The sequence below is a fragment of the Terrabacter sp. AAH1 genome (assembly GCF_054456855.1).
Map to the genome: position 1 here is coordinate 334827 of NZ_JBTJJV010000003.1, position 56159 is coordinate 390985.

51 protein-coding genes and 1 tRNA gene (2 of these 52 cut by a window edge) are annotated in these 56159 nt (G+C 72.2%); 29 read left to right on the forward strand and 23 right to left on the reverse strand.

The genetic code is table 11. The annotated features are described in order from the left end of the window. Nucleotides 1-462, forward strand: the 3' portion of a protein-coding gene (locus ACXR8F_RS07645) for an MFS transporter (RefSeq protein ID WP_458799442.1). Its footprint begins 777 nt before the window's first position; only the last 462 of its 1239 coding nucleotides appear in the window; its start codon lies off the left edge, out of view; the stop codon is at nt 460-462. Between the two features lie 203 nt (nt 463-665). Here ACXR8F_RS07645 and ACXR8F_RS07650 read toward each other — a convergent pair whose 3' ends face one another. The 6 genes from ACXR8F_RS07650 to egtB all read right to left on the reverse strand — a co-directional run bounded on the left by ACXR8F_RS07650 (nt 666) and on the right by egtB (nt 6866). Continuing rightward, a complete protein-coding gene (locus ACXR8F_RS07650; RefSeq protein WP_458799444.1) occupies nt 666-1859 on the reverse strand; it encodes a GNAT family N-acetyltransferase in 1194 nt (397 codons plus the stop codon). A gap of 48 nt (nt 1860-1907) precedes the next feature. Beyond that, entirely contained in the window at nt 1908-3308 is a 1401-nt protein-coding gene (locus tag ACXR8F_RS07655; RefSeq protein WP_458799446.1) for a hypothetical protein, read from the reverse strand. Beyond that, complete coding sequence (locus ACXR8F_RS07660; RefSeq protein ID WP_045190729.1) at nt 3308-3964, reverse strand: ABC transporter ATP-binding protein; 657 nt, start codon at nt 3962-3964, stop codon at nt 3308-3310. The genes ACXR8F_RS07655 and ACXR8F_RS07660 overlap by 1 nt, the downstream gene beginning before the upstream one ends. 76 nt (nt 3965-4040) lie before the next feature. Next, on the reverse strand, nt 4041-4502 hold the full coding sequence (locus ACXR8F_RS07665; protein WP_458799448.1) for a DUF3817 domain-containing protein: 462 nt from the start codon (nt 4500-4502) through the stop codon (nt 4041-4043). A 76-nt stretch (nt 4503-4578) separates the two neighbouring features. Further along, entirely contained in the window at nt 4579-5559 is a 981-nt protein-coding gene (gene egtD, locus ACXR8F_RS07670; protein ID WP_458799450.1) for an L-histidine N(alpha)-methyltransferase, read from the reverse strand. Further along, nucleotides 5556-6866, reverse strand: coding sequence for an ergothioneine biosynthesis protein EgtB (gene egtB, locus ACXR8F_RS07675; protein WP_458799452.1), 1311 nt, complete (start codon nt 6864-6866; stop codon nt 5556-5558). The genes egtD and egtB overlap by 4 nt, the downstream gene beginning before the upstream one ends. Before the next feature lie 184 nt (nt 6867-7050). Here egtB and ACXR8F_RS07680 point away from each other — a divergent pair, with 184 nt between their 5' ends. The 4 genes from ACXR8F_RS07680 to nicT all read left to right on the forward strand — a co-directional run bounded on the left by ACXR8F_RS07680 (nt 7051) and on the right by nicT (nt 12633). After that, nucleotides 7051-9798, forward strand: a complete 2748-nt coding sequence (locus ACXR8F_RS07680) for a DNA polymerase III subunit gamma and tau (protein WP_458799454.1) — start codon at nt 7051-7053, stop codon at nt 9796-9798. A gap of 158 nt (nt 9799-9956) precedes the next feature. After that, nucleotides 9957-10715 carry a class I SAM-dependent methyltransferase gene (locus ACXR8F_RS07685; protein WP_458799456.1) on the forward strand — a complete coding sequence of 253 codons (759 nt, stop codon included), beginning with the start codon at nt 9957-9959 and terminating at the stop codon, nt 10713-10715. 59 nt (nt 10716-10774) lie between these two features. Continuing rightward, complete coding sequence (locus ACXR8F_RS07690; protein ID WP_045190801.1) at nt 10775-11449, forward strand: lysophospholipid acyltransferase family protein; 675 nt, start codon at nt 10775-10777, stop codon at nt 11447-11449. Nucleotides 11450-11508: 59 nt separating this feature from the next. Beyond that, nucleotides 11509-12633 carry a Nickel transporter NicT gene (gene nicT / locus ACXR8F_RS07695; protein ID WP_458799458.1) on the forward strand — a complete coding sequence of 375 codons (1125 nt, stop codon included), beginning with the start codon at nt 11509-11511 and terminating at the stop codon, nt 12631-12633. 27 nt (nt 12634-12660) lie between these two features. Here nicT and ACXR8F_RS07700 read toward each other — a convergent pair whose 3' ends face one another. Next, on the reverse strand, nt 12661-13914 hold the full coding sequence (locus ACXR8F_RS07700; RefSeq protein WP_458799460.1) for an aminotransferase class I/II-fold pyridoxal phosphate-dependent enzyme: 1254 nt from the start codon (nt 13912-13914) through the stop codon (nt 12661-12663). Between the two features lie 74 nt (nt 13915-13988). Between ACXR8F_RS07700 and recR the strand changes: the two genes are divergently transcribed. The 4 genes from recR (at nt 13989) to ACXR8F_RS07720 (ending at nt 17922) form a co-directional block, all read left to right on the forward strand. Next, nucleotides 13989-14588: a recombination mediator RecR gene (gene recR / locus ACXR8F_RS07705; RefSeq protein WP_458799462.1), complete on the forward strand. Its 600-nt coding sequence runs from the start codon at nt 13989-13991 to the stop codon at nt 14586-14588. Nucleotides 14589-14704: 116 nt separating this feature from the next. Beyond that, complete coding sequence (locus ACXR8F_RS07710; RefSeq protein WP_045190798.1) at nt 14705-15313, forward strand: DUF5063 domain-containing protein; 609 nt, start codon at nt 14705-14707, stop codon at nt 15311-15313. Between the two features lie 157 nt (nt 15314-15470). Continuing rightward, nucleotides 15471-16742: an aspartate kinase gene (locus tag ACXR8F_RS07715; RefSeq protein ID WP_045190723.1), complete on the forward strand. Its 1272-nt coding sequence runs from the start codon at nt 15471-15473 to the stop codon at nt 16740-16742. A 67-nt stretch (nt 16743-16809) separates the two neighbouring features. Further along, entirely contained in the window at nt 16810-17922 is a 1113-nt protein-coding gene (locus tag ACXR8F_RS07720) for a WD40/YVTN/BNR-like repeat-containing protein (RefSeq protein ID WP_458799465.1), read from the forward strand. A gap of 49 nt (nt 17923-17971) precedes the next feature. Here ACXR8F_RS07720 and ACXR8F_RS07725 read toward each other — a convergent pair whose 3' ends face one another. Then, nucleotides 17972-18268, reverse strand: a complete 297-nt coding sequence (locus ACXR8F_RS07725) for a hypothetical protein (RefSeq protein ID WP_458799467.1) — start codon at nt 18266-18268, stop codon at nt 17972-17974. Between the two features lie 161 nt (nt 18269-18429). Here ACXR8F_RS07725 and ACXR8F_RS07730 point away from each other — a divergent pair, with 161 nt between their 5' ends. Together ACXR8F_RS07730 and ACXR8F_RS07735 are read left to right on the forward strand one after the other, a co-directional pair. Then, the gene (locus ACXR8F_RS07730; RefSeq protein WP_045190721.1) at nt 18430-18633 is read left to right on the forward strand and encodes a hypothetical protein; all 204 of its coding nucleotides are present in this window, start codon (nt 18430-18432) and stop codon (nt 18631-18633) included. Nucleotides 18634-18682: 49 nt separating this feature from the next. Further along, nucleotides 18683-19717: a DNA topoisomerase IB gene (locus tag ACXR8F_RS07735; RefSeq protein WP_458799469.1), complete on the forward strand. Its 1035-nt coding sequence runs from the start codon at nt 18683-18685 to the stop codon at nt 19715-19717. 113 nt (nt 19718-19830) lie between these two features. Here the strand turns inward: ACXR8F_RS07735 and ACXR8F_RS07740 are convergent, their stop codons facing one another. Beyond that, entirely contained in the window at nt 19831-21288 is a 1458-nt protein-coding gene (locus ACXR8F_RS07740; protein WP_458799471.1) for an MDR family MFS transporter, read from the reverse strand. Between the two features lie 144 nt (nt 21289-21432). On the opposite strand from ACXR8F_RS07740, the gene ACXR8F_RS07745 reads away from it, so the two are divergent. From ACXR8F_RS07745 to ACXR8F_RS07765, 5 genes are all read left to right on the forward strand, one after another. Further along, nucleotides 21433-22578 carry a carboxylate-amine ligase gene (locus ACXR8F_RS07745; protein WP_458799473.1) on the forward strand — a complete coding sequence of 382 codons (1146 nt, stop codon included), beginning with the start codon at nt 21433-21435 and terminating at the stop codon, nt 22576-22578. 131 nt (nt 22579-22709) lie between these two features. Then, nucleotides 22710-24515 carry a copper resistance CopC/CopD family protein gene (locus tag ACXR8F_RS07750; RefSeq protein WP_458799475.1) on the forward strand — a complete coding sequence of 602 codons (1806 nt, stop codon included), beginning with the start codon at nt 22710-22712 and terminating at the stop codon, nt 24513-24515. A gap of 192 nt (nt 24516-24707) precedes the next feature. Further along, complete coding sequence (locus tag ACXR8F_RS07755) at nt 24708-25196, forward strand: hypothetical protein (RefSeq protein WP_458799477.1); 489 nt, start codon at nt 24708-24710, stop codon at nt 25194-25196. Continuing rightward, nucleotides 25193-29986 (forward strand): hypothetical protein, encoded by a 4794-nt coding sequence (locus tag ACXR8F_RS07760; protein ID WP_458799479.1) that lies wholly within the window; start codon nt 25193-25195, stop codon nt 29984-29986. The genes ACXR8F_RS07755 and ACXR8F_RS07760 overlap by 4 nt, the downstream gene beginning before the upstream one ends. Nucleotides 29987-30016: 30 nt before the next feature. After that, nucleotides 30017-32164, forward strand: a complete 2148-nt coding sequence (locus ACXR8F_RS07765; protein WP_458799481.1) for a PKD domain-containing protein — start codon at nt 30017-30019, stop codon at nt 32162-32164. A 33-nt stretch (nt 32165-32197) separates the two neighbouring features. Here ACXR8F_RS07765 and ACXR8F_RS07770 read toward each other — a convergent pair whose 3' ends face one another. The 3 genes from ACXR8F_RS07770 to ACXR8F_RS07780 form a co-directional block, all read right to left on the reverse strand. Beyond that, nucleotides 32198-32881, reverse strand: a complete 684-nt coding sequence (locus ACXR8F_RS07770) for a hypothetical protein (RefSeq protein ID WP_458799483.1) — start codon at nt 32879-32881, stop codon at nt 32198-32200. Nucleotides 32882-33021: 140 nt separating this feature from the next. Next, nucleotides 33022-33098 (reverse strand) — tRNA-Pro (locus tag ACXR8F_RS07775). A gap of 126 nt (nt 33099-33224) precedes the next feature. Further along, nucleotides 33225-34163: a metallophosphoesterase gene (locus ACXR8F_RS07780; protein WP_458799485.1), complete on the reverse strand. Its 939-nt coding sequence runs from the start codon at nt 34161-34163 to the stop codon at nt 33225-33227. Between the two features lie 80 nt (nt 34164-34243). Here ACXR8F_RS07780 and ACXR8F_RS07785 point away from each other — a divergent pair, with 80 nt between their 5' ends. Then, on the forward strand, nt 34244-34699 hold the full coding sequence (locus tag ACXR8F_RS07785) for a GatB/YqeY domain-containing protein (protein WP_458799487.1): 456 nt from the start codon (nt 34244-34246) through the stop codon (nt 34697-34699). A gap of 117 nt (nt 34700-34816) precedes the next feature. Here the strand turns inward: ACXR8F_RS07785 and ACXR8F_RS07790 are convergent, their stop codons facing one another. Then, a complete protein-coding gene (locus ACXR8F_RS07790) occupies nt 34817-37246 on the reverse strand; it encodes a transglycosylase domain-containing protein (RefSeq protein ID WP_458799489.1) in 2430 nt (809 codons plus the stop codon). Nucleotides 37247-37529: 283 nt separating this feature from the next. Here ACXR8F_RS07790 and ACXR8F_RS07795 point away from each other — a divergent pair, with 283 nt between their 5' ends. Then, nucleotides 37530-37835 carry a WhiB family transcriptional regulator gene (locus ACXR8F_RS07795; RefSeq protein ID WP_045190706.1) on the forward strand — a complete coding sequence of 102 codons (306 nt, stop codon included), beginning with the start codon at nt 37530-37532 and terminating at the stop codon, nt 37833-37835. An 86-nt stretch (nt 37836-37921) separates the two neighbouring features. Here the strand turns inward: ACXR8F_RS07795 and ACXR8F_RS07800 are convergent, their stop codons facing one another. The 3 genes from ACXR8F_RS07800 to ACXR8F_RS07810 all read right to left on the reverse strand — a co-directional run bounded on the left by ACXR8F_RS07800 (nt 37922) and on the right by ACXR8F_RS07810 (nt 41212). Beyond that, on the reverse strand, nt 37922-39097 hold the full coding sequence (locus tag ACXR8F_RS07800) for an ArsA family ATPase (protein ID WP_458799491.1): 1176 nt from the start codon (nt 39095-39097) through the stop codon (nt 37922-37924). Continuing rightward, entirely contained in the window at nt 39094-40140 is a 1047-nt protein-coding gene (locus ACXR8F_RS07805; RefSeq protein WP_458799493.1) for an ArsA-related P-loop ATPase, read from the reverse strand. The genes ACXR8F_RS07800 and ACXR8F_RS07805 overlap by 4 nt, the downstream gene beginning before the upstream one ends. Before the next feature lie 190 nt (nt 40141-40330). Beyond that, nucleotides 40331-41212, reverse strand: coding sequence for an alpha/beta hydrolase (locus ACXR8F_RS07810; protein ID WP_458799494.1), 882 nt, complete (start codon nt 41210-41212; stop codon nt 40331-40333). Here ACXR8F_RS07810 and ACXR8F_RS07815 point away from each other — a divergent pair. The 5 genes from ACXR8F_RS07815 to ACXR8F_RS07835 are packed head-to-tail and all read left to right on the forward strand — an operon-like array spanning nt 41211 to nt 44182. Beyond that, a complete protein-coding gene (locus ACXR8F_RS07815) occupies nt 41211-41366 on the forward strand; it encodes a DUF4177 domain-containing protein (RefSeq protein WP_142179199.1) in 156 nt (51 codons plus the stop codon). The two genes, ACXR8F_RS07810 and ACXR8F_RS07815, sit on opposite strands and share 2 nt — an antisense overlap. Before the next feature lie 12 nt (nt 41367-41378). Beyond that, nucleotides 41379-41843 (forward strand): RidA family protein, encoded by a 465-nt coding sequence (locus tag ACXR8F_RS07820; protein ID WP_458799495.1) that lies wholly within the window; start codon nt 41379-41381, stop codon nt 41841-41843. A 14-nt stretch (nt 41844-41857) separates the two neighbouring features. Further along, a complete protein-coding gene (locus ACXR8F_RS07825; RefSeq protein WP_045190796.1) occupies nt 41858-42694 on the forward strand; it encodes an NUDIX hydrolase in 837 nt (278 codons plus the stop codon). Nucleotides 42695-42734: 40 nt separating this feature from the next. Further along, on the forward strand, nt 42735-43532 hold the full coding sequence (locus ACXR8F_RS07830; RefSeq protein WP_458799497.1) for an MBL fold metallo-hydrolase: 798 nt from the start codon (nt 42735-42737) through the stop codon (nt 43530-43532). Next, a complete protein-coding gene (locus ACXR8F_RS07835; RefSeq protein ID WP_458799499.1) occupies nt 43529-44182 on the forward strand; it encodes a nucleoside/nucleotide kinase family protein in 654 nt (217 codons plus the stop codon). Before ACXR8F_RS07830 ends, ACXR8F_RS07835 begins: the two co-directional genes overlap by 4 nt. A 51-nt stretch (nt 44183-44233) precedes the next feature. On the opposite strand, the gene ACXR8F_RS07840 is transcribed toward ACXR8F_RS07835, so the two are convergent. The 3 genes from ACXR8F_RS07840 to gntA form a co-directional block, all read right to left on the reverse strand. Further along, nucleotides 44234-44911, reverse strand: a complete 678-nt coding sequence (locus tag ACXR8F_RS07840; RefSeq protein ID WP_045190795.1) for a Crp/Fnr family transcriptional regulator — start codon at nt 44909-44911, stop codon at nt 44234-44236. A 78-nt stretch (nt 44912-44989) separates the two neighbouring features. Further along, nucleotides 44990-45718 carry a DUF1989 domain-containing protein gene (locus ACXR8F_RS07845; RefSeq protein WP_458799501.1) on the reverse strand — a complete coding sequence of 243 codons (729 nt, stop codon included), beginning with the start codon at nt 45716-45718 and terminating at the stop codon, nt 44990-44992. Then, nucleotides 45715-46548 (reverse strand): guanitoxin biosynthesis heme-dependent pre-guanitoxin N-hydroxylase GntA, encoded by an 834-nt coding sequence (gene gntA / locus ACXR8F_RS07850; RefSeq protein ID WP_458799503.1) that lies wholly within the window; start codon nt 46546-46548, stop codon nt 45715-45717. The genes ACXR8F_RS07845 and gntA overlap by 4 nt, the downstream gene beginning before the upstream one ends. 246 nt (nt 46549-46794) lie before the next feature. On the opposite strand from gntA, the gene nth reads away from it, so the two are divergent. The 5 genes from nth to ACXR8F_RS07875 all read left to right on the forward strand — a co-directional run bounded on the left by nth (nt 46795) and on the right by ACXR8F_RS07875 (nt 51247). Beyond that, complete coding sequence (gene nth / locus ACXR8F_RS07855; RefSeq protein WP_458799572.1) at nt 46795-47454, forward strand: endonuclease III; 660 nt, start codon at nt 46795-46797, stop codon at nt 47452-47454. Beyond that, entirely contained in the window at nt 47451-48191 is a 741-nt protein-coding gene (locus ACXR8F_RS07860; RefSeq protein ID WP_458799505.1) for an NUDIX hydrolase, read from the forward strand. Before nth ends, ACXR8F_RS07860 begins: the two co-directional genes overlap by 4 nt. Next, nucleotides 48191-49393: a MarP family serine protease gene (locus ACXR8F_RS07865; RefSeq protein ID WP_458799507.1), complete on the forward strand. Its 1203-nt coding sequence runs from the start codon at nt 48191-48193 to the stop codon at nt 49391-49393. Before ACXR8F_RS07860 ends, ACXR8F_RS07865 begins: the two co-directional genes overlap by 1 nt. 70 nt (nt 49394-49463) lie before the next feature. Further along, the gene (locus tag ACXR8F_RS07870; protein ID WP_458799509.1) at nt 49464-50447 is read left to right on the forward strand and encodes a magnesium transporter CorA family protein; all 984 of its coding nucleotides are present in this window, start codon (nt 49464-49466) and stop codon (nt 50445-50447) included. 20 nt (nt 50448-50467) lie between these two features. Beyond that, nucleotides 50468-51247 carry a GNAT family N-acetyltransferase gene (locus ACXR8F_RS07875; RefSeq protein WP_458799511.1) on the forward strand — a complete coding sequence of 260 codons (780 nt, stop codon included), beginning with the start codon at nt 50468-50470 and terminating at the stop codon, nt 51245-51247. Between the two features lie 75 nt (nt 51248-51322). Here the strand turns inward: ACXR8F_RS07875 and ACXR8F_RS07880 are convergent, their stop codons facing one another. From ACXR8F_RS07880 to ACXR8F_RS07895, 4 genes are read right to left on the reverse strand one after another with little or no spacing between them, the layout of a single operon-like run. Continuing rightward, the gene (locus tag ACXR8F_RS07880) at nt 51323-51715 is read right to left on the reverse strand and encodes a universal stress protein (protein ID WP_458799513.1); all 393 of its coding nucleotides are present in this window, start codon (nt 51713-51715) and stop codon (nt 51323-51325) included. Beyond that, nucleotides 51712-53265, reverse strand: coding sequence for a tripartite tricarboxylate transporter permease (locus tag ACXR8F_RS07885; RefSeq protein WP_458799515.1), 1554 nt, complete (start codon nt 53263-53265; stop codon nt 51712-51714). The genes ACXR8F_RS07880 and ACXR8F_RS07885 overlap by 4 nt, the downstream gene beginning before the upstream one ends. Further along, nucleotides 53265-53810: a tripartite tricarboxylate transporter TctB family protein gene (locus ACXR8F_RS07890; protein ID WP_082080882.1), complete on the reverse strand. Its 546-nt coding sequence runs from the start codon at nt 53808-53810 to the stop codon at nt 53265-53267. The genes ACXR8F_RS07885 and ACXR8F_RS07890 overlap by 1 nt, the downstream gene beginning before the upstream one ends. A 1-nt stretch (nt 53811) precedes the next feature. Then, on the reverse strand, nt 53812-54855 hold the full coding sequence (locus ACXR8F_RS07895; protein WP_045190790.1) for a Bug family tripartite tricarboxylate transporter substrate binding protein: 1044 nt from the start codon (nt 54853-54855) through the stop codon (nt 53812-53814). A 101-nt stretch (nt 54856-54956) separates the two neighbouring features. On the opposite strand from ACXR8F_RS07895, the gene ACXR8F_RS07900 reads away from it, so the two are divergent. Next, nucleotides 54957-56159, forward strand: partial view of a sensor histidine kinase gene (locus ACXR8F_RS07900; protein ID WP_458799518.1) — the 5' portion only. The gene runs 504 nt beyond the window's last position; the window shows 1203 of its 1707 coding nt (coding positions 1-1203); its start codon is at nt 54957-54959; its stop codon lies beyond the right edge, outside the window.

Genomic DNA, 56159 nt, shown 5'->3' on the forward strand with positions numbered 1-56159 from the left:
CTCGGCGTCGTCGGCTTCGCGGTGTTCCTCACCGCCATGACCGCCGGTCGCCTGCTCGGCACCCGGCTGCTCGACCAACGCGGCCGCATCCCCGTGCTGCGGGTCCTCTTCGTCTCGGCCGTCGTCGGCTGCGTGCTCGTCGTCTTCGGCGGCCCGGTGCTGGCCTTCGTCGGTGCGGCCGTCTGGGGCGTCGGCGCGAGCCTCGGCTTCCCGGTCGGCATGAGCGCGGCCGCGGACGACCCGGCACGCGCCGCCGCTCGCATGAGCGTCGTCTCGACGATCGGCTACACCGCGTTCCTCGCCGGACCACCCCTGCTCGGCTTCCTCGGCGACCACGTCGGGGTGCTGCGCTCGCTGCTCGTCGTGGGGGCGATGGCCGTCATCGCCCTGCTGGCCCTGCCGGCCGTCCGCGAGCCCGAGCCGGCCGCGGCCTCGCCCGAGAAGACGACCCGCCCCGCCTGACCCGCCCACCCAGCCCGATCGAGAGAACGCTCCGTCACTGCTGCACGCGGTGACGGGGCGTTCTCTCGATCGGGCTGGGGGCTGCGTGTGAGCGCCGGCAGGCGTACGGAGCGTTCTCTCGATCGGGAGGGTGTGCGTGCGTCTTCGATCCAGAGAACGCCTCGTCACCGAGGCCCTGATCGCTTTCTCGATGGTGGGTGGGTTCAGAAGTACTCGGTGATGTAGGGCGTCGAGGCGAAGACGGCGTCGAGGGCGGCGTCACCGTCCGGGGAGCCGCCCGAGGCGAGGCCGGCCTGGCGCAGGCGCGACACCGACCACCCGCACCACAGTGCCGAGAGTCCCCGGGCGCCGACCCGCAGCGCGGAGGCATCGGCCGCCTCGTCGCACGTGGCCGTGCCGCGCCCGGCAGCCACCGACAGCGTCCACGCGCCGGAGTTGACCGGAGCCTCGGTGTCGTCGACGACGAGCGCGGCCTCGACCGCGGCGTGGGCCGCGAAGCCCCGGGCCCCGAACGCTGCGGTCAGGTCGACGACCCGGCCCATCCACGGCGTCTGGCGCACCTCGCTCGCCGCCATCCCGCCGACGGCGAGCGTCACCGGGTCACGCGGGTCGAGGTAGGTGTGCACCGTCGGGGCCGCGGACGACCCCGATCCCACGATGCCCCAGAGCGCCGCTGCGGACTCGACCGAGCCGGCCACGAGGTGCTCGACGGTGACGGCGCCGTCGGACAGCTCGTAGACGACGAAGCCGTCGTCGGCGACATAGCTGATGAGCTCGTCGCGCTCGAGCATGCCGCGGAACGTCTCCGCGGACGGGACCATCGGGCCGCTGGCGCCGTGCCGCACCTGGGCCTCGCGCGTGAGGCCCTCCATCAGCTCGGCATCGTCGGGCGTCGCCGGGCGCACCGCGGATGCGCCTGTGCCGGTGGACCGCCCGGCAGCTGCCGAGCCGACGTCGCGGAGGAGGTGGCCGGCATACGTGGTCCTCGTCTGGGTGCCGCCGATCTCGTAGCCCGAGCGGCGGTAGAGCGTCGCGGTCGTCGGGAAGAGGCACGACACCACGTCGCCGAGCTCGCCCATGCGCGTGACCAGGGCCCGGGTGAGGGTGGTCGCCACGCCGGCGCCGCGGGCGCTCGGCTCGACGTAGACCCCGGCGACGCCGCCCATGCGCAGGTGGCGGCCGCCCCAGGCCTGCTCGAAGGGCCGGATGCGACCGGCGCCGAGCACCCGGTCGGACTCGTCGACCACCGCGAGCATGCGGCCGCCCAGCGTCTCGGCCGAGACGCGCCGCCACCAGTCCTCGCCGCCGATGCCGAGCGGACCGAACGACCGGTTGCGGATCGAGAGGATGGCAGGCAGGTCCGCCTCGACGACGTCACGGGTGCGCAGCTGGCTCATGGGCCCGAACCCAACCACACACGAGGGGCGGCCGCGAGCCGTTGCCGCTCAGGCCCGGTGCAGGTAGGTGAGGCGCCGCACCCTGGAGAACGCCCACGCCAGCAGCCCGTAGGCGACCCAGCTGATGACGGCCAGCCAGGAGTAGCGGCCGGCCTTGGTGAGCACCGCCACGAGCGAGCCCATGACGACCACGACGAGGGCCGGCATGGCGTACCAGGCGACGACCATCTGCGGCTGCAGGGAGAACGTCGGCGACCCTCGGAACGCGGCCATGACGTTGCCGGCCACGACCAGCACGAGGACGAGCAGCAGGGAGAGCCCGGCGCTCGCCGGCACCGGTCCGAGGAACGCCGCCACACCCGCCCAGACCCCGAGCACGACCGCGGTCAGCGCGGTCGGCGTGACAGCGTGCGCCGCCGCCTCGATGACCTCGTTGGCGCCGAGCAGGGAGGGGACACCGACGTTGTCGGCCTGCAGCCGCAGCCCCTCGGCCCACGCGCCGAAGCCGAGGTAGAGCGGCAGGAGACCGATCGTCGCGGCGATGCTCGGCGCGGCCGGCTGGACGAAGGCCCAGGTGACGATGGCGCCGCCGAGGGCGGTGAGCCCGAGCCCCGAGAGGAAGGCGCCGGGGGTGCGGCGCAGCCCGAGCACGTCCCGACGCACCAGCACCCCGAAGGGTCGGCCGGCGCGCAGCCTCGCCGTACGCCCGTGGTGCACCGGCCGGGTGAGGGCCAGTCGTGCGGTGCGCAGGTTGCCGGTGAGCGCCGACCCCGCGAGGGTCGACGTGTTCGCCGAGTGGGCGCGCAGCGACTCGGCGTGCAGCTCGCGCAGCGCGTCGGGAACCCGCCAGAGCAGGCTGAGGCTGCGGTCCGGCCCGGGCCAGGAACGCACCTGCGACCACAGCCACAGGCGGCTCGCGAGCACCCCGAGGGCCGTGCCGGCCACGGTCGTCGCCGCCATCGTCACGAGCCCGGCGACGCCGGCGAACGCGAGCCCGGCCCCGATGGTCAGCCCGCTCAGGGCTCCGACGAAGAGCCCGCCGGCGGCGGCGTACCGCCACCACCGTCTCAGTGCCAGGGCGCGGTCGAGGGGCGCACCCAGCACGAGATCGATCCACGGCATCGGCGGCACCACCGGGCCGCGGAACCGCCCCGCGAAGACGACCGCCCCGAGGAGCGCGAGCACCGACGCGACGAGCAGGGCCACCGCGACGGGGGAGCGCAGCTGCTGCCCCAGCCGGGCGGCATCTGACGTGCGGAACACCGTCTGCGCGATGGGGAACCCGTAGACGAGGGCGCCGAGGAAGAGGACGTAGCCGGCATACAGGCCCTGCCGTCGGGCCTTGCGCGCGGCCCCGCCGCCGATCACCCAGTCGGCCTGCCCCAGCAGCTCGTGGTCGTCGTAGTCGACGTCGAGGTGCTCGGCCCCGTCGCGTGCGTCCGCCGGCATCAGCGCGCGGGGACGACGTCGACGACGTGGTCGGCGAGGCTCGCCGTGAGGTCCGGGTCGTGGCAGGCCATGACGACCGTCGTGCCGCCCGACGTGCGCTCGCGGATGAGCTCGGCGACGACCTGGCGCTTCGTCGTGTCGAGCCGCTGCTCCGGCTCGTCGAGCAGCACGACGGACGAGGGCCGCGAGAAGGTCAGGGCGAGGCGGAAGAGCTGCTCCTGGCCCGACGAGAGCTCGTGCGGGAAGCGGTCGTCGAGGTGGGCGATGCCGAGCCGGTCGAGCAGCGCGAGTCCGCGGTCGTCGGACGTCGCCGGCTCGCCGCCCCACGTCGAGTCGATGAGGACGAGGTGGTCGATGAGGGTGAGGTCGCGGTAGGTCGTCGGGGCGCCCAGCAGGGCGGCCACGGCGGCGCGCACCGCCCGGTCGCGCTCGTCGGCCTCGCGGCCACCGATCGTCGCGGTCCCCGTGGTGGGCACGAGCAGGCCGCCGATGATGCGCAGCAGCGTCGTCTTGCCCGACCCGTTGGGGCCGCGCAGCACGACGCACTCGCCGGGGTCGGCTCGCACGTCGGTGGGCAGCAGCAGGGCGGTCTCGTCGATCGTCTTGCCGACGCCCTCCGCGCGGACCTCGCCACTCAGCACCGCGACCGCGGCCATCTCGTCTCCTCGCCGTCCAGCCGTGGCTCGGTGCCAGGCTCACGACACCGTATGCCGTCTGGCTGGGTGGGGAGTGTCAGCCCTGCGTGCCGACGGGCGGCCCCACGACCAGGGCCACGCCGGTGAGGGCGAGGACGGCGACCACACCGACACCCACCGCCACGAGCGGCCGGGCGAGCAGGGCCGCGACCGCGCGCTCTGCCGGGTTGGACGGCGTCTCGCCGTCGCGGCCGAGGCGCCAGCCGCCCTCGAGCCGGCCTCGCCGCTCGAGGCTGCGCTCCCACCAGACGGTGAGGAACGGGGGCACGGCGCTGAGCAGGCCGAGCACGCCCTCGCGAGCGGTCCAGCGCTGGTTGACCCAGAGCAGGAGCGTGACCAGGCAGTAGGCGATGAAGACGACGCCGTGGGCCAGGCCGAAGACCTTGACGCCGAGCTCGGTCGTCTTCGTGACGTACTTGAGGACCATGCCGAGCAGCAGCAACGCCCAGGTGACCACCTCCGCGGCGGCGAGGCGGCGGTACAGGGTGCGAGGGGTCATGCGGGGCGTCTCCTACGTCGTGTCGTACTCGAGGCCCCAGTCTCACCCACGCCCCGCCGGATCGCCCAATCGGCCCTCAGCCGTCGCGGCGGGCGAGGGTGAGGGCGAAGTCGCCGTCGGGGTCGGTCCACCCGCGCTCGACCGTGAAGCCCGCGGCGCCGAGCTCGTCGCGCAGGCTCTCGGGCCGGAACTTCGTCGAGATCTCGACCCGGATCTCCTCGCCGTGCGCGAGGTCGAAGACCAGGTCGGCGCCCGGGATCGTGACGCGCTGCGGCATGTCGGCGCGCAGCCGGAGGTCCATGCGCTCCTGCCGGGGGTCCCAGAACGGCACGTAGGAGAAGGCGTCGACGTCGAAGTCGGCGCCCAGCTCGCGGTTGAGCACCCGCAGGCAGTTGGTCACGAACTGTGCCGTGACACCGCGGCTGTCGTCGTAGGCGGCGATGAGCCGGTCGGCGCTCTTGACGAGGTCGGTGCCGAGCAGGAACCAGTCGCCCGGCTCGAGGCTGTCGTGCAGGGCCCCGAGGAAGGCCGCCCGCTCCTCGACGTAGAAGTTGCCAATGGTGCCGCCGAGGAACGCCACGAGGCGCCGGTCGCCCCGCGGCAGGTGCCCGAGGTGCAGCGTGAAGTCGCCGACGAGGGCCTCGACCCTCAACGACGGGTAGCGCTCGGAGAGCATGGCCGCGGCGTCACGCAGGGTCTGCTCGGAGACGTCGACCGGGACGAACCGCTCCAGGCGGCCCGTCGAGGTGAACGCGTCGAGCAGGGTGCGCGTCTTGTCGCTCGTGCCGCTGCCGAGCTCGACGAAGGTCGTCGCGTCGCACGCCGCCACGATGTCGTCGGCGTGCGACCGCAGGATGGCCCGCTCGCGCTCGGTCGGGTAGTACTCGGGCAGGCGGGTGATCTCGTCGAAGAGGTCGGAGCCCGCGTCGTCGTAGAGCCACTTCGGCGGCAGGGTGCGCGGCTGCGACCCGAGCCCGCGGCGTACGTCGGAAACCAGTGAGCCTGCGGCCCAGTCGGGGTCGAGCGCCACCGTCACGACCGGCTCGCGGCGCGTCACGACCGCACCCCGCCGTCGGCGAGACGCACCCCGGACAGCGCCCATCGCGAGCCCGGTGGGAAGAAGTTGCGGTAGCTGGCCCGGGCGTGGCCGGCAGGCGTCAGCGCGCAGCCGCCGCGCAGCACCATCTGGCCGGACATGAACTTGCCGTTGTACTCGCCGATGGCGCCTGCCGGTGGGTGGTAGCCGGGGTAGGCGAGGTACGCCGAGGACGTCCACTCCCAGCAGTCGCCGTAGACCTGGCGCAAGTGCCCGGTCGCGGGACCGGCCGGGCGGGGGTGGAAGCTCTGCAGGTCGGCGAGGTTGGCGCCGCTCGAGGGCGGCTCGGCCTGCCCGTCGGCGATCACCCCGTGCTCCCACTCGCCCTCGGTGGGCAGCCGCTTGCCGGCCCACGTGGCGTACGCGTCGGCCTCGTAGTGGCTGACGTGGCTCACCGGCAGCCCGGGGTCGACCGGGCGCGTGCCGCTCAAGGTGTGCTCGAACCAGACGCCGTCGTGCTCGCGCCAGTAGAACGGTGCGCGCCAGCCCTCGGCGCCGACGCGGGCCCAGCCGTCGGAGAGCCACAGCTCGTGCCGCTCGTAGCCGCGGTCGGCCATGAACTCGAGCCACTCGCCGTTGGTGACGAGACGGTCGGCGAGCCGGTAGGGCTCGAGCCACTGCTGGTGCAGCGGCAGCTCGTTGTCGAAGGAGAACCCGCCGCCGCGGTGCCCGACCTCGACGAGGCCGCCCTCGACGTCGACCCAGCCGAGCGAGTCGGGCTCGGACGGCGTGAGGGGGGTGCCGGCATACGCGGGCTGGAGCGGGTTGACCGAGAGCACGTGCTTGATGTCCATGAGAAGCAGCTCCTGGTGCTGCTGCTCGTGGTGGAAGCCGAGCTCGATCGTGGAGACGAGCTTCTCCAGAGCGCCGCCGTCGAGGCGGGTGACGATTTCGCGCATGCGGGAGTCGACGTTGTCGCGGTAGAGGCCGACGTCGTGGGCGCCGGGACGCGTGATGTGGCCACGCTCGGCGCGGGAGTAGCGGGGTCCGACGCCTTCGTAGTAGCTGTTGAAGAGGAACCAGTACCGGTCCTGGTAGGGCGTGAACGACGGCTCGTTGTCGGCGAGCACGAACGTCTCGAAGAACCACGTCACGTGCGCGCGGTGCCACTTCGTCGGCGACACGTCGGGCATCGACTGGACGGTCTGGTCCTCGGGAGACAGCGGGGCTGCGAGGCGTTCGGTGTGGGTGCGCACCTCGTCGTAGCGAGCCACCAGGGTGTCGGCGTCCCAGCTCGAGGGTGTGGCGGGGAACAGCGGATCGGGCATCGGGACCTCCTCCAGGCGGTCGCTGACGGTGCGCGTCGCACCCGGGCCGCAGTGTTTCCGACCCTAGGTCGGCCCGCCGACAGTCACCACCCGATTCGCGGCTCGACCACGAACCGTCGGGTCGTGTTCACCGGCCGGATTCACCGGGCAGACCGGCGTCGGCCCGGACGGTTAGGGTTCCGGCATGGCCACCGCCCTGTACCGCCGCTACCGGCCCGAGAGCTTCGCCGACGTCATCGGGCAGGAGCACGTGACCGAGCCGCTGATGCAGGCGCTGCGCACGGGACGGGTCAACCACGCCTACCTCTTCAGCGGTCCGCGTGGCTGTGGCAAGACGACGAGCGCCCGCATCCTCGCCCGCTGCCTCAACTGCGAGCAGGGGCCCACGCCCGAGCCATGCGGCACGTGCCAGTCGTGCACGGCCCTGGCGCGCGGCGGCCCCGGCTCGGTCGACGTGATCGAGATCGACGCGGCCAGCCACGGCGGCGTCGACGACGCCCGTGACCTGCGCGAACGCGCCTCCTACGGCCCCGCGCAGAGCCGCTACAAGATCTACATCATCGACGAGGCGCACATGGTGACGCCGCAGGGCTTCAACGCCCTGCTCAAGATCGTCGAGGAGCCGCCCGAGCACGTGAAGTTCGTCTTCGCGACGACCGAGCCCGAGAAGGTCATCGGCACCATCCGCTCGCGCACGCACCACTACCCGTTCCGCCTCGTGCCGCCGGCCAAGCTCTCCGCGTACATGGAGCGGCTGCTCGAGTCCGAGCACGTCGCCGTCCAGCCGGGGGTGCTCAGCTTCGTCACACGCGCGGGGGGCGGTTCGGTGCGTGACTCGTTGTCGGTGCTCGACCAGCTCATCGCGGGTTCGGGCGCCGAGGGCCTGACCTACGACGGGGCGGTGTCGCTGCTGGGCTTCACCGACGGCGAGCTGCTCGACAGCACCGTCGACGCGCTCGCGGCAGGCGACGGCGCAGCCACGTTCCGCCAGATCGACAAGGTCATCGAGTCGGGCCACGACCCGCGCCGCTTCATCGAGGACCTCCTCGAGCGCCTGCGGGACCTCATCATCGTCGCGGCCATCCCCGACGGCGTCTCCCAGGTTCTCCGCGGCGTGCCCGAGGACCAGCTCGAGCGCATGCGCGTCCAGCAGGCGGCCTTCGGCCCGGGTGCCCTGTCACGCGCGGCCGACATCGTCAACACGGGGCTCACCGAGATGACCGGCGCCACCGCGCCGCGCCTTCAGCTCGAGCTCATCTGCGCCCGCATCCTGCTGCCCGGCTCCTCGGGCGAGCAGGGGTATGCCGCCCGCCTCGACCGGCTCGAGCGCCGCCTCGACGTCGGTGGCGTCCCGAGCGCCTCCGGCGGCTTCGGTATGCCGTCCGGCCCGGCGCCTGCGTCGCAGCCGGTTCCTGCGTCCTCGGGTTCGGCGCCGGCGGGGGTGAGCGCTCCTGCTCGCACCGTCTCCGACTACACGCCGCCCTCGAGCGGCGCCACCGGTGGCCCGTCCCACGCGGCCGGCGGCATGGGCGGTGGCGGGCGGTCGAACGTCGAGGCCGTGGTCGGGCGTGCGTCCACGGGCGCCGGCGCCGCTGCATCGGCGGGGTCCGGGCCCGGTGACGCCGGACGGGTCGACGCGGCACGCGCAGAGGCCGGGGCCCCGCCCGTCGTGGCGCCGCAGGAGTCCGTCGGCGGTCCGTCCGCCGCCGACTCCGGCGCGTCTGGGTCCCAGCACCTGTCCGGTACGAGCGGAGACGCCGGAGGGGGAGCGGCCTCGGCAGGTGCTCCGGCGCCCGGCGCCGGGGTGGCTGCGCCCACCGAGGGCGGGTCCGGTGCCGCAGCAGGCTCTCCCGGTGCGTCCGGTGCGTCCGGCGCGTCCGGCGCGCCCGGGTCAGCCGCGGCGCCGGCGGGTTCCGGCGGCGGCATGGACACCGACGCGATCCGCCGGGCCTGGCCCAACGTGCTGGGCCGCATCTTCACGATGCGCCGCCTCACCTGGACGTTCGTCTCGCAGAACGCCCAGGTCACCTCGTTCGACGGCCGCACCCTGACGCTCGGCATCGCGACCGCGGGCCTGACCCAGACCTTCCGGGCCGGCAACCACGCCGACATCGTGCGACAGGCGCTCATCGACGAGCTCGGCGTCGATGCCGTCGTCGACGGCGTCCACGTCGAGGCCGCCCAGCAGGCCCCCGTGGCGCCGCCTCCGGGGTCCGTCCCGACCGGGCCCCCCGATCCCGAGCCGTCGGCCGAGCCGGCCGCTCCCACAGCGGCCGATCCGGCCGGCAGCGACGCCTCGCGCGGGTCGTGGGGTGATGCCGGCGCGGGTCATGAGTCCGCCCGCGCAGCGGGCGAGCAGCAAGGCGGCGGCTCAGCACCCGGCAGCACCGGACGCGGCGCCTCGGCACTCGCCGACTCGGGGCTGAGCCCGACCTCGGGCCGCTCTCACGAGGAGAACGCCGGCTGGGGCGCCCCCACGGGGCCGGCACCCGACTGGGCGACCGGACCTTCGACGCCGGAGCCGGCAAACGACACACGGCCGAGCCCCGGTGCCCCCGGCTCGTCCTCGTCCGGGGGTCCCGGACCCGCATCGGCGGTCGGCGCGGGCACGGTCCGGCCGCCGGACTCTCGAACCTCGGGATCTGCGGCGCCGGCAGCTCCGGCACCTGCGGGCGCCGCGAGCGGGTCGGTCGACGGGGCTCCCACCGACTCGGCGCTGCGCGGAGCGAGCGCCGTGCGGGAGTCGTTCGCCCAGGCTCGTTCGCGTTCGGCGTCGTCACGTTCGTCGGACGACGACGAGCCACGTCAGCCGGTCACCGACGACTCGGCCGTGAGCGACGACGACGAGGACATCGAGCAGTCCAACGACATCGGGCGAGCCGTCATCGAGAAGGTGCTCGGAGGCCGCGTCGTGCAGGAGCTCGAGGACTGACCCTCCGCCGTCAGCGAGCCGGCCCGTGCCGCGAGTCGGTCGCGGCACCACCGCAGCAGGCGTCGCGTCCCGGGCGCGACCGCGGCGAGCGCCGACTGCCGTTGTGAGCGTTGCGGATTCGGGGCTCGCACCGACCCTGCCGGCGGTACGTTCACAGGGTGACCTTCGAGGTGGCAGCGGGCTCGTACAACCGCTTCATGGGGCGGTACTCGCACCTGCTGGCCGAGCAGTTCGCCGACTGGGCCGGAGTGTCCGCGCCCAGCCGCGCGCTCGACGTCGGCTGCGGTCCCGGAGCCCTGACGCGGGTGCTGGTCGAGCGGCTCGGTGTCGACGGCGTCTCGGCGATCGACCCGTCCCAGCACTTCCTGGCGGCCCTGCGCCAGGCGTTCCCCACTCTCGACGTGCAGACGGGCACGGCGGAGCGGCTGCCCTATCCCGACGACCTCTTCGACCAGACGCTCGCCCAGCTCGTCGTCCACTTCCTCACCGACCCGGTCGGCGGCTTGCACGAGATGGGCCGGGTCACCCGGCCCGGCGGCACGGTCGCCGCCTGCGTCTGGGACCTGGGCGGCGGCAGCGGGCCGCTCACGACGTTCTGGCAGGCGGCCCGCGATCTCGACCCGGACGTCGTCGACGAGTCGCGGCTGCCCGGCGTCAACGAGGGCGAACTGGCCCGGCTCTGCGACGAGGCCGGTCTCACCAAGATCGAGCAGACGACGCTCACGGTCAGCGTCGAGCATGCGAGCTTCGAGGACTGGTGGGAGCCGTACACGCTCGGTGTGGGTCCGGCCGGCGCGCACGTGCAGGCGCTCGACGACGCCGGCCGGGCCGCGCTGCGCGAGCGGTGCCGCGCGCTGCTGCCCGCGGCGCCGTTCACCGTGACCGCGAGCGCGTGGACGGTGCGGGCGCGGGCCTGAGCTGCTGCGATCTCGGACGCCTCACCCGCGCACCGGAGCTCGCCCCTAGGCTGTGGGCCATGTTCTACAGCCTCGGGCGGAACCTCCTGTACCCCCTGTCCCATGCGCTGTACCGCCCGACGATCGAGGGCAAGGAGAACATCCCCCGCGAAGGGGGAGTCATCGTCGCGAGCAACCACCTGTCGTTCATCGACTCGTTCGCCATCCCGCTCGCCTCGCCGCGGCAGGTGCGCTTCCTCGCCAAGGAGGAGTACTGGACCGGCCCCGGTGTCGGCGGCCTGCTGCGCAAGGGCTTCTTCAGCGCGGTGGGCATGGTGCCCGTCAACCGTCACTCGGCGACGGCGGCGCAGGAGAGCCTCGACACCGCACTCGAGGTGCTCAAGGCCGGTGACGCCTTCGGCATCTACCCCGAGGGCACGCGCTCGCGCGACGGTCGGCTCTACCGCGGCCGCACGGGCGTGGCGTGGCTCGCGCTCACGGCGCAGGTGCCGGTCGTGCCCGTGGGGCTCATCGGCACGGAGAACATCCAGCCGGTCGGGGCGCGCTTCCCGAAGCTGGCGAAGGTGACCGTGCGGTTCGGTGAGCCGATCGGGGTCGAGGAGTACGCCGGTATGCCGGCCGGCAAGGCGCGTCGCCTGCTGACCGACCGCGTCATGGACGCCATCGCCGCGCTGAGCGGCCAGGAGCGTGCCGACACCTACAACGAGGTGCCCGCGGGCGAGCCGTCCGCCTGACGTCCTGAGCGCGCACCCGCGTCTTGCAGATGCGACTGGGTCGCATCTAGCGTGGGGTGGTGACCGCTCCCCTCGCGACCGACGCGCGACCCGCGAAGGGGTCGCGCCTCGCGCGGCTGACCCGCGAGGAGCGTCGCAGCCTCGGCGGCATGGCCGCCGTCGTCGCGCTGCTGCACGTCTTCGGCTGGGGCCTGCTCGTCCTCGTCGTCGCCCCTGCGGAGTACCGCGTCGCCGGCCAGCTCTTCGGCGTGGGACTCGGCGTGACGGCATACACCCTCGGGATGCGGCACGCGTTCGACGCCGACCACATCGCCGCCATCGACAACACGACCCGCAAGCTGATGGGCGAGGGCCAGAAGCCGATGAGCGTCGGCTTCTGGTTCAGCCTCGGCCACAGCTCGGTCGTCTTCGTCATGGTGATGCTGCTCGCCCTCGGCATCCGGGCGCTCGCCGGCGCGATCGAGGACGACGGGTCGACGCTGCAGCAGGTCACCGGGGTCTGGGGCACCACCGTCTCGGGCGTCTTCCTCGTGCTCATCGGTCTGATCAACCTCGCCGCCCTCGTCGGCATCCTCAAGGTCTTCCGCCGGATGCGCGCGGGCCACTTCGACGAGGCCGAGCTCGAGCGGCAGCTCGACAAGCGCGGCTTCCTCAACCGCATCCTCGGCCGGGTCACGCGGACGGTGCGCAAGCCGTGGCACATGTACCCGGTCGGGCTGCTCTTCGGCCTCGGCTTCGACACCGTCACCGAGGTGGGCCTGCTCGTCATCGCCGGTGGCGCGGCCGCCGCCGACCTGCCCTGGTATGCCGTGCTCGTGCTGCCCGTGCTCTTCGCCGCGGGCATGTCGCTCCTCGACAGCCTCGACGGCTCGTTCATGAACGTCGCCTACGGCTGGGCGTTCAGCCGGCCGGTGCGCAAGATCTACTACAACATCACCGTCACGTCGCTGTCGGTCGCGGTCGCCCTCGTCGTCGGCGTCATCGAGCTCGTCGGGCTGCTCGGTGACAAGCTCGGGGTGACCAGCGGACCCGTCGCCTGGATCGGGTCGGTCGACCTCGCCGACGTCGGCTTCTGGATCGTCGGGCTCTTCGTCGTCACCTGGCTCGTCGCGGTCGCCGTCTGGAGGCTCGGCCGGGTCGAGCAGCGGTGGGAGAGCGCCCTCGCCGACGGCCCCGCGCGCTGACCGCGCAGGAGCTCCGCCGGGGCGGAGTCAGTGGGTGATCCGGCCCGCCTTCGCCTCGACAACCCCGCCGGGGCGTCGTCGGCGTGCGGCCTCGAAGGCGTCGCGCAGGTGCGGGATCGTGGCCTCGATCGTCTCCGCCGTCGCCGTGAGGCAGATGCGGAACCAGCCGGGCGTCTCGAACAGCGCACCGGGCATGACGAGCACGCCCCGCTGCGCCAGGTCGGCGACGAACGCCTCGTCGTCGGGCAGCGGGGAGCGGGGCCACAGGTAGAAGGTGCCCTGGGGTGCCGCGACCTCGTAGCCGATCTCGCGCATCGCCCCGACGAGCCGGTCACGCTTGGCCTCGAGGGCGCCGACGTCGAGGCTGAGCTGCTCGAGCCGGGGCGTGGCGTGCTGCATGACGGCGTTGGGGAAGAGCCAGCCGGCGGCGATCTGCATCATGTCGATCGCCTCGAGCAGCTCGTCGCGTCCCTCGAGGCCTGGCGGCACGGCGATGTAGCCCAGGCGCTGGCCCGGCGCGAGCAACGTCTTGCCGTAGGAGTAGCAGATCAGCGTGTGCGGGTAGAACTCCGCAGGGCTGTGGAACTCGTTGCCGGAGAACACGATCCGGTTGTACGGCTCGTCCGAGACGATCCAGATGCGGTGCCCGAAGCGCGCCGACGCCTCGGCGAGCAGGCCGGCGAGCCCGAGCAGGAGGTCCGGTGGGTAGATGCGGCCCGTCGGGTTGTTGGGCGAGTTCACCACGACGATGCGGGTGCGCTCGGTGAGGGCGGCCGCGATCGCCTCGAGGTCGAGGTCGAAGCTCGGTTCGGCCGCTCTCACCTTGACGGGCACGAGCCCCGCCTCGAGCGCGAGCGGCTCGTAGAGGAACCACGGTGGCAGCGTGTAGACGACCTCGTCACCGGGGTCGGCGAGCACCTTCATCGCGACGGTGATCGCGCCGAAGCCACCGGTTGTCATCCGCACGTCGTCGCCGCTCCAGCCGAGGGGCACGACACGTTCGAGCGAGGCGGCCGCGGCGTCCTGGGCGGGCCCCTCGCTCTGCTTGTAGGCGAACCACAGCTCGTCCTGCGGCAGGGCTGCCGAGCGGAGTGCCTCGACGTACTCCGGCATCGCCACCTCGTGCGGGTCGCCGAAGGTGAGGTCGAGCACGCCCGGCCGGAGCCGGGCCTCCGCGTAGCCGGAGTGCATGCGGAAGCCGAACATCATCCGGAACGGCACGGCGTCCTGGATCCGCTCGCTCCGCCGTGACACGACCCGTCCAGCCTGCTGCTCGGCCACAGTGCCTCCTTCCTCGTCACGCTAGACCGGTGCGGCGGTCCGCAGCAGGGGTTTTCCAGGCTTAGGGTTGCGGTGTGTACGAAGGCGCGGTGCAGGACCTGATCGACGAGCTCGGACGACTCCCCGGGATCGGCCCCAAGAGCGCGCAGCGCATCGCCTTCCACCTGCTCCAGACCGACTCCGACGACGTGACGCGGCTCGTCACGGCGCTCACCGAGGTCAAGGCGAAGGTGCGGTTCTGCGAGCAGTGCGGCAACGTCGCCGAGGCCGAGCGGTGCCGCATCTGCGCCGACGCGCGCCGCGACCAGACCTCCATCTGCGTCGTCGAGGAGCCCAAGGACGTCGTGGCGATCGAGCGCACCCGTGAGTTCCGCGGCACCTACCACGTTCTCGGCGGCGCGATCAGCCCCATCGACGGCATCGGCCCCGACGACCTTCGCGTGCGCGAGCTGATGACCCGCCTGGCCTCCGGCGAGGTGCAGGAGGTCATCATCGCGACCGACCCCAACCTCGAGGGCGAGGCGACCGCCACCTACCTCAGCCGTCTGCTGCGCGACGTCGGTCTGACCGTGACGCGCCTCGCCTCCGGGCTGCCGGTGGGCGGCGATCTCGAGTACGCCGACGAGGTCACCCTCGGGCGCGCCTTCGAGGGCCGCCGCCGCGTCGACGCCTGACCCGACGGGCACCCGCCAGGCACCCGCCAGGCACCCGAGCACGTATGCCGTCCGGCCGGGTCGAGAGGCCACGTCCCCGGCGACCCGGCCCGACGGCATACGGCATGCTGGGACCCATGACTGACGAGCAGGGGCCCGGCGACCACGCGACCGAGCTCGACGAGCATGCAAGCGAGGTCGACGACCTGTCGGGACTCGCCGACCTGACCGCGGCGGAGGCGAGCGCCTTCCTCACGTCGGTGACGGAGGTGGCGTCGGGCAGCGCGCCCGACACCGCCCTGCCGATCCTCACGCTCGCGCTCTCGCAGGTGCTCGTCGCCGGCGCGCGGCTCGGCGCGATCCAGGACGTCGTGCCGGTGCAGCGCTTCGAGCCCGACGCCGCCGACGACGACGCCGACCCGCTGCGCGCAGGCCTCGCGAACGTCTTCGCGGGCATCGACGACTACGTCTACGTCATCGACCCGATCACCTCGTCCGACCGGGCCGACGGCTCGATCACCAACGACCTCGTCGACGTCGCGGTCGCCCTGACCCACGGCCTCAAGCACTACGCCGCGGGCGACAAGACCGAGGCGCTCTGGTGGTGGCAGTTCAGCTACCTCTCCGACTGGGGCGACCGCGCGCTCATGGCGCTGCGCGCGCTGCTGTCGATCCTCAGCCACCTGCGGCTCGACGCCGACGAGGAGGCCGTCGGCGAGGCGGAGTTCGACGCGCTGCACCCGTAGCCCGCGCAAGAACGTGCGGCGCCGGGGACGAATCGGCGCACATCTCACCATCGCGACGCCCCAGTGGGGCCCATGAGGGCGAGCCTAGACTCGGGGGCACCGCAGCCCGAGCGGTCACACCCGACCGTCCCGAACCCCGAGCAGATCCGGAGCCACCGTGAGCATCGTCGTCCAGAAGTACGGCGGGTCGTCCGTGTCCGACGCCGAGGCCATCAAGCGCGTGGCCCGGCGCATCGTCGAGACGCAGCGCGCCGGCCACTCGGTGTGCGTCGTCGTCTCCGCCATGGGCGACACGACCGACGAGCTGATGGACCTCGCCGAGCAGGTGACGCCCGCGCCGCCGGCTCGTGAGCTCGACATGCTGCTCACCTCGGGCGAGCGCATCTCGATGGCCCTCGTCGCGATGGCGATCGCCCAGCTCGGCGCCGAGGCCCGCTCCTTCACGGGCAGCCAGGCCGGCGTCATCACCGACGACGCGCACGGCGCGGCCCGCATCATCGACGTCACGCCGGGCCGCATCCAGAGCGCCCTCGACGCCGGCCACATCGCCATCGTCGCCGGCTTCCAGGGCGTCAGCCAGACGACGAAGGACATCACGACCCTCGGCCGCGGTGGTTCCGACACGACGGCCGTCGCGCTCGCCGCGGCGCTCGAGGCCGACGTCTGCGAGATCTACACCGACGTCGACGGCGTCTTCACCGCCGACCCGCGCGTGCTGCCGAGCGCGCGCAAGCTCGACGTGCTGTCGATGGAGGAGATGCTCGACCTCGCCGCCAACGGCAGCAAGATCCTGCACCTGCGCTGCGTCGAGTACGCCCGCCGCTACGGCATCCCGATCCACGTGCGCTCGTCGTGGTCGCAGAAGCCCGGCACCTGGATCAAGGACAACCCCTACGAAGGAGAAGGTGCTGTGGAAGCTCCGATCATCGCCGGCATCGCCCACGACCGCAGCGAGGCCAAGATCACCATCGTCGGGGTGCCCGACCGCGTCGGCATCGCCGCGAAGATCTTCGGCGCCATCGCCGAGGCCGGCATCAACATCGACATGATCGTGCAGAACGTGTCGGCCGCCGAGACCGCCAAGACCGACATCTCCTTCACGCTGCCGCAGGCCGACGGCGCCCGCGGCATGCAGGTGCTCCAGTCGATCAAGCACGAGGTCGAGTACCAGGACCTCCGCCTCGACGACAAGATCGGCAAGATCGCCCTGGTCGGAGCCGGAATGAAGAGCCACCCCGGCGTCTCGGCGAAGTTCTTCGGGGCCCTCGCCGAGGCCGGCATCAACATCGAGATGATCTCGACCTCCGAGATCCGTGTCTCGGCGGTGACGCGGGCCGAGCAGCTCGACGACGCCGTCCGCGCCGTCCACACGGCGTTCGGGCTCGACTCCGCCGACGAGGCCATCGTCTACGGAGGCACCGGCCGCTGAGGCCCTGCCCCCGGCCGCGCAGCTCTGGACGCGCCGGATCGGCCCCGCAGCGCTAGTTTCGCGGGGTATGAGAGCTCGCACCCGATCCGTCCTCGTCCCTGTCCTGGTCGTCGCGGCCACCGCCGCCCTCGTCACCTCCTCGAGCACGTATGCCGGCTCGTCGCCCCGCGGCGGCACCGACCGTCCCAGCGGGGCGCACGCGACGGCATACGGCTGGACGCTCACGCCCACCGGCTCGACCGAGCGGTTCCGCGGCCTCGCGCCCGTCTCGCGGGACGTCGCCTGGGTCAGTGGCAGCGGCGGCACCGTCCTGCGCACGACCGACGGCGGCGCCTCGTGGAGCAACGTCAGCCCGCACGGGCTGGGCACCGCCACCCTCCAGTTCCGTGACATCGAGGCGTTCGACGCCCGGCACGCGGTGATCCTCTCGATCGGCAGCGGCGGGGACTCGCGCATCCTCGTCACCGACGACGGCGGCGCGAGCTGGACGGAGACGTTCCGCAATGCCGACCCGTCCGCGTTCTACGACTGTCTGGCGTTCAGCTCGCCGCGCCGCGGCCTCGCGATGAGCGACCCCGTGGGTGGGAAGTTCCGGCTCGTCGAGACCTCCGACGGTGGGCGGTCCTGGTCGCCCGTCGACCCCGCGGGGATGCCTGCCGCGAAGGACGGCGAGTTCGCCTTCGCCGCGTCGGGCACGTGCCTCACGACGGGCGTCGGCGGACGCGCCTACCTGGCGAGTGGCGGCGTCGACCCGGCGCGGGTCTTCACGTCGACCGACCACGGCCGCACGTGGACGGTGGCGGACAGCCCGGTGGCGGGCGGGGAGTCGGCCGGCATCTTCTCGGTCACCTTCCGCGACGCGCGTCGCGGCGTCGTCGTCGGTGGTGACTTCGCGGCCCCGACCGGTGCGGTCGACAACGCTGCCTGGACCGACGACGGCGGCGCCACGTGGACCGCGTCGACCGTGAACCCGGCCGGCTACCGGTCCGGGTCGGCGTGGGTGCCCCGCACGTCGAGGACCGTTCTCGCCGTCGGGCCGTCTGGCTCGGACGTCTCGACCGACGGCGGCCGCACGTGGGCGACGTTCGACACTGGCAGCTTCGACTCGGTCGAGTGCACCAGCGACGGGGCGTGCTGGGCGTCCGGAGAGCAGGGGCGGGTCGGCGTGCTCGACCGCTGAGCCCCGCTGGCCCTGCCGTCACCTACGGTCGGTTCGATGTGTCCGGCGGTCACCTGTGGTCGTCGGATGCATCGAACGCGGGGAGGACACGGCCGAGCGCGCTCCGCAGCCGCCGCCACGGACCGTCGCGACCGGCGTCGCCGTGCGGCCTCTTCCGGCGGCTCAGGGACGGCATCGGGTGGCCGTAGACGGGCGGAAGTGGAGCCTCCGGCGCCAGCGAGCCGCCGGACGGCACCGCGTACGTGTGGGGCGTCGTGTCGTCGGGCACCCAGCCCCGTCGCGGCTCGTCCGGCCCGCTGCCGTCGCCGGTCTCGCCGGTCTCGCCGGGCCCGGGTGTTTCGTGCATGTTCGTTCCCCTCTGTGTCCGTGCGTGACCGCCTTGTCTCTCAGAGCGTCTCGCGCGCAGTCTGATTCGCGTCGGACAACAAGGGGTTCGGTCCGGGAGGGCGCGGGTATGGTCGAAAGAGCCAGACACAACCGCTACTCGGGGCGATAGGTAACAACGACGTGACCCCTCACGAATCCCACCTGCAGAGCGACGGATCGGTCTTCCCGCCGGTCACTCCCGACCCGCCGCAACCTCCCGGCCTCCCGGAGATCGACGTGCCCGACATCGTGCCCGTCTCCACTCCGGACGGCCCTGACCGGGCAGTCTCCTCGCGCGAGACCACCGACGCGACGTCGGAGGTGGCCGGGGTGAAGCCGGAGTAGCCCCCCGCCGGCTGATTGCGTCGCAGTGGCCAGCGGGTAGTACCCCCGTGTGCGACTGCGACGGAGCGACATCGACAAGCCGGGTGTCCGGCGCGTGCGGCGCGGCAAGGGCTTCGGCTACGTCGACCCGGACGGGCGCGCGGTCGACCTCGACACGCGAGAGCGCGCCAAGGCTCTCGTGATCCCGCCTGCCTGGCAGGACGTCTGGATCAGCCCCTACCCCAACGGGCACATCCAGGCGGTCGGCACCGACGACGCCGGGCGGCGGCAGTACCTCTACCACGAGAAGTGGCACGAGGCCCGCGACCGCGAGAAGCACGACCGCGTGCTCACGCTCGCGCGCAAGCTGCCGGCGGCGCGCAAGCAGGTCGCCGCCGACCTGCGCACCAGCGGCCTGACGAAGCGGCGCGTCACCGCGGCGGGGCTGCGGATGCTCGACGCGGGCCTGTTCCGCAGCGGTGGCGACGAGTACGAGGCCGAGCACGGCTCGCACGGCGTCGCCACGCTGCTGCGCTCGCACGTGACCGTGAGCGGTGAGGACGTCACCTTCGAGTTCCCCGCCAAGTCGGGCGTCACCCGTGAGGCCGTGATGACCGACCAGCTGCTGGCGCGGATCGTCCTGTCGCTCAAGCGGAGCGGCTACCAGGGCGAGCGGCTGCTCGTGCACCGCAACTCGACGGGGTGGCACGAGCTCAGCTCGAGCGACCTCAACGTCGCGTTCAAGGAGCTCGTCGGCGACGAGTACACCGTCAAGGACCTCCGCACGTGGGCCGCGACCGTGACGGCGGCCGTCGCCTTGGCTCGCAACGGTCCCGCGGAGAGCGAGCGGGACCTCAAGCGCGCCGAGAAGGACGCCATGAAGGTCGTCTCCGAGCACCTCGGTAACACCCCTGCCGTGGCGCGCCGCTCGTACGTCGACCCGCGCGTGCTCGACGAGTTCGCGGTGGGCCGCACCATCGCCCCGAGCCTGTCGCGGCTCACCAAGGCCGACCGCGCCCGCCTCGAGCTCGGCGAGCTCGTCCGCGTGCGCGACCGCGACGCCCTCGAGCGCGCCGTGATGCGCCTCGTCAAGGGAGCCTCCTGAGCCGAGCCGGGCGACCGCTCACACGGACCGCCACGAGAGGGCGTATGCCGCCGGGCTGAGCGTCGACGGCGCGTTCGTGGCGGTCCGTCGGTGCGGCATACGGCGACGGACGCTCAGGCGGGGGAGGGCTCGGTCTCGGGCACGTCGGGTTCGGCGGCGGTCTGCTCGACGTCCTCGGCCCGTGTCGCGGGCATGAGCAGACCCGCGACGATGCTGACCGCAGCGGCGACCAGCACCGCGAGGAAGACCGCGCGCGACCCGTCCTGGATGGCCGTGGCCGACGCGTCGCCACCCCGCGTCGCGATGACCGCGTTGGCGATGGCGCCGAAGATCGCGACGCCGACGGCGCTGCCCACCGACCGCATGAACATGTTGGTCCCGGTGACGACGGCCCGCTCGTGCCAGGGCACCGAGGCCTGGGCCGCGACGAGGGTCGGGGTCGCCACGAAACCGAGCCCCAGCCCGACGACGAAGCTCGCCGCTGCGGCCGTCCACGCGTCGGGGGTCGCCGACGCCAGCCACAGCCCGAGCGAGCCGAGGGCGGCGAGCGAGAGGCCGATGAGCGCAGTGGGCCGGAAGCCGATGCGCAGGTAGAGCCGGCCCGACTGCGAGGCCGAGATCGGCCAGCCGACCGTGAGCGCGGCGACGGCGAGGCCGGCGACGATCGGGGTGGCTCCGGTGGTGCGCTCGAGGAAGGTGGGCACGTACGACGTCAGCCCGACGAGCACGGCGCCGATGCCGATCGAGACGAGGCTGGTGGCGACGATGAGCCGCCGCGAGAAGATCTCGAAGGGGATCACCGGCTCGGCGGCCCGGCGCTCGATGGCGACGAAGATCGCGAGCAGCGCCGCACCCACCGCGAACGACGTGATGCTCTGCCACGAGCCCCAGGCCCACGCCTGGCCGCCTTCGAGGACGGCGAGGATGAGCAGGGTCAGCGCCACCGTCAGCACGGCCGCGCCGGCGTAGTCGATGCGGTGCTCGCGTCGTTCGAGCGACTCCGAGTAGCTGCGCCACAGCATCGCCGCGGCGAGCAGGCAGAGCGGGATGTTGACGAAGAAGATCCAGCGCCACGAGACGAACTGGGAGAAGACGCCGCCGAGGGTCGGGCCGACGACCGAGGAGGTCGCCCAGACGCTCGCGAGGTAGCCCTGGGCCTTGGCCCGCTCGGCCACCGTGTAGATGTCGCCGGCGATGGTGACCGTCACCGGAAGCACCGCGCCGGCGCCGAGCCCCTGGACCGCCCGCATGACGATGAGCGAGGTCATGTCCCAGGCGATGCCGCACATGACCGACCCGACGAGGAAGAGGGCCACCCCGAAGAGGATGACCGGCTTGCGCCCGATGGTGTCGGCGAGCTTCGAGTAGACCGGCACCGACACCGCCTGCGCGAGCAGGTAGACGGAGAACAGCCAGGGGAACTGTCCCAGCCCGCCGAGGTCGTCGACGATCGAGGGGACGGCGGTGGCGAGGATCGTCGAGTCGAGCGCGATGAGCGACGTCGACAGCATGAGGGCGATGAGCACGGGGCCGCGGTCCGAGCGGAACCCGACAGTGGACGAGGTCGACATGCTCCTCCTGCTGGCTTCACTGGGCTTCAGGGCGACATCTTGTGACAACGCGGTCGGCCGCGGATCATTCCCGGTATACGGCGCGACGCACGCGAGGGACTCCGGTTCCGCTCGGGTGCCTGGTCGCGTGGGTAAGGGACGGTCATGGTGCGCACCCTCGGGGTCGAGGAGGAGATGCTCCTGGTCGACGTGCGCAACGGCAGGGCGCGGTCGGTCTCGGGGCAGCTGCTCGTGCGCGCCGCGCACCACCCGCCCGAGGTCGCCGGGGTCGGCGTCCACGGCGCGCTGGAGGGTGAGTTCCAGCAGCAGCAGATCGAGACGCACACGGCGCCGGCAGCGGACCTCGCGAGCTTGCGGGACGAGCTGCGGACGTGGCGCGGCGCGGCGGTCACGGCAGCGCGCGAGACCGGCTCGAGCGTCGCGGCACTGGGCACGTCGCCCCTGCCCGTCACCCCTCTTCCCGCCCGGTCACCCCGGTACGCGTGGTTGGAGGACCGCTACCAGCTCAACGCCCGCGAGCACCTCATCTGCGGCTGCCACGTGCACGTCTGCGTCGACGGTGACGACGAGGGAGTGGGGGTCATCGACCGGGTGCGCGTGTGGATGCCGGTGATCCTCGCCCTCAGCGCCAACTCCCCGTTCTGGCGTGGGGAGGACTCGGGGTACGCGAGCTACCGCTCCCAGGTGCTGTCCCGCTGGCCGTCCTGGGGACCGCCAGACGTGTTCGGCTCGCCTCAGGCGTACCGCCGCAGGGTGCGCGAGATGGTCCTCACGTCGGTGATCCTCGACGAGGGGATGGTCTACTTCGACGCGCGTCTCGCCGCCCACTACCCGACGGTCGAGATCCGGGCCGCCGACGTGTGCTTCACGGTCGAGGAAGCCGTGGTCGTCGCGGCCCTGTGCCGTGGCCTCGTGGAGACGACGGCGCGGGAGTGGGCGGCCGGGTGCCCCGCGCCCGACATCCCGACGGCGTTGCTGCGCCTGGCGACCTGGCAGGCCGGGCGCGAGGGGATCGAGGGCAACCTCGTGGACTGGCGCTCGGGGCAGCCGCGCCCCGCCTGGCAGGTCGTCGACGCTCTCGTCGAGTTCGTGGGGCCGGCCCTCGAGGAGGCGGGCGACCTCGGGGTCGTCCAGGACGGGCTCGCCCGGCTGCGCGAGGAGGGGAACGGTGCGATGCGGCAGCGGGCGATGCTGGTAAGGACCGGCAACCTCGTCGACGTCGTCGCCGAGGCCGTGCGCGAGACCTCCCAGTGGGCGGCCGCCACCGACGGAGTTCACGAGAAGGCGTAGGTCACGAAACCCATGCGCAACAGCGACAGCGACATCGACCCGGCCCGGCCCGGCCCCCGGGTCTGACGGAGGCGCGACCCCGATCTGACGGGATCGCCCGCAGGGTCGCACCACGTCGTGCGAATCTCGTCGTGTCGCCTCGGAGCGTCGGTCCAGAGCCCGGCGACGCGAAGGGCAGGTCGAAGGTGGGGGCCAGATCGAGGGCGGGACGCGCAGCGGCGACGCTGCTGCTCCTGCTGCTCGTCGTGGTCGGAGCGGCCGGTCGAGCCGCCGCGCACGCCCAGCTGGTGCACAGCGACCCGAGCTCCGGAGATGTTCGCGCCACGTCACCGGCGGCGGTGACGCTGACCTTCGGCGAGCCCGTCGACCGGTCCTCCAGCTCGATCGCGGTCTTCGACGACCACCTCCGGAGGCTGTCGGTGGGGGCTGTGAGCGCCGCGGGGAGGGACGGCACCGCCCTGGCGGTTTCGCTGCCGGCGGCCCTCGCACCCGGGACCTACACGGTGAGCTGGAGCGTCAGCTCCGCCGACACCCACCCGGTGTCGGGGACCTTCCGCTTCTCGGTGGGAGCACCGAGCACGGTGACCGCCGAGCTCCCGGACCGGGTGAACGATGCGGCCGGTGTGCTCCTGGGCATCTCGCGCGACCTGGGCTTCGTCGGGCTCGCGCTGGCGCCGGGGCTCCTGCTCGCCGTGCTCGCGCTCTGGCCGGCCGGCGTCCGTGACCGTCGCACCCGCAAGCTGCTGTGGGCGGGCCTGGCACTGCTGCTGGTGAGCACGCTGGGCGGCCGCCTGCTGCAGGGGGTCTGGGCCAGCGGCACGTCCCTGAGCTCGGTCTGGTCGTCGCCGACTGCCCTCGACTCACACTCCCGCCGCTTCGACCTGCTCATGGGTGTGCGTTTCTACCTCGTCGTCGGGTTTGCCGCGGTGCTGGCATCGGCCCTCGTCTCCACGGGGACGGCAGATCGTCGCCACCGCACCTCGTCTCCGCTGGTGGCCGCTTCCGCCGTGCTGAGCGTCGGCCTGCTCGCCACGTGGGCCCTGGCCGGCCACGCGGCCATCGGCGACCTCATGCCCTTGGCCGTCTCGGCCACGATCGCCCACCTGCTGGCCATGTGTCTGTGGCTCGGGGGGCTCACCCTGGTCGCAGTGTGCCTGACGGCCTCGGGTCGCGCCGCGGATCTCGCGGTCGTCCTGCCGCACTTCTCGCGGCTGGCGTTCGGCTGCGTCTGTCTCCTGGTCGGCACCGGCACCTTCCTCGCGTGGCGCGAGGTCGCCACCTTGCCCGCCCTGACCGGCACGGACTACGGGCGGACGCTCCTCGTCAAGCTCGTCGGCGTGGTCGCGCTGGTGGCCCTCGGCAACCTCGGGCGGCGCTGGGTGCGCCGCCACGCGCACCCCGCCGCTGTGACGGGGACGGCGCGGTCCGGGGTCGGGGGCGCCGGCCTGGACCCCGTCGCGAGCAGCGCCCAGGTCGAGGACGTCGACGAGAGCGCGGTCCGGCGGCTGCGCCGGGGAGTCGTGGGGGAGCTGGCGGTGGGTCTCGCCGTCCTGGGCCTGACGTCCGCGCTCGTCGTGATCGTCCCTGCCCGTCAGGACTACGTCGCACCCTTCCATGCGACCCTGGCGGCCTCGTCGATGCGCATCGACGTCGAGGTGCCCGACCCACGCGCCGGCGACGTTCTCGTCGAGGTGCGGGTCCGTCGTCCCGATGGCGGTGTGCTGCCCGTCGTGTCGATGCGCGCCACGATGACCGGTTCCGCACCCGGTGGCCCGCGACTTCCGCTCGAGCCGACCAGCCGGAACGGTGGGTCGACCACCGGTGAGACCTCGTTGCGGGGCTCCGTCCCGACCCGTGGGACGTGGACGCTGCAGCTCACGGTGCAGACCGGCGACCCTATCGCCACGTCGCTCTCGCAGGCCGTTCCCATCTCCTGACCGGACGGCCGTCCGGGGAGCCGCTGGATCGGCCGCTGCGCTCGGCGGGCGATTCCGGACGAACCGGATCGAAGCCCGCAGAACGCGAATCGATTGCGGCACAGGCTAATCCGAGATATCGGGTTCCACCTCACGTCCTGACTCCCGCGATCTACCATCGGCTCAGACGACTGGGGGGTCAGGAGGGGGACGGTGCGGAGGGACGCCATCGTTCGCGACCGGCTGCGCTTCGGCTGGGCCGCGTTGCTGCCGATGCCACTCGCCGTGGCCGGCGTGCTGCTGGTCGGGCAGCTCATGCCGAGCCCCGACTCCGGAAGCTCTGCGCGACTGTCCTTCGGCCCCGTCACCGCGCAGGTGGTGGCGCTGCCGATGCCGCCCGCGAGCCAGATGATGATGCCGATGGCCGAGAGCGGCGACCACGGCGACGAGCTCCAGGTCGTGCTCCGGCTTGGCAACGAGACCGACGCCCCCGTAACAGTGCCCTTCTCCAGAGTGCACCTCGAGCGCTCCGACGGGTCCGCGGCCAGGCCGACGCAGGGCCTCCAGGGGGATCTCCTGCTGCGACCGCACGCGACCGCCGAGGAGCGGCTCCACTTCGCCGACCTGTCGTCCCCGACGGTCCGCGTCGTCGTGCCCGACGGGCCCGACGACCGCGTCCTGACCGTGGCGGTGTCCCGATGACCCGCGAGACGCCGGGGACGTCCCGGGCCCCGGGCGCGCGGCTGGTGACGAGCCTGCTCGTCGGGCTGGTCATGACGGGCTGGCTGACGGGCGTCGGTCGGGACGCCACCCCCACCCCGCTCGGCGAGGCGTCCACATTCCTGGCGGTGGCCGCGCTGCTCGGAGCGCTGGGTCTCCAGGTCGCCGAGCGGCTGCTCGCCGCCGCGGGAGACCGCGCGGTGGTCGGTCGGTGGGTGCAGCGTTCGACCGCGATGACGCTGGCGGTCGTCGTCGCGTACCTGCTCAACCACCCGTTCGCCCAGGCGCTGTGGGGGTCCGAGGCCCCTGGCTCTGTCGCCGACGCGGTCAGGACCGCGTCGAGCCTCGTCCCCGTCGCGCTGGTCGTGTCCGCCGCCGCGACCCTCGTGCTCGACGGTCGTTCCGCGGCGCGACGACGTCCGGCACGGCCGCGCGGCCCCGTGACCGCGGCCGTCGTCGCCCTCGTGTGCATCCCAGCGGTCCTCGCCACGACCTCACCCGCGCTGGCCGCGACAGCGCAGACGCGCACGTCGGCCGCGGCTCCACTGGCGGGTGGGACGGCCATCTGTCCCACGGGTGCGCGCACGATCACCTACGACATCGGCGCGATGGCGCTGGACATCCCGCTCAATGGGTGGGGCGACCACCTGCCTGAGGGGATGCTCTACGCGCTGCGCGGCCCGGATGCTCGGGTCGGTGAGGCCCAGCTGCGCGCCAACCCGCAGCTCGCCGAGCCCGTCGTCATCCGTGCCGCCGTCGGTGACTGCATCAAGGTCGTCCTGCACAACGACCTGCCCACGGCCTTCCCGCCCGAGCCCGAGCCGACCGTCCCCAAGCCCGGGGACGCGGGCGCGGCAGGCACGCACGGGGCGCCGGCCGTGCCCCCGGCCCGCGTCGGCATCCACCCGGACGGGCTCGTCCAGTTCGACCCCGCGACGTCGGACGGCGCGCGCATCGGTCGCAACCCGGACACGACCGTCGGACGCGGCGAGGAGCGGACCTACACGTGGTACGCCGACCACGAGGGTCAGGCGCCGCTCGTCGACGTCGCGAACATCGACAGCACCGGCAACGACGGGAACACCGTGCAGCACGGGCTCTTCGGCGCCCTCATCGTGCACCCGGCCGGGTCGAGCTGGCACAACCAGGTGACCGGCAGGGACATGCTCGACCCGGGGACCGGCCGCGCGCTCGAGACCCACGTCAACGCCGACGTGCACGTCCCCGGCGGCACGAGCTTCCGCAGCTTCGCCGCGATCATCATGGACGAGATCGAGGGCGTGAAGGACAGCACGCACAACAACCCGACGGCGCCCGACTCAGGCCTGGCCGACTCGACGTTCGGCATCAACTACCGGTCCGAGCCGCTGCGCAACCGTCTCCGCGCCGTCCTCGAGCACCGCGGCACGAAGACCGTCGAGAACCCGAAGGGCGTCGCGAGCTCGATCACCCTTCCCAACGGCACGACGTACGCGCCGGGCGACCACTTCTGCGACGGCTGGGTGCCGGAGCTGGCGAAGGTCGTGGCCGACCCGGGCGCGAAGTGCATGAGCGAGGAGTCGCACCTGCAGTCGTGGGTCTTCGGCGACGAGGGCAAGCTGGTTCACCGTGACGCGAGCGGCGCGCTCGTGACCGACACCGACGTCATGATCGCCAAGGCCTACCGGGGCGACCCCATCCACTTCCACCTCGTGCACCCCGGTGCCAAGGAGACCCACCCCTGGCACCAGCACACGCAGCGGTGGTTCGCCGACCCCCGCAACCCGACGTCACCGCGCAAGGACGTCCAGAGCATCGGCCCGGGGGAGGCGTACGAGTTCGACATCGAGGGTGGCGCCGGAGGGTTGCAGGGCGCCATCGGCGACTCGATCTTCCACTGCCACCTGTACCCGCACTTCGCGCAGGGCTTCTGGGGCCACGAGCGCATCTTCGACCGGCTGCGCGACGGCACCCAGCGCTATCCGGACGGCACCCGCCTGGAGGCGCTGCAGGAGCTGCCCGACCGCCTCGGCAGGACCCCGGCTGCGGACGCGGCACACCCGGGCTTCCCGCTCTTCGTCAGGGGTGCCGTGGGCCAGCGCGCCTACCGGATCCCGTATGCCGTCGTGCGCGACCCGTTCTCGGCGATCCGTCGACCCGGGGACACGGTGCGCGAGCCGACCGCGCTGGAGGCGGCCAACCTGCCGGCGCTCGCCAAGGACAAGCCGGGCGCCGGTGCCATCGACCCGTGCCCCACCGACGCGCCGATACGGGTGTACCGCCCGCACGCCACCGACCTGCCCATCACCTACAACTCGGCCGGCTGGACCGACCGGCAGGGGCGCATCTACATCGAGGAGTCGCACCAGAAGGACGTGCTCGCCGGGCGAGAACCGCCGCAGCCGTACACGATCCGCTCGCGGCAGGGTGACTGCGTCCAGCTCTACCTGACGAACGACCTCAACCTCGACGAGGACCCCTCGGTGCCCGTCGACCACCTGAACCGCAACGACGGCGTCTACCAGAGCGAGACGACGACGAGCGAGGTCTCGGCGCACGTGCACCTCGTCAGGTTCGACGAGCTCGGCTCCGACGGCACGTCGGTCGGCTGGAACTACGTGCAGGCCGCGATGCCCGGGCAGACCTACGGCTACCGGTGGTTCGTCGACCAGCCGCTCCGCACGGTCTTCTTCCACGACCACCAGTACGCCAACCTGCACCAGCAGAAGGGCCTCTTCTCGGCGATGAACGTCGAGCCCGTCGACGCGACGTGGAGCGACCCGGCGACGGGGCAGCCGACCGACGGAACCGGGCCGATGGCCGACATCCGGTCCTCGCTCGGCCCCAGCTTCCGGGAGTTCACGCTCTTCTACTCCGACCGCGTGCCCATGTGGAAGGACGGCGGCTACGGCAACGCCATCGCGCCCCCGCCTCGGGTCGACGACTACGGGGCGGACCAGGGCGGCTACGCGATCAACTACCGCAACGCGCCCCTGGCGACCCGCATCACCCCGGGGGCGGCAGGTCCCGCGGGCGACCCGGCGTACGTGTACTCGTCGGTGGTCCACGGCGACCCGTCGACGCCCGTCCTGCGCGCCTACACGGGCGACCCCGTCGTGATCCGGCAGGTGACGGGTGCGCACGAGGAGGTGCACAGCTTCACCCTGCACGGTCACCGGTGGCTCAACGAGCCGGACAACCCGCTGAGCACGATGACCGACATCCAGGGCGCCGCCCTCGCCGAGTACTTCAACTTCGAGCTGGTCTCGGGGTCCGGCTCGAGCCGGCCCAAGAAGGGGAAGAAGACGCCCAAGGAGAAGCTCGAGGACGCACGCGTCGGCAGCGACAACGGCGGCCCGTCGCTCGTGAGCGGGGGAGCGGGCCGGCCGGGCGACTACCTCTACGGCTCGACCGCGCTGGACGACCAGTGGCTGGGGATGTGGGGGATCTTCCGCACCGCCGACAAGCTGCTCCCCGACCTCACCCCGCTGCCGGACCGGCCGGCCCCCACCATCGGAAACCCTTGGACCGCAGTGCAGCCCGGTGCGTCGCTTCTGAAAGCGCCTGCTGCGGCGGCGTGCCCCAAGGGCGCGGTCGTGAGGTCTTTCGACGTGGTCGCCCTGGACCACCCCATCGTCTACAACGGCACGACCGGCGACAACGACCCGGACGGCCTGCTCTACACGCTCGCCGCCGACGAGGCCGCCGTGCGCGCAGGGACACGGGCGCCGACACCCCTGGTGCTCCGGGCCACGTCGGGGGACTGCATCACCGTGCGGCTGACCAACCACCTGCCGGCCACCGGTCCCCCGCAGCACGGTGGCGACGTGCCCCCGCCTGCTGCCGAGGTGTTCCCGCGGGGGAGCCGGGTCTCGCTGCACGCAGGGCTCGTCGACACCCCGATCATCCAGGGAGACGGCGCCGCGGTCGGCTACAACTACGACTCGACGGTCGGGCCGGGTGAGAGCACGACGATGACCTGGGTGGTGCCGACCGACATCGGGACGGCCTCGATCCCGCTCGTCGACTTCGGCGACCGGGTCGGCAACCGGCACCACGGCCTCTTCGGCGCCCTCCTCATCGAGCCGGCAGGCGCGACGTGGCTCGACCCGGCTACGGGCGCGCCCGCGACGGGACTGCAGGCCGAGGTGCGGTGGACGGAGAACAGGACCTCATATGCCGCAAGGGAGTTCGTGGCCATGTGGCAGGACGGGCTCACCCTGCGCGACCGGTCGGGGGCGATCGTGCCGCCGGCGCTGCCGCCGGGCCACACGGCCCTCGACCTCGACCCGTACGAACGCGGCAACCGTGGCATCAACTACCGCACCGAACGGCTGGCCCCCCGGCTGGCGCAGGGCGGCGACCCGGCATACGCCATGAGCTCGGCGCTGCACGGCGACCCGGCCACCGGGGTGTTCCGGGCCTACCCGGGCGACCCCGTCTGGCTGCGCGTGCTGCAGGGCGCCGACCGTGGGCGCGCCCACACCGTCGTCGTGTCGGGTCACGGCTGGCACTACCAGGCGAAGGACCCGCAGAGCACGATCCGCAGTGCCGCCGGGATGCTGCTGCCGGAGACCGGCTGGACCTTCGACCTCCTCGGCGGCGCCGGCGGCCCCAGCCACACCCCTGGCGACTACCTCGTGCGTGACGGCCTGATGCTCAACCAGGTCAACGCCGGTCTCTGGTTCGTCATGCGCGTCGAGGGCACACCACAGGCCGACCTCCGCCCACTCGGTGCGCCCCTCCCCACCAGCAAGGGCCCGACCTGCGCCACACCCGGCGCGACCTGCTGACGTCCAGCAGCACCGAACCTGGAGAGCACCATGAACCGCAACCCGTGGCCGCACCGACGCCCCGCCGGCGCCGTCCCCACCCCTGTCGTCCCGGCGTGGCCGCTCACGCGACGGTTCCCGCGGCTCGTCACCACGGTGGTCGTGGCGGCTGCTGCGATCGCCTTCTCGGCACTGGTCTCCGGCGCGGTGCCGACAACGGTCCCGCCGTCGTTCCTGTCAGCAGTCGGCCCGGTCGCTCCCGACAACGGCTTCCCGACCTGGTCCCGGGACTCGAACGGCCTGGCCGTGGGCCAGTGCCTCGACCCGAAGGACCCGCTCTGCGGGATCGTCGCCAACGCCGGTTTCGACCCGGCGGCGCCGGTCGTCTTCCCCACGAACTTCCCGATGGAGACGTTCTACATGCTGGCCGCCTCGAGGATCCAGCTCGGCGGGGGCGCGAGCGCCGACTACACGGCCGGTCTCGAGTCGTCCTTCGCGACGAAGGCCGGGCCGGCGCCGGGCCAGCAGGTCACCTTCGGTCGGGTCAGGATCAGGATCGACACCCCGAGTGCCGGCCACTACACCGTCACCCACCCCTACGGTGTCGACGAGTTCGACGTCGCGCAGGGCGGTACGCGGTCGATCAACTTCACGGAGGACGTCGGCGTCGCCCCCGGCAGCTTCACGGGCGCGCTCACCTCCCGGGTCAACCCGATCCTCACGTGGGACACCGGTCAGGTCACCGGGCCCAACGGCGACAAGTACGTCGGTGACCCGGCCGTCCTGCACAAGGTCACCGGAAGCACCCTCGGCACCAACGTCTTCCGCGTCGACGGCCCCGACATCGGCGGCCCCGGGGTCAACAGCATCTCCACCGACCTGTTCGCCCTCTCCGGGAAGGTCGCCAAGAACTTCGGCGTCGACGCCGGCCGCCCCACGTACACCCGAACCTCCGCCACCGGCGGCTTCGTCGACGTCTTCGCCACGTCGGTGCCGGGAGAGGTGATCACTGCGACCCTGCCGGGGGGCACCCCGACGACGCTGGGGACGGACGGCAAGGGGCAGTACTTCGCCCGCGTGGCCTTCACCGGAGCCACGCCACCCGCGCGGGTCACGGTGACGAACACGAGCGACAACCCCGCCACCGCGGTGGCAGCCACGGTGACCGACCGGGTCATCGTCACGTCGGCGACGTACGACACGGCCACCCACAACCTCACCGTGCGGGCGACGTCCAGCGACACGTCCGCGACCCCGCCCACGCTCACGGCCCGGGGTTTCGGGGCCCTGGACGCGGCCGGGCAGCAGGTCTTCGCCGGCGTCGTCGCGCCGCCCCAGGACGTCGTGGTCACCTCGAGCGCGGGCGGCACCGACGCGGCCCCGGTCGCGGTCGGTGGCAGCGCCAACCTGCCCAACCCCGTCATCGCCAACGCCGGCCCCGACCAGGCCGTGCGTCAGGGCCAGAAGGTCACCCTCGACGCCTCGGCCTCGCTCAACGCCACCGCGCTGTCGTGGGCCCAGACGGCGGGCTCTCCCGTCGTGCTCAGCGGCACCGCGCCCACCGTCACGTTCACCGCGCCGACCCAGGACGGCGCCCTGACGTTCCGGCTGACGGCGACCGGTCCCGGAGGCCCGACCACGGACGACGTCGTCGTCACCGTCGCCGGCGTCGCGCCGCCCACGGCCGTCGTGGGCGGTGCCCAGACGGCATACCCCGGCGACCTCGTGACGCTCGACGCGTCGACGTCCGCCGGCGTCGACGGCTACAGCTGGACCCAGACCGCCGGCCCGCTGGTCGCGCTCCAAGGAGGCAGCACCGCGCGCGCCACGTTCACCATGCCGGTGTCCGACGTGCCGCTCGTCTTCACGGTGCGCACCACCGGACCCGGCGGCTCGGCCTCGGCCACCGTGACGGTGACCCCGCTCGTCGACCACGTCGCGGTCACCCAGGTGTCCTTCCGCCGGTCCACGCGGGAGTGGCGGGTCGTGGGCACGGCCACGGCCCCCGTCCCCGACCTCGTCACGGTGCGGCTCACCGCCTCGGGGACGCTCGTGGGGTCGGCTGCCGTCGACACGACGGGGGCGTGGGCGGTGCGGGTCAAGGGCTCGCCCGTGGCTCCGGACGCCTCGAACGCCGTCACGGTCACCACCAGCCGCGGGACGACGGTCTCGGGCCTGCTGATCACGGTCACGCCCTGACGGCGCCTCGGGCCGCTCGCGCCGCTCTGGCGCTCACTCCGGGGTGGGGAAGCGCACGTCGAAGGGCTTGTCCCTGAACACGCGCCGCGCGATCTCGAGGTGCGCGAGGACGTAGGCCAGGCCGGCGAGGACCCCGACGACGGCGACCGTCCCCGTGCTCGCGTCGACGGCGCTCGCGACCAAGGCGCCCAGCGCGCCGGCCACGATCGCGTTGACGGTCATGAGGAAGAAGGACGTGCTGCCCATGACGTGCAGGACCGGGTTGCGTCGCTGGCCGACGGAGTACGAGTACATGAGCCCGCGCGTGTCGTCGTGGATCGAGGCCGTGAGGTAGGGCTCGATCTCGGGCGCCAGGTCGACGTAGGCGTGGCGCAGCCGGTTCATCGCCGTGACGAGTCCCGCATCCTCCTGGCTCGCCATGTTGACCCGGATCGCCGTGAGCGTGCCCATGACGAGCGCCGCCGACGCGAAGCCGATCGCCATGACCCGGAAGGGGGTGCCGAAGCCGGTCCTCTGCGCCGTCAGGACCAGCACGACCAGAAAGGCCGAGACCACGGTCAGGTGGATCGTGATGCGGCTCATCACCTCGGCCCACGTCAGGGACCGGGTGCCGAGCAGGCTCCAGTGCTCGGTGGACAGGAAGACCGGCAGCGCCGGGGAGGCGCCTCCCTCGGGCGGGGTCGGGGCGGGCTCGTTCGTCCTGGGGTCCGGGCTCACGGTGGCCTCCCTCCGGGGCGGGCCGCGCCGCGGTTCGGCCGACGACCCTCGCCATCCAGTGTCGTGCCGGCACGGTCGGAGCACAGGCAAAAGCGAGGACCCCCTGCCGTGGGCAGGGGGTCCTGAGCTGCAGTTCCGCATGGTCGGGGTGACAGGATTTGAACCTGCGACCTCTTCGTCCCGAACGAAGCGCGCTACCAAGCTGCGCCACACCCCGGTGCTGCACCTGCCCCTGATCGGTGGTGTCACCCGTGGATCGGAGGCAGCAAGGAGAGACTTTAGCGCAGCCCCCCGCCCATCTCCGAATCGGGCCCGGCCGCCCCTTCCAGGGCCCGTGCGGCCCTCAGCCGCGGGAGCGGGGGACGAGCGTGAGGAGGGTGGCCTCGGGGCGGCAGGCCAGGCGTACGGGAGCGGTGGGAGCCGTGCCGAGACCGGCCGAGACCTCCAGCCAGGCGGCGTCGGCCGGCGCCTGCGACGAGGGCGTCGAGCCGGCCCCCGGCCACCACCGGGAGAGCCCCTTGACCCGTGAGGTGTCGAGGTCGCAGTTGGTCACGAGGGCGCCGTAGCCGGGCACGCACACCTGTCCGCCGTGGGTGTGACCGGCGACGATGAGGTCCGCGCCGTCGGCGGCATACGCGTCGAGCACCCGCTGGTAGGGCGCGTGCGTGACGGCGAGGGTGAGATCGGCGTCCGGTGATGCCGCGCCCCGCACGAGGTCGAGGCGGTCGTAGCCGAGGTGCGGGTCGTCGACGCCGACGAGGTCGATGCGCAGGCCCCGCACGCTGATCGAATCGCGGCGGTTCGTGAGGTCGACCCATCCGCCCGATCGGAAACCCCGCACCAGGTCGGCCGTCGGGAGCCGCTGCGTCGTGCCGACGCCCTTGGCGTGGTCCTTGGTGAGGTAGCCCAGCGGGTTCTTCAGCTTGGGCGCGAAGTAGTCGTTGGAGCCCAGCACGAAGACGCCCGGCAGCGGCAGCAGCAGCTCGTACGCGTCGAGCAGCGACGGCACCGCGTCGGGCGCCGCGATGTTGTCGCCCGTCGTGATGACGAGGTCGGGGTCGAGCGACGCGAGGCTGTGCACCCAGCTCCGCTTCGCGCGCTGTCGAGGGAGCAGGTGCAGGTCCGAGAGATGCAGCACGCGGAGGGGCTCGGCTCCCTCGGGCAGCACCGGCACCTCGAAGCGGCGCAGCACGAAGGCATTCCGCTCGACGAGCGAAGCCCAGCCGAGCACCCCGGCGCCGGCGAGGCCCAGGCCGAGCACTGTCTTGGTCACGGCACGCATGGGCCCCATCCTCGCACTGGTGCGCCAGACCCCTCACCAGCACGTCGGGGGCCGTGTCGCCGACCTGACAGACTGGGCCCATGAGCACCCTGAAGGAGCAGCTGAAGGCCGACCTGACGTCCGCGATGCGCGAGCGCGACCAGGTGCGTGCCGGCTCGATCCGCATGGCCCTGACGGCAGTCACGAACGAGGAGGTCGCCGGCAAGGAGCACCGCGAGCTCAGCGACGACGACGTGCTCAAGGTGCTCACCAAGGAGGCCAAGAAGCGCCGCGAGGCCGCAGAGGCCTACACCGGCGCGGGGCGCGCCGAGCTCGCGGCCAAGGAGGAGGCCGAGCTCGCCGTCCTCGAGACCTACCTGCCGAAGCAGCTCGGCGACGACGAGCTCGAGGCGGTCGTCCGTGAGGCCGTCACCTCCTCGGGCGCCACCGGTATGCCGCAGATGGGCCTCGCGATGAAGGCGGCCAACGCTGCCGTGGCCGGTCGCGCCGAGGGCGGCCGGGTCGCGGCCGTCGTGCGCGGCGTGCTCGCCGGCTGACGCCGACACGGCCCGCTCGACACGGCCGGAGACGACAGAAGGCCCGACGCGAATCGTGCGTCGGGCCTTCGTCGTGCCTGGGTCCAGCCGTGCGGCCGGGGCCGGTGGGCGGGCGGCTCAGCCGCGACCGCCGCCGCCTCCGCCGCGGCCCCGACCGTTGCCGCCACCGCCACCGCCACCGCCGCCACCGCCACCGGCCGGGGGCGGCTGCACCACCTGTGGCTGCTGCGGGACCGGCTGGCGGTCGCCGCCGCCGCGCGAGGTGTAGATCGTCACGAAGCTGCCGCTCGCGGCCTGCCCGTAGGGCGAGGTGCCGGCGACGAGGCCCCGGGGGACCGAGGAGCCCATCGTGCCGCCGACGCCGGCGGAGAAGCCTGCGCCCTTCAGCCGCGCCATGGCCTCGGACACCGAGAGGCCCGTCACGCTCGGCACGTCGACCTTGTCGCCCTGCGTCAGCTTCGCCGAGGGCTCACCGAACCTCATCCGGGGCTCACCCTCGAGGGCGCCGTTCATGATGCCCTTCCAGATCGGAGCGGCGACCGAGGCGCCGTGCATGACCGGGACGAAGCGGTCACCGATGCGGAGGTTCGTCATGACGCGCTTGTTGCCGTCGTCGGGCGTCCCGACCCACACGGCCGTCGTCAGCTGCGGCGTGTAGCCGACGAACCACGACTCGTTGTTGCGGTTGGCCGTACCGGTCTTGCCGGCGGACTGGCGTCCGCCCTCGAGCTGGTTGCGGCGGCCGGAGCCGTTGGTCATGTTGTACTCGAGGAACTTGTCCGTGGCGCGCACGACGTCGGGCTCGACGACCTGCGAGCACTGGGTCGCCGGGAGGGCGATGTTCTGGGTGCCGCGGGTGAGCTTCGTGATCGCCACGAGGGGGCACTTCTTGCCGTCAGCCGCGAGCACGCCGTACGCCTGCGCCACGCCCTGCGGCGACACCTCGGAGGCGCCGAGGATGTACTGGGGGGCGTACTTGCCGACCGGCTGGCCGTCTGCCTGGTGGAGCCCGAGACGAAGCATCGTGTTGCGCACCTTGCAGCCGCCGAGCTGCTCGGCGAGGGCGATGAACGCGGTGTTGGTCGACAGCGCCGTCGCCTCCATGAGCGAGATGCGACCACCCTTGAACGGGCTGTCGTTGAAGACCTTCCACGGGCCGCCGGGTCCGCAGTTCGCGACGCCGCCCGGCCACTCCTTCGGGGTGTAGGTGGCCTGGGAGTTGCCGCCGGCGGCCTTGGCGTTGACGCTCGACTTCGTGTTCATGCCGGACTCCATGGCGGTCACGAGCGCGAACGCCTTGGCCGTCGAGCCGAACTGGAAGCCGCCGGAGCCGCCGTACTTCTTGTCGAGCGCCCAGTTGATGCCGGTCTTGCCGAGGGTCTGCTTGCCGACGGTGTACTGGGTGTTCTGGGCGAAGGCCTTGACCTGCCCGGTGCGCGGGTCGGTCACGTAGGCCGCGGCGCCGACCGCGGACCTGTCGCCGATCGGCACGTTCTTGGTGACCTCACGCTGCGCGATGCGCTGGATGCGCGGGTCGAGGGTCGTCGTGATGGTCACGCCGCCGCGGTAGAGGGTGCGCTTGCGCTCCTCGAGCGTCTTGCCGAGCTGGGGCATGGCCAGCGCGTAGTTGATGACGAAGTCGCACCAGTACGGGTACTCGGACGCAAGGCACGTGCTCTTCGGGTTCGTGACCTTCATGTCCTGCTTGAGCGTGCGCTTCTTCGCGGCCGTCCACTGTTTGGTGGTGATGCGGTTCAGGGAGTGCATGCGGTCGAGCACGACGTTGCGGCGGGCGATGGCCTTCTTCGGGAAGTTGACCGGGTCGGTGGTGCCCGGGTTCTGCGTCAGGCCGGCGAGCAGGGCGGCCTGCGACAGGCTCAGCTTGCTGGCCGGGACGCTGAAGTAGTGCTGGGCGGCGGCCTCGACGCCGTACGCACGGTCGCCGTAGTAGACGAGGTTGAGGTAGCCCTCGAGGATCTTGTCCTTGGTGAGCTTCTTCTCCAGGGTGATGGCGTACTTCAGCTCCTTCAGCTTGCGCATGTAGTCCTTCTTGACGGCCGCCTGGGCCGCCTCCTCGTTGCCTGCGCTGAGGGCGGAGTACTGGAGCGAGATCTTCACGAACTGCTGGGTGAGCGACGAGGCGCCGACCGACGAGCCGCTACGCAGGTTGGAGATGACCGCGCGCATGGTGCCCTGGATGTCGATGCCGCCGTGCTCGTAGAACCGGTGGTCCTCGATCGCGATCTGCGCCTCGCGCATGATGGGTGCGATCGACTTGAGCGGCACGATGGTGCGGTTCTGCTCCTGCGGGGTCGCGATGACGGAACCGTCGGCCGCGAGGATGCGCGAGGTCTGGGCCAGCGGGTCGGTCGTGAACTCGCTCGGGAGCTCGTTGAACACGTCGACGCCGCTGCGGGCGAGGGCGCCTGTGGCGCCCACCGCGGGCATCACCAGGCCGGCGGCGAGTAGTCCGAGCACCAGCGCGGACGCGAGGAACGCGCCGAGCAGGCTGATGACGCCGCCGATCGAGGTAGTGCGTGAAGACATGCGGCAAGGGTAACTGCTCACCCTATGGCCACCCGTCCTACGCACGATCAACGGTACGCGGATGTCTCAAACGGACGATTCACGACTCTGGATGACCATGGGGACGGTGTGAGGGTGACTAGTCACCGGGCCAACGAAATGGTCCATAGGGCCTATGTCCGACGGCGCTCACCACTCGTAATGTCTCGTTTGGGCCTTAGGGGGGTCCGCTTGACCAGGACCGGTGGGACGGTCCGGGTCTGCTCGGTGTCATGGGAGGTGCCGAGCGGGGAGGGGAAACATCATGAGTGCAGTCGCAATCGTGGATCCGTGGGTCGACGAGTGGGCCACGCAGGCCAACTGTTCGGGCCAGGACCCCGACGCGCTGTTCGTCCGGGGCAAGGCCCAGCACGACGCGAAGGCCGTCTGCAAGACGTGCCCGGTTCTCGCGCAGTGCCTGGCCGAGGCCCTCGACAACAGGACCGAGTTCGGTGTCTGGGGAGGCATGACCGAGCGTGAGCGCCGGGCCCTGCTGCGCAAGCGGCCCGATATCACCTCGTGGAAGTCGGCGCTCCGCGCGGGCATGGCCGCTCAGGCCAAGTCCGTCTGAGCCTCCGAGACGTCCGGATGTGGGGTCCGGCGGCTCGAGTCCGACACAACGTCACACGTGAGCGGGGCCGTGGCCACTCGGTGGTGTCACGACCCCGCTAACGCGTGCCCAACCTGGCGCAGGCTGTCGAGGTCGTGGACGTCGCGCCCCAGCGCGGGCACCTGGACCACGGGTATGCCGGGGTGTGACCGCGAGAAGCGCTCCGCGAGCTCACGCTGTCGCTCGGCCGTGCGGACGAGGGTGGCGTGGAGCCGGAGCAGGGCGGCCGCATTGGTCGCCGACTTCGGCCCACCGCCGTCCTCGAGCGCCTCGGCGACGGACAGCGCCCGCGACGGCGTGAGGCCCGTTGCCTCGACGCGGCCGATGCGGTTGACGACGAGCCCGGCGAGCGGCATCCGGTCCGCCTCGAGGCGATCGACGAAGTAGGACGCCTCACGCAGCGCGTCCCGTTCGGGGGCCGCGACCACGAGGAAGGCGGTGCCGTGCTCCGAGAGGAGCCGGTAGGTCTCGTCGGCACGTTCGCGGAAGCCGCCGAACATCGTGTCGAGCGCGTTGACGAAGGTCTGCACGTCGGTGAGCAGCTGCCCGCCGAGGATCTTCGTCATGGTCGAGGTGACCAGCTGCACGCCGACGCCGAAGACCTTGAGCCCGGCACGCCCGCCGGCCTTGGCCGGCGCGGTGAGCAGCCGGATGAAGCGGCCGTCGAGGAAGCTGCCGAGGCGGTTCGGGGCGTCGAGGAAGTCGAGGGCCGAGCGGGACGGCGGCGTGTCGACGACGATGAGGTCCCAGGGCGCGTCCGCGGTGCCGGCCGCTGCCTTGAGCTGCCCGAGCTTCTCCATCGCCATGTACTCCTGCGTGCCGGCGAACGAGCTGCTGACCGCGAGGTAGAACGGGTTCGCGAGGATCTGCTCCGCCTTGTCGGGGTCGGCGTGGGCGAGCACGACCTCGTCGAAGGTCCGCTTCATGTCGAGCATCATCGCGTGGAGGCTGCCGCCCGCCGAGCCGTCGATGTCGGTCACGGGGCGTGGCGTGTTGTCGAGCTCGGTCAGGCCGAGGGACTGTGCGAGTCGGCGGGCGGGGTCGATGGTGAGCACGACCACACGCCGGCCTGCCTCGGCGGCGCGCAGCCCGAGGGCGGCCGCGGTGGTCGTCTTGCCGACGCCGCCCGCGCCGCAGCACACGATGATCGAGGTCTCGGGGTCGGCGAGCAGGGCGTCGACGTCGAGCGCCGGCGCCTCCTTCGCGACGGGGCCCGGGCTCACGGCTCGACTCCTTCGAGGGGCGTCACGAGGGGCGTCACGAAGGCCGGCACCAGCAGGTCGGCGAGCTCGCGCACCGAGCCCGAGTCGACCCCGCCCGGTAGCGCCGGCAGCTGGACGATCGGTAGACCGGTCGCCTCGAGCATCCCCATCTGCTCGCGTTCGAGGTCGATCCGCTGCGCGTGGTCGCGCGCCTCCTCGAGGAGGCCGTCGACGAGCTCGGTGGTGGCCTGGAGCCCGGCGTCGGCGAGCTGCGTGCGGATCGAGGCCTTGTGCAGTCGGCCGGCTCGCGCCTGGTCGAGGGCGATGTCGTCGAGGAGGGGGTCGCGCACCATGTTGACGACGATGGCGCCGGGGCGCAGCCCCTTGGACCGCAGCTCGTCCACCGCCTCGAGGGTCTCCTGGACCGGCATCTCCTCGAGCAGGGTGACGAGGTGGACGACGGTCTGCTCGGACTGCAGCAGGCGGGTGATCGCGCCCGCCTGCGAGTGGATGGGGCCGACGCGGGCCAGGTCGGCGACCTCGGAGTTGACCGAGAGGAACCGGCCGATCCGCCCGGTCGGCGGGGCGTCCAGCACGAGCGCGTCGTAGACCGGTGCGGCGTCGCCCTTGTGCCGGCCGTCGCGGCGTCGGCGGTTGGCCTCGTAGATCTTGCCGATGAGCAGGACGTCCCGCACACCGGGCGCGATCGTCGTGGCGAAGTCGATCGCGCCGAACTTCTCCAGCAGCCGCCCGGCACGGCCCAGCTTGTAGAAGAGCTGGAGGTACTCGAGCAGGGCCGCCTTCGGCTCGACCGAGAGACCGACGACCTCTCCGCCGCCGGACAGGCGCACGACGCGGGTCTCGTCGGTGCCGAGCGGGGGCACGTCGAAGGTCTGGCTGATGCCCTGGCGCCCCTCGACCTCGCTCAGCAGCACGCGTCCGGGCTTGGAGGCGAGGGCGAGCGCGAGGGCCGACGCGACGGTCGTCTTGCCGGTGCCGCCCTTGCCCGTGACGACGTGCAGCCGCGCGTTCGCCCAGGGTGGGTCGGTATGGCGGGTCGTCACGCTCCCACCCTATGGCGCCGCGCGCGGGAGCCCCCGGCGGTCGCCCCGTCCCGGGCCGTTGGCTGCGTCACTGTTCCGCGGGCCGCAACAGTGACGTAGGGCTGCGCAGGGCGGCGTGGCCGGCGGCCACGTCACTGTTCCACTACGTCACTGTTCCACCGGGCGCAACAGTGACGTACGCCGGAGCGTGTCAGGGCGTCGACCGCTCGGCCAGTGAGCGCACCGCGGCGAGCACGTGGGCGAAGGCCGGGGCGGCCGGGTCGATGACGGCGAAGTGGTCGGCGCCCTCCACGACGTCCTCGGTGACGTCGCCGCCTGCAGCCGTCGCCTCCTTCACGTACGCGTCTGCGACCCCGAGCGGCACCGTGTCGTCGTCCGAGCCGTCGACGAGGCGTACGGGCACGGTGGGCGGGAGCGTGCTCATGGGGTCCGCCGACGCCCACGCCGCGGTGCCCGGGCCCGAGCCGACGAAGGCGCGCGCGGCGTCGTCGCCGAGGTGCAGCCGGTCGGCCGCGCCGAGGTCGACGACGCCGGCGAGCGACACGACGCCGGCGATGCCGCGCTCGCGGGCCCACGGCTGTCCGGCCACCCACGTGACGAGGTGGCCGCCGGCCGAGTGGCCGACGAGCACGAGCGGCTTGGGCAGGTCCGGCTGCGCCGCGATGGACGCGAGGACGTCACGCACGTCGTCGAGGGTGCCGGGGACGCCGCCACCCGGCATACCTGCTCGGCGGTACTCGACGAGAGCGACGTGGTAGCCGGCTGCCGCAAAGGCCTTCGCCTCGGGGACGGCGTGCTCGCGGTCGTACTGCGCGCGCCAGAACCCGCCGTGGACGACGACCACCGTCGCCTTCGCTGTGGCGCCGGCGGGCGGGTAGACGTCGTAGACCTGTGCGGGGTCGGCGCCGTAGGAACGGGTGGCGCTCGCGTCACCGACCGGGCCCGTCGGGGTGCTGGTGGGAGGTCTCGTCATGGTGGTCGACATCGTGCTCGCCGGGGCGTGGTCGGCGCCACCCGAGCACGCGGAGAGGGTCGCGAGGGCCGAGGTGACACTGAGTAGGGTGATGGCCATGACCCAGTGGGAATACCTCACCGCACCACTCCTGATCCACAACACCAAGCAGATCCTCGACAACTTCGGGGCAGACGGTTGGGAGCTCGTCCAGATCGTCAACGGTCCCGATGGTACGAGCCTCGTCGCCTACTTCAAGCGCCCGAAGTCCTGAGGAGCGAAGCCGATGTCTGCTGTCGAAGACCGCCTGTCCGAGCTCGGCCTCACCGTTCCCGAGGTCGTGCCGCCCGTCGCCGCCTACGTCCCCGTCGTCCGTGAGGGCGACCTCGTCTTCACCTCCGGTCAGCTGCCCATGGTCGACGGCTCCCTCGCCGCGACCGGCAAGGTCGGCGCCGAGGTCGACGCCGAGACCGCGAAGTCCCTCGCCGAGACGTGCGCCCTCAACGCGATCGCGGCGATCAAGAGCGAGGTCGGCGACCTCGACACGGTGAGCCGTGTCGTCAAGGTCGTCGGTTTCGTCGCCTCCGACCCGGGCTTCACCGGCCAGCCCGGGGTCATCAACGGCGCGAGCGAGCTGCTCGTGAAGGCGTTCGGTGACAAGGGGATCCACGCCCGTTCGGCCGTCGGTGTCAGTGCGCTCCCGCTGGACGCACCCGTCGAGGTCGAGGTCATCGTCTCCGTCGCCCGATGAGCGTCGGCGAACCCATGACCGCGGGACGACAGTTCCCGCTGACCACCACCCCGAGCATCTCCGACGCCGCCACCCGGTGGCTCGCCGGCGAGCGCTGGGACGAGGCCGAGCCGCGACCCGCGAGCACCGTCATGCTCCTGCGCGACGGCGACTCCGGCCCCGAGGTCTTCATGCTGCGGCGCGTCTCCGAGATGGAGTTCGCGCCCAGCACGATGGTCTTCCCCGGTGGCGGCGTCGACGACCGCGACGGCGAGGTGGGCCTGCCTTGGGCGGGACCCTCGCCGTCGGAGTGGGCCGAGCGCCTCGGCTGCTCGCCGGCCGAGGCGCAGATGTACGTCGCGGCCGCGATCCGTGAGGTGTTCGAGGAGTGCGGCGTGCTGCTGGCCGGCCCGTCAGCCAGCGGACCCCTCGCCCGGGTCGACGACCCCGAGTGGCTCGAGGTGCGCCGCCAGCTGGTGAGCCGGCAGGTGGCGCTCGCCGACGTGCTGCGCGACAAGGGCCTCGTGCTGAGGTCGGACCTCATCGTGGCGAAGGCCCACTGGGTGACGCCCGTCTTCGAGCCGCGGCGCTACGACACGTGGTTCTTCGCCGCGCTGATGCCGCCGTTCCAGGTGGCCGACGGCGAGACCACCGAGGCCGACCAGGCGGGCTGGGTGGTGCCCGAGGAGCTGCTGCGCGAGTATGCCGCAGGCTCCGCGCTCATGCTGCCGCCCACCGTCATCTGGGTGGAGCAGGTGCGTGAGGCGTCGTCGGCCGCGGACTTCGTGGTGCACAGCGAGTCGCTGCCGCTCGTCATGCCCGAGGTCGTCGCCGGCCCGTCCGGCGCCGCCATGGAGATCGTCGAGCGGTGACCGTCGTGGCGTCGCCGGTCCGTGGCCGGGAGGTGCGGCCGTGAACGGCACCGCAGCCGACCCGGCCTGGACCGGCGGCGTCACGAGCGAGCGTGCCGAGTGCGTGCTCTGCCCCAACCCGGGGCCGATGACCCTCGACGGCACGAACACCTGGCTGCTCGCCGAGCCCGGCTCCGGCGAGGTCGTCGTCGTCGACCCGGGGCCCCTCGACGAGCGGCACCTCCAGCACGTGCTCGACCGGGTGGCCTCGACCGGGCGGCGGGTCGCGCTGACCCTGCTCACCCACGGCCACGACGACCACGCCGAGAGCGCCGACCGCTTCCACGAGCTGACCGGCGCCCCGGTCCGCGCCTTCGGTCGGGGTCACGACGACCTGTGGGCCGGCGAGACCATCCGGGTCGGTGGCCTCGAGATCCTCGCCGTCGAGACGCCCGGCCACACGAGCGACTCCTTCTCCTTCGTGCTGCCCGCCGACAACACGCTGGTCACCGGCGACACCGTCCTCGGTCGCGGCACCACCGTCGTCGCCTGGCCCGACGGCAGCCTCGAGGCCTACCTCGCGTCGCTCGAGCGCATCGAGTCACTGACGCGTGCCGGCACGGTGACGAGCCTGCTGCCGGGGCACGGGCCGTTCGTCGCCGACGCCGCGGCGACGGTCACCTTCTACCTCGAGCACCGCGCGGAGCGCCTCGACCAGGTGCGTCAGGCGGTCGCCCGGGGCGCGCAGACGGCATACGAGGTCGTCGAGCGCGTGTATGCCGACGTGCCGCGCAGCGTGTGGCCTGCCGCCGAGCTGTCGGTGCAGGCGCAGCTCGAGTACCTCCGCGAGCACGGTTGAGCGTCGCGACGCTCGCGAGGGCGGCTCTCGACCTCGTCGGTGACCACCGCCGGGTAGTGCTCGGCATCGCCGGGGTGCCGGGTGCCGGCAAGTCGACGCTCGCCGACGCCCTCGTCGCCGCGGTGGCCGCGGCTCGGGGCGAGGACTGGGTGGCGCACGTGCCGATGGACGGCTACCACCTCGCCGACGTGCAGCTCGAGCGTCTGGGAGCGTTGTCCCGCAAGGGTGCTCCTGACACGTTCGACGCCGAAGGCTACGCGCACCTGCTGCGCCGCCTCGTCGACGAGCCCGACTCGTGGGCCTACGCGCCCGGCTTCGAGCGCACCCTCGAGCAGCCGATCGCCGCTGCCGTGGTGGTGCCCCCGAGCGCTCGCCTCGTCGTCACCGAGGGCAACTACCTGCTGCTGCCCGAACCGCGCTGGCACGCAGCACGATCCGCCATCGCCGAGGTCTGGTACGTCACGGGTGACGACGACCTCAGGCGCTCGAGGCTCGTCGAGCGGCACGTGACGTTCGGCAAGTCGCCGGACGCCGCGGCCGCCTGGGTCGAGCAGACCGACGAGGTCAACGCCGCACGCATCGCCGCGGCCGCAGGCGCCGCCGACCGCGTGGTCGTCAACGGGCCGGACGGCTGGTCGTTCGCGAGCTGAGCTGGTGGGCAGACGGATGCGCCGGCCGCCGCATCCGGCGGCGTGGGCGGGTCAGCGCGCGCGGCGCTTGAGGCGCTCGACGTCCTGGAGCAGGACGGCTCGTGCCTCCAGGCGCAGCCAGCCGCGCGTCGCGAAGTCGGCGAGCGCCTTGTTGACCGTCTCGCGCGAGGCGCCGACGAGCTGGGCGAGCTCCTCCTGCGTGAGGTCGTGCGAGACCATGATTCCGCCCTCGACCGGACGGCCGAAGCGCTCGGACAGGTCGAGCAGCGCCTTCGCGACGCGACCCGGCACGTCGGTGAAGACGAGGTCGGCGAGGTGGGCGTTGGTGCGGCGCAGACGCTGGGCCAGGGCCGCGAGCAGCGCCTTGGACACCTCGGGGCGGCCGGACAGCAGGCCCGTCAACGACTCGTTGCCGACCCCGAGCAGCTGCGTCTCGGCGACCGCCGTGGCCGTCATCGTGCGCGGGCCCGGGTCGAAGAGGCTGAGCTCGCCGAACATCTCGCCCGGGCCGAGGATGGCGACGAGGTTCTCGCGCCCGTCGGGGCTCGTGCGGCCGAGCTTGATCTTGCCCTCGGCGATGACGTAGAGCGTGTCGCCGCGGTCGCCCTCGTGGAAGAGCACGTCGCCGCGCTCCATGTGCGAGCGGCTCATCTCCGACAGCAGCGCCGAGGCCGCCTCGTCGTCGAGAGCCTTGAACAGGGGGGCGCGCCGCACCACGTCGAGATCCACGGGGTCAGTGTGCCACGTCGCCTCCGTGCTCGCGCCGCCATCCGTCGCGAGCACCGTCACGTCGTCGACGGCGCCCGCTCACGCCTCGATGCGGTAGTCGATCGGCTTGCAGACTCCGTTGTTCGACTTCTCGGCGGAGCACGCGGTGAGACCGACGACGAGGTCTGCCTCTGCGCGCACGACGAACCGGTCGCCGGCACGCGACGTCGGCGGGTCGATGTGGAGCTCGCCGTTCCGCTCGGCCCACACGTTCATGAAGATGTTGAGCGTCGTGCCGATGCGGTCGGACGCGACGCCGAAGCGGCTCATGTTCGAGGCGAGGTTCTCGAAGCAGCTCGGGTGGTAGGCGCCCCCGAGCTCGGGGTAGAGCAGGTCGAACGTCTGCTGGCTGCACGGCGTGAGCAGCAGGTCGTGGCGGCCGCACGTGTCCTCGACGACGGTGGCCATCGGCGTGCTGCGGTTGCTGTAGAGCACCGTTCCCGTCGTGACGATCGTCGAGTTCGCGTAGTCGATGGTGCGTCCGGAGCTGAGCCACTCGTCGTGGTCCTCGGCCATCACGGCGAAGAAGTCGCTGACCTGCTCGCCCGTCGGGTCCACGACGACGAGGCGCTCGCCGGCGCGCAGGAGGAAGGCGGCGCCGGTCTGGGGGGCGAGTCGGGTGAGCTCCACGTCGCCACCGTACGCCGGGACGAAGACCGGGCCTCCCGCCCCGAAGTGCCGGCCCTGGCCCGGGATCGGCGTCGGTGCCGTCGATGGCTGCGTGGGCGGAGCGCTCGTCGTGGTCGGGGCGTCCTTGGCGATGGTCATCGGCGGTCCTCCTCGTCGGCGGGGGTGGATGGGGTCGGGTGCACCTCGAGCGGCGGTTCCCAGCCGGGGTCGTGCGCGCGACCGGAGTACTGGAGCGCCTCGCTGCTCTCGCCGTGGTCGGCCACCATCGGGTTGACCGAGCCCTGCAGGTCGACGTCGCGGCGCCGGATCGTCGAGCGCATGCCGTCGAACCGGCCGTCGGCGCGCAGCTGCTCGAACTGGTCGTGGGGGTTGAAGACCAGGGTCGCGAGCGGGGCCCGACGCGCGACGCGGGACGCCGCCGGGTGCAGGCCGACGATGAAGTACGCCGTGCCTGCGACGCTGAAGGCGAAGTGCGGGTCGGTGGGGTCGGCCCCGACGCCCCGCGCCCACGTCTCGTCGTCGGCGTCGTGGAGGCGCTGGAGCAGCCTGAACAGCGAGGACTCGAACGCGCCCTCGTCGTCGTGCGCGGGTCGGCGGAAGGTGACGATGAAGGAGTGGAAGCCGTCCTCGCCGGCGATGCCGTCGGCGAACCGCGTGAGCCGCTCGAGCAGCAGCTGCGGGGTGTCCGGGCCGTCCATGTCGTCGAGGACGGCGTGCTCGAAGTTGCCCCGGCGGAACACCGACTTCGCCCCGAGGCACGGGAACTCGGCGTGCGTCACCATGAGCTCCATGGCCCGGACGACGTCCTGGTCGGGGGCGTGGTGCAGGTGCATGGCGTGGAGCGCGTCGAGCGTCGTCTCGAGTCCGCGCTCGTCGGTCGCCGCCTCCGGCGTCGTCGACGTCTCGGACGCGCCAGCCCGCGCGGCAGGCGCGGGCGCCGAAGCGCTGTCGTTCGCTTCCCGGTACATGTCTGCCTCCCTCCGGCAGGCAGTTCGTACCCATCTGCACCCTCCGGACGCACGCGGGACCGCGAGGAACGTTCGGGCGCAGCGGTCCTCGCCGCGGCCCCGGGGAGGTTGGCCGGCCCCTCGCCGACGCCGGCCGAGCGCACCGGGCGTGACCCAGCGCGGCGGCATACAGTGTCGTCCGTGTCCCCCCGCGCCATCGTGACTGCCGACGAGACCTCGATCTCGCGGACGCGTCGCGCCCGCAAGATGTACCGGTCGCTCCACGAGCGCTACCCGTACGCGCACTGCGAGCTCGACTTCACCACCCCGCTCGAGCTGCTCGTGGCGACCATCCTGTCGGCGCAGACCACCGACGTCGGGGTCAACAAGGTGACGCCCATCGTCTTCGCGAAGTACCGGACGGCCGCCGACTACGCCGGCGCCGACCGCACCGAGCTGGAGACGATCATCCAGCCGACCGGGTTCTACCGGAACAAGGCCGACGCCCTCATCAAGCTCGGCATCGCCCTCGTCGAGAACTTCGACGGCGAGGTGCCGCCGCGGCTCAAGGACCTCGTGACGCTCCCGGGGGTCGGGCGCAAGACGGCCAACGTCGTGCTCGGCAACGCGTTCGACATCCCGGGGATCACCGTCGACACCCACTTCGGTCGGCTCGTGCGCCGCTTCGGCTGGACCGAGGAGGAGGACCCCGTCAAGGTCGAGCACGAGATCGGCCGCCTCTTCATGCGCAAGGACTGGACGATGCTCAGCCACGTCGTCATCTTCCACGGGCGCCGCACGTGCCACGCGAAGAAGCCCGCCTGCGGCGCGTGCCCGGTGGCGCGCTGGTGCCCCAGCTACGGCATCGGCGAGACCGACCCCGACAAGGCCGCGAAGCTGCTGAAGTACGAGCTGGCGCCGAAGTGACGAAGGTGGTCAGCGGCATCGCGTATGCCGGCAGCTCGGGTTCCATCGACCCTGCACCCGTTCAGGGGCGGGGTCGCCTGCCCCGTCCGGCCTGGATGGACGCTGCCGTGCAGCGGCTCGAGAGCTTCCAGCCGGAGTGGTTCGCGCGGTTCGCACCGCCCGACGACGACGCCCGCGAGTCCGCCGTCCTCATCCTCTTCGGGCCGCCGCCCGCCGGTGCCGACGACCCCGGTGAGCACGTTGTGCTCATCGAGCGCTCGCACACGATGCGCACCCAGCCGGCGCAGATCGCCTTCCCCGGCGGCTCGCGCGACCCCGAGGACGCCGACCTCGTCGCCACGGCGCTGCGCGAGGCCCACGAGGAGACGGGGATCGAACCCGACGGCGTCGACGTCGTCGTGCAGCTGCCGCCGATCTTCCTCGCCCCGGCCCAGTTCGTCGTCACCCCGGTGCTCGCGTGGTGGGCACAGCCCTCGCCCATCGGCGTGCGTGACCCCGCCGAGGTGCATGACGTGCTCTCGGTGCCGGTGTCGCACCTCGTCGAGCCGGCCACGCGCTTCTCCGTGACCCACCCGTCGGGCTACGTCGGGCCGGGCTTCGACCTCGACGACCTGTTCCTCTGGGGCTTCACGGCAGGGCTCGTCAGCAGCGTGCTCGAGCTGGGCGGGCTCTCCGTGCCGTGGGACACCGACGTCAGGCGTGCTCTGCCCGAGCGCTTCCTGGGCGGGAGGCGCTGATGAGCGGAGGCACAGTGCTCGACATCGCCCTGGGACTGCTGCTGCTGGCGTACGCCTTCTCCGGCTACCGGCAGGGCCTGATCCAGAGCGTCTCGTCGCTGCTCGGCTTCTTCGCCTTCGCGATGCTGGCGGTCTGGCAGCTGCCGGGGATGCTGGCCCGCTGGGACGCCGTGGCCGAGAACGACCGCACGCGCGTCGTCGTGCTCATCGTCGGGGTGGTGGCCTTCGGGTGGCTCGGCCAGTACCTCGGCAGCCTGCTCGGGGCGCAGATCCGCAAGCGGGTGGGGCAGACGTCGCTGCGGCGGCTCGACTCGGTGCTCGGCGCGGTCGTCGTCATGCTGGCGGCGAGCCTCATCGTCTGGTTCATCGGTGGCGCGCTGCGCACGGCGGGCAACCCGGCGCTGTCGAAGGCCATGGCCGAGTCACGGGTGATGCGCGTGGTCAACTCGGTCGTCCCCGAGGAGACCGGCGACGTCTTCGCCAGCTTCCGCGGGTTCCTGTCGAGCCAGGGCTTCCCGCAGGTCTTCGGCGGGCTGGCCCCGGAGCCGATCACCCCGGTGCAGGACCCCGACCCCGCCGTCGCGCGGTCGCAGGCGATCCGCGCTGCCGGGCGCTCCGTCGTCAAGGTGACCACCCAGTCCGAGTCGTGCCAGCGCGGGCAGGAGGGCACCGGCTGGGTGCTCTCGCCCGGGCACATCGTCACGAACGCCCACGTCGTCGCGGGCGCCGACCAGGTGCGCATCGAGGCCGGCGACCAGACCCTCCGGGCGCGGGTCATCGTCTTCGACCCGCGGCGCGACCTCGCCGTGCTCAGCGCGCCGGGCCTGTCCGCGCCGGCGCTGCCACTGGGCGGCGAGGTGACGCGGGGCGACTCGGCCGCCGTCCCCGGCTTCCCGCTCGACGGGCCCTACCGCGTCGTCTCGGCCCGCGTGCGCGCCCAGCTCGACGCCCGCGGACTCGACATCTACGGGCGCGAGCGCGTCGTGCGCGAGATCTACTCGCTCGCCGCGACGGTGCAGCCGGGCAACTCCGGTGGGCCGCTCCTCGACACGCAGGGCCGCGTCGTCGGCGTCATCTTCGCGAAGTCGCTCGAGGACGACACGACGGGCTACGCACTGACCCTCGCGGAGGCCAAGCCCGTCCTCGACGCGTCCGCCAACGCCCAGCTGGAGGTCGACACCGGCGCCTGCGTCGCCGGCTGAGCCGACGGACCCCCCGTCGCTGTCGCTGCGCCCACTGCCGCGCAGGTGTCGCCGGTGCCAGAGTGGTGCCATGCAGGTGTCGTTCGTCAGCGCTGACGGGATCACCGACCACGGGGTGGCCGACCTCGAGACGCTGCTCACGCGCAGCGACGGCTTCGCCTGGGTCGACGTGCCGGACTGGGACGCCGAGGCCGAGGCAGTGCTCGCGGGACCGATCAAGGCGCACCCGTTGGTCCGGCAGGCGTGTGCCGAGCGCAACTTCGTGCCGACCGTCCACGCGTACGAGCACCAGCTCTTCGTCATCCTCCACACCGCGCTGGCGGGGGAGAGCGGGCACGTGCACGTGCTCGAGCTCGACATGGTCGTCGGGGAGCACTGTCTCGTCACGGTGCACGGGCCGCGCAACCCGGTGGTGTCGGCCGAGGCAGCGAGCGAGGAGACCCGCGGGGTGCGCGCGCGTCTCGAGGCCGGGCGGCTGCGTCCGCAGTCGACGCACGACCTCGCGTACGCCATCGGCTCGGCCATCGCGCGCCGCCAGAGTGCCGCCGTGCGCCAGGTCGCGACGCGCCTGCCGCCGATGGAGGAACAGGTGATGGCCACCGACTTCCACCGGCCCGAGGCCCTGCTCGAGCAGCTCTTCCTCGTGCGCCACGAGCTGATGACGTCGCGCACGATGGCGGCACAGGCGTACGACATCCAGGCCCGCATCCACTCCCTCGAGCGGTTCGTGCCCGAGGAGGCCAAGCGGCACGCCCGCGACCTTGCCGAGCAGTTCGAACGCGTGCGCAACCTCGCGGACGGCGAGATGCAGTTCCTCGTCGGAGTCATCGACCTCTACCAGACGCGGGTCACGACGAAGATGACCGTCGCCATGGAGCGGCTGGCCGTCATCGCGGCGATCACGCTCCCGATCACCGCCATCGCGTCGGTCTACGGGATGAACCTCATCGTCAACGACGAGACGCACGTGCCGCAGCTGGTGGTCGTGCTCGGCGTCATGGCCGTGATCAGCCTCGGCCTGCTGCGCTGGGCCCACCGCCAGGGCTGGTGGTGAGAGTGGGTGAGTATCGACGCGTGGAGGTGACGTCCCCCGGTCTGGTGACCGACCTGGCGCTGCTCGAGTTGCAGGGCTCGACCGTCACCGACCGCGGCGACCACCTCGTCGTGCGCACCGACGCCAACCCGACCTTCTGGTGGGGCAACTTCGTGCTCGTCTCGGGTCCGGCTCGTGCCGCCGACCTCGACCACTGGGTCGCGACCTTCGAGCGGGAGCACCCTGACGCTGCGCACCGCGCGATCGCCTTCAGCGAGGTGGGCGGCGACACCGCGGCCTGGGTCGAGCAGGGGTGGGACGTGGAGGTCGACGTGGACCTCGCCACGACGACAGTGCCGTCGGGCGGGGCCGCGCCCGACGGAATACGGCTGCGGGAGCTCGTGAGTGACGACGACTGGGAGCAGTCGGCCGAGGTCGGCGGCAGCGACACCCCCACGGACCGCCGGGACGGGCGCCTCGAGTTCGAGCGCCGACGTGCTGCCGCCCAGCGGGGCCTCGCCGAGTCGGGTCGCGCGCGTTGGTTCGGGGCGTTCGAGGGCGACCGTCTCGTGAGCAACCTCGGCATCGTCAGGCTCGACGGACTGGCCCGCTATCAGGACGTCGTCACCCTGGCGACCCATCGAAGGCGTGGCATCGCGGGGGCGCTGGTGCGTGCTGCCGGCGCGTGGGCCCTCGAGGACCCCTCTGTCACAAGGCTGGTCATCGTCGCCGACCTCGACGGGCCTGCCCGTGGTCTCTACGAGCGGGCCGGCTTCGTCGAGGTCGCGCGCCACGTCGCCGTGTCCCGTTCGATCCGGTAGACGCCACGAGTGGCCGGTGCCCGGGGCGGGCACCGGCCACTCGTGGCGTGACGACGGTTGTGGAGGTGGCTGGGTTCAACCGGTCTTGACGGCGAGCACCGGGCACGCGGCGTCGAGCAGGAGGCGCTGGGCCGTCGAGCCGAGCAGCAGCTTGCCGACGGGCGAGCGGTGCCGGATCCCGATCACGAGCATCCGCGGAGCCTCCGCCTCGATGATCCCCAGGATCGCATCGGCGGGATCGGTGCCGTGCTCGACCCGGCGCACCTCGTGCTCCACCCCGGACTCGGCGAGGTCGGCATCGAGGCGGTCGAGGTCGGAGCCCTCGGCCCGGTGCGCGTCGACGAGCTTGTCGTCGCGGGACATGTTGACGACGAGCACGCGGTCGCCGTGTGCCCGGGCCTCGGCCGTGGCTGCTGCCAGCGCTGCCTCGCCCTGTGGGGTAGGGATGTAGCCGACGAGGATGGTCATGCCCGTGCCTCCTGGTTGACCTCGGACGCCAGGGGCGAGCCGGGGCCGCCCTTGTCGCCCTTGTTGGCACGAGTGGTTCGGATGAGCTTCGCGATGAGGGGCCACAGGATCGTCAGCACGATGATGCCGTAGCAGGCCCAGGCCACCGGGCCGCCGACGAGGCCGCTGACCTCGCCGTGCGAGAGCTGCAGCGAACGTCGCAGGTGCAGCTCCGCGATGGGGGCCAGGATGACCCCGATGATGAGCGGCAGCACCGGGAACCCGAAGCGGCGGATCGCGAAGCCGATGAGGCCGATGGCGAGCAGCAGGTAGAGGTCGAAGGGCTGGCCGTTGACCGCCCACGCGCCCATCGTCGCGAAGAAGAGGATGCCGGCATACAGGTAGGGGCGCGGGATCTGGAGCAGCTTGGCCCACAGGGGAGCGAGAGGCAGGTTCAGCGCGAGCAGCAGGGTGTTGCCGACGAAGAGGCTCGCGACCAGCGTCCACACGAGCGCGGGCTGCTTCTCGATGAGCAGCGGGCCCGGCTCGAGCCCTCGCCCCTGGAGGAAGGTGAGGATGATCGCCGCGGTCGCGTTGGTCGGCAGGCCGATGGCGAGCAGCGGTACGAGCGTGCCTGCGGCGGACGCGTTGTTGGCGGCCTCCGGTCCGGCGACGCCCTCGATGGCGCCGTGGCCGAACTCCTCCGGGTGCTTGGTCAGCTTGCGCTCGGTCACGTACGACAGGAAGGTCGGCACCTCGGCGCCGCCGGCGGGGATGGCACCGAAGGGGAACCCGAGGGCGGTGCCCCGCAGCCACGGCTTCCACGACCGCTTCCAGTCCTGCCGACCCATCCACGGCTGGCCGACCGGGATGACGCCGGCAGCCTTGCGCCGCAGGTGCGCTGCGACCCAGAGGGCCTCGCCGACGGCGAAGAGCCCGACCGCGACGACGACGATGTCGATGCCGTCCGCGAGCTGCGGGAGGTCGAACGTCATGCGCTGCTGCCCGGTCACCTTGTCGATGCCGACGATGCCGATGGACAGGCCGACGAGCAGCGCGGCGAAGCCGCGCAGCCGGGAGGAGCCGAGGACCATGCTGGCGCCGACGAAGGCGAGCATGATGATGGCGAAGTACTCGGGGGAGCCGAGGTCGATGGCGAACGAGACCACCTGCGGCATGACGAGCACGAGCAGCACCGTGGCGATGGTGCCGGCGACGAACGAACCGATGGCAGCGGTGGCGAGCGCCTGGGCGGCGCGTCCCGCCTTGGCCATCTTGTTGCCCTCGAGGGCCGTGACGACCGAGGACGACTCGCCGGGTGTGTTGAGCAGGATCGAGGTCGTCGACCCGCCGTACATGCCGCCGTAGAAGATGCCGGCGAACATGATGAGCGCCTGGGTGGTGTCGAGCGTGAACGTGATCGGCAGCAGGAGGGCGACCGTCATCGCCGGTCCGATGCCGGGCAGCACGCCGACGGCCGTGCCGACGACGACGCCGACGAAGGCGAAGAGCAGGTTCAGCGGCGTCATGACGTGGCCGAACCCCTCGATGAGGTGGTTGAAGTTGTCCATCACAGAATCCCTTGCAGGACGCCGGCGGGCAGGTTGACGCCGAGCCCGATGGCGAACACGTAGAAGGTGAGGAGCGAGATCGCGAGCCCGGCGAGGACGCCACGCACGTAGTGGCGGTTGCCGAGCGCGAACGCGCAGCCCGCGAAGAGGAGCGTGCCGGCGATGACCCAGCCGAGCGTCTCCATGAGGGCGGCGCTCACGCCGAAGACGACCACGAGCAGGCCGACGGTCTTCCAGTCCGCCTTGCTCGTCAGGTCGATGTCCTCGCCCTCGTCGGCCGCGCCGACGCCACCGCGCCGGATGTCGATGGCGTAGAGGACGGAGACGATGAGCAGCAGGATCCCGAGGATGGTCGGGATGACCTTGGGGCCGAGCGAGTCGTTGCTGCTGGCCACGGGGGCGAGTGAGGCCGCGTTGACGAGCAGGAGGATGCCGAGGCCGGCGAGGGCCGCGCACATTCCGTACTGTGCGCGGTCCCCGCCCTGGGTCTCGACGTCCTGGGCCGCGGTGCTGTGGTCAGTGCGGTCAGGAGTCACGTCGGACATGTCAGCTCGTCAGTCCCAGGCCCTGGAGGATGTCGGCGACGGCCTTGTCCTGGTCCTTGAGGAAGGTGCCGAACTGGTCGCCCGTCTCGAACGCGTCGGTCCAGCCACGCTTCTCGAGCTCGGCCTTCCACGCGTCGGTGCCGTGCATCTTGGTGAGGGCGTCGATCCAGACCTGCTTGTCGGCGGCCGAGATCTCCGGCGGGGCGACGATCCCGCGCCAGTTGGTGAAGGTGAAGTCGATGCCCGACTCCTTCATCGTCGGCACGTCGGGCAGGGCGTCGACACGCTTGTCGCTCGTGACGGCGAGGACGCGGATGGAGCCGGACTTCACCTGCTCGAGGAACTCGCCGAAGCCGCTGGCGCCGAAGGCGATCTTGTTGCCGAGGACCGCGGGGAGCAGCTCGCCGCCGCCGTCGTAGGAGATGTAGGAGACCTTGGTCGGGTCGATGCCCACGGCCTTGGCCAGCTGCATCGGCAGCAGGTGGTCGGGGCCGCCCGGGCTGGAGCCGCCGCCGACGTTGACCTTGCTCGGGTCCTTCTTCCACGCGTCGACGAGGCTCTTGACGTCCTTGTACGGCGAGTCCTTCGGCACGACGATGGCGCCGGCCTCCTCGATCAGCTTGGCGATCGGGGTGGTGTCGTTGAGCGTCGCCTTCGACTTCTGCGTGTAGGCCGCGCCCACGACGCCGAGGCCCATCTGCATGGCGAGCTTGCCGTTGCCCTTCTCGTTGACGACGCGCTGGAGGCCGACGGTGCCGCCGGCGCCCGGCAGGTTGAAGACCTGGATCGAGCCCGTGACCTTCTGGTTCTCGAGGACCTGTGCGACGGTGCGTGCGGTCGTGTCGTAGCCACCGCCGGGGCTGTTGGGAACCATGATCTGCAGGTTCGAGGCGGGGCCGGCTGCGGCGCCGGTGGACGCGCTGTCCTTCTTGGCAGTCGCGCCGCAGGCCGACAGGGCGAGGGCCCCTGCCGCGGCGATCGCGAGGACGGCGCTGATGCGGACGGGGCGGGCGTGGCCGCCGGAGGAGGTGCTGCGAGTGCTCATCGGTGAGATCTCTTTCGCGTTCATGGGCTGGAACGGCATGATCGTGCCCGCACCCGATGCAGGGTGTCCCCCTTGTGTCACCAATGAAGGTTGAGTTCGTTGTGGTCAGGCAGAGCAGCGGCCGGTGGTTCGGTCGGCTGACGCTCACCGGGCAGCTGTTCGCCGTCCAGGTGCTCATACTCGTCGGCATCCTCGTCGCGGTCGGCTTCGTCTCGCTGGCGCAGTCGGAGGCGACGTTCACGCGCACCGAGGGGCGACGCGTGTCGGCGATCGCCGAGCAGATGGCGAGCACCCCGATCGTGCGCACCGAGATGGCGCCCGGCGGGGTCGTCAACGTCCTGCCGTCGCTGATGCAGTCGATCGTGACGCAGTACAGCGTCACGTCGATGACGGTGGCCGATGCCGACGAGATGGTACGCGTGTCGTCCGATCCGACGCTCGAGCGCGCGCCCATCCCGCTCGGGTCGCCGGCGGTGGCCGACGGGGCGAGCTGGACGGGCGTCATGGACGTGCGCGGCGAGCGGATGATCGTCGCGCAGAGCCCGCTGCTCTTCGTGCCCGACCCGTCGCAGACGGGTCCGCAACCTCCCGTCGGCACGCAGCTGGGCACCGTCATGATCGCCGTGCACATGCCCTCGGCGCTCGACCGCCTCCAGGGCGCGTCGGCCTACCTGCCCACCTACCTCGGCATCGCGCTGGTGGTCGGCGGCTTCGGCTCGTGGCTGCTGTCGCGACGCATCAGGCGACAGACGCTTGGCCTCGAGCCGGCCGAGATCACCGGTCTCGCCGAGAGCCGAGAGGCGATGCTCTTCGGGCTGGCCGAGGGCGTCGTCGCGCTGGACACGAACGAGCGGATCACGTTGGTGAACAACGTCGCCCAGCGCCTGCTCGACCTGCCGGAGCACGCCGTCGGCATGCGCCTCGACGACCTGCCGATCGGGCCGCGCCTCCGTGACGTGCTGCGCGGGGTGGACGAGAACGGCGGCTCCGAACAGCCGCCCGAGAGCCGTGCGGACGCGCCGCGGGACCAGGTGGTGCTGCGCCGCGGACGGGTGCTCGTCATGAACCGCATGGAGGTCACCAAGGACGGCCGGCCGCTGGGGTCGGTGACGACCCTGCGCGACCGCACCGAGCTGGCCGACCTCGAACGCGAGCTGGGCTCGTTCCGCAGCACCACCGAGCTGCTGCGGGCGCAGGCGCACGAGTTCGCCAACCAGCTGCACACCATCTCCGGACTCATCCAGCTCGGTGAGTACGACGAGGTCGTCCGCTTCGTCGACTCCGTGAGCCAGCACCGCGCCCAG

What these genes read in the sequence shown, in the direction of transcription:
- ACXR8F_RS07665 (WP_458799448.1), bottom strand. Translation starts at nt 4,502, where the DNA reads ATGACCCCTCGCACCCTGTACCGCCGCCTCGCCGCCGCGGAGGTGGTC.
- ACXR8F_RS07885 (WP_458799515.1), bottom strand. Translation starts at nt 53,265, where the DNA reads ATGGACAACTTCAACCACCTCATCGAGGGGTTCGGCCACGTCATGACG.
- ACXR8F_RS07870 (WP_458799509.1), top strand. Translation starts at nt 49,464, where the DNA reads ATGCAGGTGTCGTTCGTCAGCGCTGACGGGATCACCGACCACGGGGTG.
- ACXR8F_RS07820 (WP_458799495.1), top strand. Translation starts at nt 41,379, where the DNA reads ATGTCTGCTGTCGAAGACCGCCTGTCCGAGCTCGGCCTCACCGTTCCC.
- ACXR8F_RS07745 (WP_458799473.1), top strand. Translation starts at nt 21,433, where the DNA reads ATGGTGCGCACCCTCGGGGTCGAGGAGGAGATGCTCCTGGTCGACGTG.
- ACXR8F_RS07810 (WP_458799494.1), bottom strand. Translation starts at nt 41,212, where the DNA reads ATGGCCATCACCCTACTCAGTGTCACCTCGGCCCTCGCGACCCTCTCC.
- ACXR8F_RS07780 (WP_458799485.1), bottom strand. Translation starts at nt 34,163, where the DNA reads ATGCGTGCCGTGACCAAGACAGTGCTCGGCCTGGGCCTCGCCGGCGCC.
- gntA (WP_458799503.1), bottom strand. Translation starts at nt 46,548, where the DNA reads ATGTACCGGGAAGCGAACGACAGCGCTTCGGCGCCCGCGCCTGCCGCG.
- ACXR8F_RS07880 (WP_458799513.1), bottom strand. Translation starts at nt 51,715, where the DNA reads ATGACCATCCTCGTCGGCTACATCCCTACCCCACAGGGCGAGGCAGCG.
- ACXR8F_RS07790 (WP_458799489.1), bottom strand. Translation starts at nt 37,246, where the DNA reads ATGTCTTCACGCACTACCTCGATCGGCGGCGTCATCAGCCTGCTCGGC.
- ACXR8F_RS07865 (WP_458799507.1), top strand. Translation starts at nt 48,191, where the DNA reads ATGAGCGGAGGCACAGTGCTCGACATCGCCCTGGGACTGCTGCTGCTG.
- ACXR8F_RS07690 (WP_045190801.1), top strand. Translation starts at nt 10,775, where the DNA reads ATGTTCTACAGCCTCGGGCGGAACCTCCTGTACCCCCTGTCCCATGCG.
- egtB (WP_458799452.1), bottom strand. Translation starts at nt 6,866, where the DNA reads ATGCCCGATCCGCTGTTCCCCGCCACACCCTCGAGCTGGGACGCCGAC.
- ACXR8F_RS07895 (WP_045190790.1), bottom strand. Translation starts at nt 54,855, where the DNA reads ATGAGCACTCGCAGCACCTCCTCCGGCGGCCACGCCCGCCCCGTCCGC.
- ACXR8F_RS07825 (WP_045190796.1), top strand. Translation starts at nt 41,858, where the DNA reads ATGACCGCGGGACGACAGTTCCCGCTGACCACCACCCCGAGCATCTCC.
- ACXR8F_RS07725 (WP_458799467.1), bottom strand. Translation starts at nt 18,268, where the DNA reads ATGCACGAAACACCCGGGCCCGGCGAGACCGGCGAGACCGGCGACGGC.
- ACXR8F_RS07740 (WP_458799471.1), bottom strand. Translation starts at nt 21,288, where the DNA reads ATGTCGACCTCGTCCACTGTCGGGTTCCGCTCGGACCGCGGCCCCGTG.
- ACXR8F_RS07720 (WP_458799465.1), top strand. Translation starts at nt 16,810, where the DNA reads ATGAGAGCTCGCACCCGATCCGTCCTCGTCCCTGTCCTGGTCGTCGCG.
- ACXR8F_RS07795 (WP_045190706.1), top strand. Translation starts at nt 37,530, where the DNA reads ATGAGTGCAGTCGCAATCGTGGATCCGTGGGTCGACGAGTGGGCCACG.
- ACXR8F_RS07710 (WP_045190798.1), top strand. Translation starts at nt 14,705, where the DNA reads ATGACTGACGAGCAGGGGCCCGGCGACCACGCGACCGAGCTCGACGAG.
- ACXR8F_RS07760 (WP_458799479.1), top strand. Translation starts at nt 25,193, where the DNA reads ATGACCCGCGAGACGCCGGGGACGTCCCGGGCCCCGGGCGCGCGGCTG.
- ACXR8F_RS07765 (WP_458799481.1), top strand. Translation starts at nt 30,017, where the DNA reads ATGAACCGCAACCCGTGGCCGCACCGACGCCCCGCCGGCGCCGTCCCC.
- ACXR8F_RS07890 (WP_082080882.1), bottom strand. Translation starts at nt 53,810, where the DNA reads ATGTCCGACGTGACTCCTGACCGCACTGACCACAGCACCGCGGCCCAG.
- ACXR8F_RS07655 (WP_458799446.1), bottom strand. Translation starts at nt 3,308, where the DNA reads ATGCCGGCGGACGCACGCGACGGGGCCGAGCACCTCGACGTCGACTAC.
- ACXR8F_RS07815 (WP_142179199.1), top strand. Translation starts at nt 41,211, where the DNA reads ATGACCCAGTGGGAATACCTCACCGCACCACTCCTGATCCACAACACC.
- nth (WP_458799572.1), top strand. Translation starts at nt 46,795, where the DNA reads ATGTACCGGTCGCTCCACGAGCGCTACCCGTACGCGCACTGCGAGCTC.
- ACXR8F_RS07650 (WP_458799444.1), bottom strand. Translation starts at nt 1,859, where the DNA reads ATGAGCCAGCTGCGCACCCGTGACGTCGTCGAGGCGGACCTGCCTGCC.
- ACXR8F_RS07660 (WP_045190729.1), bottom strand. Translation starts at nt 3,964, where the DNA reads ATGGCCGCGGTCGCGGTGCTGAGTGGCGAGGTCCGCGCGGAGGGCGTC.
- ACXR8F_RS07845 (WP_458799501.1), bottom strand. Translation starts at nt 45,718, where the DNA reads ATGACCATCGCCAAGGACGCCCCGACCACGACGAGCGCTCCGCCCACG.
- ACXR8F_RS07785 (WP_458799487.1), top strand. Translation starts at nt 34,244, where the DNA reads ATGAGCACCCTGAAGGAGCAGCTGAAGGCCGACCTGACGTCCGCGATG.
- ACXR8F_RS07680 (WP_458799454.1), top strand. Translation starts at nt 7,051, where the DNA reads ATGGCCACCGCCCTGTACCGCCGCTACCGGCCCGAGAGCTTCGCCGAC.